General features: G+C 63.3%; 39 protein-coding genes (1 of these 39 running past the window's edge). 17 read left to right on the top strand and 22 right to left on the bottom strand.

Going from position 1 to position 57671, the window contains the following annotated elements:
• From ASE69_RS03790 to ASE69_RS03770, 5 genes are all read right to left on the bottom strand, one after another.
• A protein-coding gene (locus ASE69_RS03790; RefSeq protein WP_056483202.1) for a tryptophan halogenase family protein crosses the window boundary here: on the bottom strand, positions 1-867 show its 5' portion. It extends 633 nt beyond the left edge of the window; 867 of the gene's 1500 nt are visible here — the first part of the coding sequence; its start codon is at positions 865-867; the stop codon falls past the left edge of the window.
• Entirely contained in the window at positions 864-1898 is a 1035-nt protein-coding gene (locus ASE69_RS03785) for a cupin-like domain-containing protein (protein WP_056483199.1), read from the bottom strand. The genes ASE69_RS03790 and ASE69_RS03785 overlap by 4 nt, the downstream gene beginning before the upstream one ends.
• Positions 1891-2595, bottom strand: a complete 705-nt coding sequence (locus tag ASE69_RS03780) for a SapC family protein (protein ID WP_056483196.1) — start codon at positions 2593-2595, stop codon at positions 1891-1893. The genes ASE69_RS03785 and ASE69_RS03780 overlap by 8 nt, the downstream gene beginning before the upstream one ends.
• 55 nt (positions 2596-2650) lie before the next feature.
• Positions 2651-5923 (bottom strand): TonB-dependent receptor, encoded by a 3273-nt coding sequence (locus tag ASE69_RS03775; RefSeq protein WP_056483269.1) that lies wholly within the window; start codon positions 5921-5923, stop codon positions 2651-2653.
• 137 nt (positions 5924-6060) lie between these two features.
• Positions 6061-8382: a beta-glucosidase family protein gene (locus ASE69_RS03770; protein ID WP_082452832.1), complete on the bottom strand. Its 2322-nt coding sequence runs from the start codon at positions 8380-8382 to the stop codon at positions 6061-6063.
• Positions 8383-8516: 134 nt separating this feature from the next.
• Here ASE69_RS03770 and ASE69_RS03765 point away from each other — a divergent pair, with 134 nt between their 5' ends.
• From ASE69_RS03765 to ASE69_RS03715, 9 genes are all read left to right on the top strand, one after another.
• Positions 8517-9755 (top strand): MFS transporter, encoded by a 1239-nt coding sequence (locus ASE69_RS03765; RefSeq protein ID WP_235518055.1) that lies wholly within the window; start codon positions 8517-8519, stop codon positions 9753-9755.
• 10 nt (positions 9756-9765) lie between these two features.
• A complete protein-coding gene (locus tag ASE69_RS03760; RefSeq protein ID WP_056483260.1) occupies positions 9766-10782 on the top strand; it encodes a LacI family DNA-binding transcriptional regulator in 1017 nt (338 codons plus the stop codon).
• Positions 10783-11363: 581 nt separating this feature from the next.
• Positions 11364-13907, top strand: coding sequence for a TonB-dependent receptor (locus ASE69_RS03755; protein ID WP_056483194.1), 2544 nt, complete (start codon positions 11364-11366; stop codon positions 13905-13907).
• A gap of 14 nt (positions 13908-13921) precedes the next feature.
• On the top strand, positions 13922-15052 hold the full coding sequence (locus ASE69_RS03750) for a YdcF family protein (RefSeq protein WP_235518063.1): 1131 nt from the start codon (positions 13922-13924) through the stop codon (positions 15050-15052).
• Between the two features lie 176 nt (positions 15053-15228).
• Positions 15229-17226, top strand: coding sequence for a glycoside hydrolase domain-containing protein (locus ASE69_RS03745; protein WP_235518051.1), 1998 nt, complete (start codon positions 15229-15231; stop codon positions 17224-17226).
• A gap of 969 nt (positions 17227-18195) precedes the next feature.
• Complete coding sequence (locus tag ASE69_RS03730) at positions 18196-20460, top strand: WD40/YVTN/BNR-like repeat-containing protein (protein WP_235518048.1); 2265 nt, start codon at positions 18196-18198, stop codon at positions 20458-20460.
• Positions 20461-20701: 241 nt separating this feature from the next.
• Positions 20702-21301, top strand: a complete 600-nt coding sequence (locus tag ASE69_RS03725) for a DNA-3-methyladenine glycosylase I (RefSeq protein ID WP_235518046.1) — start codon at positions 20702-20704, stop codon at positions 21299-21301.
• Positions 21302-21393: 92 nt separating this feature from the next.
• Positions 21394-22716, top strand: coding sequence for an MFS transporter (locus tag ASE69_RS03720; RefSeq protein WP_082452826.1), 1323 nt, complete (start codon positions 21394-21396; stop codon positions 22714-22716).
• A gap of 246 nt (positions 22717-22962) precedes the next feature.
• On the top strand, positions 22963-23463 hold the full coding sequence (locus ASE69_RS03715) for a peptide-methionine (S)-S-oxide reductase (protein WP_056483183.1): 501 nt from the start codon (positions 22963-22965) through the stop codon (positions 23461-23463).
• 380 nt (positions 23464-23843) lie between these two features.
• Here the strand turns inward: ASE69_RS03715 and ASE69_RS03710 are convergent, their stop codons facing one another.
• From ASE69_RS03710 to ASE69_RS03685, 6 genes are all read right to left on the bottom strand, one after another.
• Entirely contained in the window at positions 23844-25130 is a 1287-nt protein-coding gene (locus tag ASE69_RS03710) for a glycoside hydrolase family 130 protein (protein WP_056483245.1), read from the bottom strand.
• 125 nt (positions 25131-25255) lie between these two features.
• Complete coding sequence (locus ASE69_RS03705; RefSeq protein WP_056483180.1) at positions 25256-27478, bottom strand: molybdopterin cofactor-binding domain-containing protein; 2223 nt, start codon at positions 27476-27478, stop codon at positions 25256-25258.
• A complete protein-coding gene (locus ASE69_RS03700) occupies positions 27475-27966 on the bottom strand; it encodes a (2Fe-2S)-binding protein (RefSeq protein ID WP_056483177.1) in 492 nt (163 codons plus the stop codon). Before ASE69_RS03700 ends, ASE69_RS03705 begins: the two co-directional genes overlap by 4 nt.
• The gene (locus ASE69_RS03695) at positions 27963-28613 is read right to left on the bottom strand and encodes a c-type cytochrome (RefSeq protein ID WP_056483174.1); all 651 of its coding nucleotides are present in this window, start codon (positions 28611-28613) and stop codon (positions 27963-27965) included. Before ASE69_RS03695 ends, ASE69_RS03700 begins: the two co-directional genes overlap by 4 nt.
• A complete protein-coding gene (locus ASE69_RS03690; protein WP_056483171.1) occupies positions 28570-29253 on the bottom strand; it encodes a c-type cytochrome in 684 nt (227 codons plus the stop codon). The genes ASE69_RS03695 and ASE69_RS03690 overlap by 44 nt, the downstream gene beginning before the upstream one ends.
• Before the next feature lie 19 nt (positions 29254-29272).
• Positions 29273-29581 (bottom strand): hypothetical protein, encoded by a 309-nt coding sequence (locus ASE69_RS03685; protein ID WP_156362121.1) that lies wholly within the window; start codon positions 29579-29581, stop codon positions 29273-29275.
• Between the two features lie 90 nt (positions 29582-29671).
• On the opposite strand from ASE69_RS03685, the gene ASE69_RS03680 reads away from it, so the two are divergent.
• Entirely contained in the window at positions 29672-30334 is a 663-nt protein-coding gene (locus tag ASE69_RS03680; RefSeq protein WP_056483164.1) for a Fe2+-dependent dioxygenase, read from the top strand.
• An 85-nt stretch (positions 30335-30419) separates the two neighbouring features.
• Here the strand turns inward: ASE69_RS03680 and ASE69_RS03675 are convergent, their stop codons facing one another.
• Positions 30420-31289 carry an SDR family NAD(P)-dependent oxidoreductase gene (locus tag ASE69_RS03675; RefSeq protein WP_056483161.1) on the bottom strand — a complete coding sequence of 290 codons (870 nt, stop codon included), beginning with the start codon at positions 31287-31289 and terminating at the stop codon, positions 30420-30422.
• 84 nt (positions 31290-31373) lie between these two features.
• Complete coding sequence (locus ASE69_RS03670) at positions 31374-32045, bottom strand: TetR/AcrR family transcriptional regulator (RefSeq protein ID WP_056483158.1); 672 nt, start codon at positions 32043-32045, stop codon at positions 31374-31376.
• Between the two features lie 144 nt (positions 32046-32189).
• On the opposite strand from ASE69_RS03670, the gene ASE69_RS22730 reads away from it, so the two are divergent.
• The 3 genes from ASE69_RS22730 to ASE69_RS03660 are packed head-to-tail and all read left to right on the top strand — an operon-like array spanning position 32190 to position 35142.
• On the top strand, positions 32190-32561 hold the full coding sequence (locus ASE69_RS22730) for an MFS transporter (RefSeq protein ID WP_235518045.1): 372 nt from the start codon (positions 32190-32192) through the stop codon (positions 32559-32561).
• Positions 32561-33514, top strand: coding sequence for an MFS transporter (locus ASE69_RS03665; RefSeq protein WP_235518042.1), 954 nt, complete (start codon positions 32561-32563; stop codon positions 33512-33514). Before ASE69_RS22730 ends, ASE69_RS03665 begins: the two co-directional genes overlap by 1 nt.
• A complete protein-coding gene (locus ASE69_RS03660) occupies positions 33511-35142 on the top strand; it encodes a carboxylesterase/lipase family protein (protein ID WP_056483155.1) in 1632 nt (543 codons plus the stop codon). The genes ASE69_RS03665 and ASE69_RS03660 overlap by 4 nt, the downstream gene beginning before the upstream one ends.
• A 10-nt stretch (positions 35143-35152) precedes the next feature.
• Here ASE69_RS03660 and ASE69_RS03655 read toward each other — a convergent pair whose 3' ends face one another.
• From ASE69_RS03655 to ASE69_RS03630, 6 genes are all read right to left on the bottom strand, one after another.
• Positions 35153-36733 (bottom strand): AMP-binding protein, encoded by a 1581-nt coding sequence (locus ASE69_RS03655; protein WP_056483152.1) that lies wholly within the window; start codon positions 36731-36733, stop codon positions 35153-35155.
• Between the two features lie 5 nt (positions 36734-36738).
• A complete protein-coding gene (locus tag ASE69_RS03650) occupies positions 36739-38970 on the bottom strand; it encodes a TonB-dependent receptor (protein ID WP_056483149.1) in 2232 nt (743 codons plus the stop codon).
• Between the two features lie 440 nt (positions 38971-39410).
• Positions 39411-40634 (bottom strand): alpha-galactosidase, encoded by a 1224-nt coding sequence (locus ASE69_RS03645; RefSeq protein WP_235518040.1) that lies wholly within the window; start codon positions 40632-40634, stop codon positions 39411-39413.
• A 44-nt stretch (positions 40635-40678) separates the two neighbouring features.
• Positions 40679-41929 (bottom strand): ROK family transcriptional regulator, encoded by a 1251-nt coding sequence (locus ASE69_RS03640; RefSeq protein ID WP_056483144.1) that lies wholly within the window; start codon positions 41927-41929, stop codon positions 40679-40681.
• Entirely contained in the window at positions 41922-43508 is a 1587-nt protein-coding gene (locus ASE69_RS03635; protein ID WP_056483141.1) for a tryptophan halogenase family protein, read from the bottom strand. Before ASE69_RS03635 ends, ASE69_RS03640 begins: the two co-directional genes overlap by 8 nt.
• 71 nt (positions 43509-43579) lie before the next feature.
• Entirely contained in the window at positions 43580-46759 is a 3180-nt protein-coding gene (locus ASE69_RS03630) for a TonB-dependent receptor (RefSeq protein WP_056483138.1), read from the bottom strand.
• 259 nt (positions 46760-47018) lie between these two features.
• Here ASE69_RS03630 and ASE69_RS03625 point away from each other — a divergent pair, with 259 nt between their 5' ends.
• Together ASE69_RS03625 and ASE69_RS03620 are read left to right on the top strand one after the other, a co-directional pair.
• Positions 47019-47969, top strand: coding sequence for an ROK family protein (locus ASE69_RS03625; protein ID WP_235518033.1), 951 nt, complete (start codon positions 47019-47021; stop codon positions 47967-47969).
• Between the two features lie 82 nt (positions 47970-48051).
• Entirely contained in the window at positions 48052-51537 is a 3486-nt protein-coding gene (locus tag ASE69_RS03620) for a glycosyl hydrolase 2 galactose-binding domain-containing protein (protein ID WP_082452825.1), read from the top strand.
• Positions 51538-51615: 78 nt separating this feature from the next.
• Here ASE69_RS03620 and ASE69_RS03615 read toward each other — a convergent pair whose 3' ends face one another.
• The gene (locus ASE69_RS03615) at positions 51616-52653 is read right to left on the bottom strand and encodes a cupin-like domain-containing protein (RefSeq protein ID WP_056483135.1); all 1038 of its coding nucleotides are present in this window, start codon (positions 52651-52653) and stop codon (positions 51616-51618) included.
• Positions 52654-52733: 80 nt separating this feature from the next.
• Here ASE69_RS03615 and ASE69_RS03610 point away from each other — a divergent pair, with 80 nt between their 5' ends.
• Positions 52734-54401, top strand: coding sequence for a sialate O-acetylesterase (locus ASE69_RS03610; RefSeq protein ID WP_235518032.1), 1668 nt, complete (start codon positions 52734-52736; stop codon positions 54399-54401).
• 465 nt (positions 54402-54866) lie between these two features.
• Here ASE69_RS03610 and ASE69_RS03605 read toward each other — a convergent pair whose 3' ends face one another.
• Entirely contained in the window at positions 54867-56327 is a 1461-nt protein-coding gene (locus ASE69_RS03605; RefSeq protein ID WP_056483233.1) for an MDR family MFS transporter, read from the bottom strand.
• A 275-nt stretch (positions 56328-56602) separates the two neighbouring features.
• Between ASE69_RS03605 and ASE69_RS03600 the strand changes: the two genes are divergently transcribed.
• A complete protein-coding gene (locus tag ASE69_RS03600) occupies positions 56603-56992 on the top strand; it encodes a DUF1622 domain-containing protein (protein ID WP_056483132.1) in 390 nt (129 codons plus the stop codon).
• 95 nt (positions 56993-57087) lie between these two features.
• On the opposite strand, the gene ASE69_RS21760 is transcribed toward ASE69_RS03600, so the two are convergent.
• A partial coding sequence (locus ASE69_RS21760; protein ID WP_235518029.1) for a hypothetical protein occupies positions 57088-57671 on the bottom strand: 584 nt, incomplete at its 5' end.

Raw genomic sequence — 57671 nt, 5'->3', positions numbered from 1 at the left:
GTCGGTCATGTGCGCGCTGGAATAGACAAGGCCGTTACCGGTCCGCGTCTGAAGCGGAATTTGCCAGCGCCAGCCAGCTCCATGCGCGATCGCACGCGTGTACGGCACGGGGGGTGCGACCGTCTCCGTCTGCACGGCAAGCGCCCGGTCGGTCGAAAGCCATTCCGACCAGTCCTCAAAGCCGGTCCCGAGCGCGCCTTCGGTCAGAAGCGCGCGGAAGCCGGTGCAATCTATGAACAGATCGCCCGCGATCCGCTCACCCGATGCCAGGACGAGCGCGGCGATATCGCCCCCCTCGCCGTCCCGTTCGACCCGCTCGATGCGTCCTTCGGCGCGCCGGACGCCCCAGGGTTCGGCCAGCGTGCGCAGGAACCGGGCATAGGCGGTCGCATCGAGGTGATAGGCGTAGGCCAGCGAATGCTGCTCGTCGTGACCGAAGAGGCCCGCGCCGGCAGCCTGCTGTTCGAGCGAATAGTCGCCGTACGGGCCACCGAACCCGCGTGCGCGTGCCTCCAGCCAGAAATGCTGGAAGTCGGCGATCGCCACCGACCTGCCGACGCTGCCGAACGGATGGAAATAACGGTCGCCGACCTGGCCCCAGTTCTCGAATGCGATGCCGAGCTTGAAGGTGGCTTGCGTGGCACGCATGAACGCCGCCTCGTCGATGCCGAGAAACGCGTGGAAACTGCGCGCGGTCGGTATGGTGGATTCGCCGACGCCGACGGTGCCGATCTCGTCTGATTCGATGAGCGTCACATCGACCAGGGGCCCGAGCTGGCGCACAATTGCCGCAGCCGCGATCCAGCCCGCTGTGCCACCACCCGCGACGACGACGCGGGTACGCTGTGCTTCGGAAAACTCGCTCATCGGTTCAGCCGGTGCAGCAGGTAGGCGCGCAACTGACGTGCGCCGGGCTCGTCGAGCGGTGCGAGCGGTCCGCGCGCAGGCGGTGGTAGATGCGCTGCAACCGCCTCCGCATCGCCGAACACGTAATGATCGAACATCGCGCGCCACGCGCGCTTCTCCTGCGGGGGCCGGTCGCGCAGGCTCAGCAGAGCGTGCAGCATCGTGTCCATCGGCGTATCCATGAAGGCGGGCGCCGCGTTCCACCAATAGTTCACGAGCACGTTGAAGTCGTCGAGCGCCTCGACATGGTGCCACCACAAAGCCGGGTAGACGAGGACGTCGCCTGCCTCCAGATCCGCCACTGATCCGGCGGCAATCGCGGCCGCGAAGCGTGGATAAGCCTCAAGATCGGGCGCGGCGAGATCCACCATGCTCACCACCTGCCCTCCAGGAGTCGGCGCGAGCGGGCCGGGATAGAGGTTGGCGACCTGGTCCGGTGGGAACAGCGTGAAGCGTCGTCGCCCGACTGCGCAGACCGCCGCGTTGTTCGACATGTCATGGTGCGCGGACGCGATCGTGCGGTTGCCGATCCAGATGCTAGCGAGCGGCGGGTGGCGATCGAACACGTTGCCGTGCGGTATCAGGTCGTTCTCAGCGCGGAACCCGAGGAGATAGGTGTCGAGATCGGTGGAGCCGATATAATAAGCGGGTGCCTCAGCGTCGCCGAGATGACCAAGCACGGAATCTAGGAAGACGCCAAGCGCGATCCGCTCGGCGGTGAAGTTCATCGCGGTCGCGGTCTCGTCATAATGGAAGCGCCCCCTGATCGCCGGATCGCCGACATAGCCAGTGACGGGGCGGCCTGCATCGAACCGGCGCAGATACGCGGCAGCCTCTTGCGGCGACTTGCGTCCGGCCTGGACCAGCGGCCAGTCGCCGGCGAGCCCGCGAAGGATCACCGGCTCGTCGGTCGCTATCAATGCCTCCAGATCGAGGACACCGGAGTGATCGATCTCGCGCACGCGTCGCGATACGTGCAATTTCTCAGCCATGGAGCTCTTTCCGCAGCTTCCGATCGATCAGGTGTCGAAGGTTGCCGAGCGAAGAGGCGATCCAAAAGGCCGGACGCAAGAAGTCGTCGCGGTGGAGCCGTGCCAGGGTATCGCCGTCGAGCGCTGCAAGCCGCCCCGCATTGATGGTGAACCGTTCAGGAATATCGTACCGCCGCCCATCGGTAAGATCGAGGTGCAGCGTTGCGGGTTCGAGCAGGCCGGCCACCTCAAACGCCTCGAACATCGCCTTTTCGGTCTCCAGGCCGACATAGATCCGCTGCAGCATCGCCGAGACGTGATCGAGCAACGGCGCGTTCCCGCCAAGGTCGCGGAACACCGGCTCGCCGTTGTCGACGATGCGCGGATGGTTCGGGTCGACGTGGATCATCGGCTCGCCATTGGCATCCACGCCGATCGAGAAGGGACCGCGCGCCCGTGCCGCCGGCACGTACCGCGCGTCCCACCGCTCGCCGTCGAGAAACAGGTTCTCGTCCGGATCGAGCCCTAAAAGAACAGTCGCGAAGAGGGCGCCGTGCTCGTCGCGCCGCAACAGGATCGCATAGTCGCGCTGCAGTTCCTCGAACTCGGCTGGGAAGACGCGCGTCTGGTTGATTGCATCGCCGTAGCGCGCGTGATGACCGACCGCGACACGCAGGTCGCGGTGGTCGATGTTGTTGAGAAGTATCGAGGACGCCATGAGATGATCCTAGACGAGGAAGGCCGCTGTCGTCAGCGGCCTTCTCGCCGTTTGGTCAGAAGCGGTATCGCGCTCCGACCAGATACCGGGCGGACCCTTCCGACAGGTACCAGATGTTGCTCTTGTCGCGGCCGTAGGAGCGCACGCCCTCCTCGGTGATGTTGATCGCTTCGAACCCGAGTGCAAAACGCGAGGTGAGGTCGAAGTTCACCGACAGGTCGAGCTGACCATAGGGCGCGGTGAACACCGGATTACGATCGCCGCCGCGGTTGATGCCGCTCAAGAACTTGTCGCGCCAGTTGTACGACATGCGCGCCGAGATACCGTTCTTGTCGTAGATCAGCGTGGCGTTGGCGGTATCAGACAGACCGACCAGTGCGAACGTGTTGACGCTCGGATCAGCCGCGATGTCGATGCCGATGTTCCCGCGTACGAGCGTGTAGCTGGCTGCCACGCCGAAGCCCGTATCCCCGAGGAAATACTGCCCGGCGAGTTCGACGCCGTAGATGTGCGCGTCCTGGTTGTTGATGGGCGTATTCACCGCGAAGTTGAACAGCGGATCCTGCCCATTGGCGGTGATATCGTACTGGCCGAGGATCTGATCGACGAACCCCTGGTTCAACGCGCGGCTCTGCGTGTTGTAGTTTGCCGCGAACTGGGCGTTCGTCGTCGCGACGTTGCCCGCATTCTGCTGCAGCAGCGCCGTGTAGGTGAACAGGTTCACGTCGGTGATGTCGGCGTTGAACGTACCGGCGAGCTGCTCCCGCGCGGTACCCGAACGCGTCCCGGCGGTGCCCGAGGTGGGATCGCGCAGACCGAACAGATTGCGGTTGACCACCGTCTGGCCGATGAAGTTGTGGACCTTCTTGTTGAAGAAGCCCGCCGACAGGAACACGTCCTTGCGCGGATACCATTCGAGCGAGACGTCGATGTTGTCCGACGACAGCGGATCGAGATCGGTGTTGTGCGCAGTGCCGGTGGCAATGCCACCGATCGCCGTCGGGCGGCCGGGACCGGCGACGTTGGTCGAGGCGAACAGGTCGCCATAGCCTGCACGCGAGATCGTCTTGCTGTACGAGGCGCGGGCGAAGAGGTTGTCGACGACCTCGAACTTGGCATCCACCGACGGCAGCCAGTTGCTGTAACCGCCACGCGACGACAACGTCTGCCGATCGGCGGTGTTCAAGACGAAGAAGTCGTTGTCGGCAGTCCACACGACCGCGGTCGGCACCGGCTGGAGCGAAACCGCTCGCACCTTGGTGTTCTCGTACCGAACGCCGGCAACCAGCTGCGCATTGTGATCGAACAGCTTGCCGTTCCAGGATCCCTGGACATAGCCCGACCAGATGTTCTCGCGGACGCGGTTGTCGTCGTTCGCGTCGATGTTGTCGGCGTGGTTCACACCGTCGTTCGTCACGCCGAGATAATAGTCGTGCAGCGTGTTGTAGAGCTTCGTCGCGTCCTGCGTGCGGAATGCCACCAGGGTGTTGGCGTCCGGATTCCCATCGTTGTGCTCGAACTTGCACACGTTGCAGAACTGGAAGACCTGACCGGGCGCGAGACGCGCGATGTCGGGCGGCAGCGAATTGCCCCAGTCACCCAGGACCTGGCGCGTGTTATACTGCGTCTGACGCGTATTCGTGGTGCGGTAGTCAGCACCAGCGTCGAGGCGGAGCTGATCGTTCAGTGCCCATCCCGCGTCCGCGCGAAGTTCCTTGACCCGCTGCGTCTGGTTGGATGCGAACTGACGCTGCACAGCGCTCGACAGGTCGCCGAGATCGATCACGCCGTTGCCGTTGCCCTTGATGAAGGACTGGCCGGTTGGCGTCGTGCTGGCCGAACCGTCATTGATCGCGATCGTCTGCTGCGGGAAGCCATTCTTGCCGAGTGTAAGCGAATGTGCGGCGACGACCGGCGCGTTGAAGGCGACTGTGGTCGACGTTTGACCATTGGGATTGTCAGGCGAGCTGTCCGCGCGACCGATGTGGCCGTCGATAGCGAGCGAGAAGCGGTCGGTCGGCTTCCATTCGATGTTGCCGCCAAAGTCGTACAGCTTGTTCTTCTGCGCACGATACGCCTGCTCGAACGCCTCGTCCTTCACGCCGTTGATCGTTTCGGACAGGAAGCTCGTCGTCGCGATGCCGTTGCTGGCGTCGTCGAACGTGACCACGCCGAACGGGCGGTTGAACCAGTTGGACTGGGTCGAGCGACGTTCCGACTGGCGCAACTGCGCATAGAGGCCATCTGCAGTGAAGGTCAGCGTGTCAGTCGGACGGAATTGGATGACGCCCGACCCGTTGATGCGCTCGCGGCTCGCCTCGGAGAAGTGATAGCGCGAGTCGTTCGGCACGGAGACCAGCACGTTGCCGTTGGTCGGACGGTTATTGATCACCGTCTGACCGTTGACGAAGCCGTTGCCGGGATTGAGGAAGTCGGTCAGCGACCGGATGTTCCAGTTGTCCGGCGCGACGCTGGAGAAGCTGAAGTTGCGCTTCTGGTAGCTGCCGAACAGCGACACGCCGAAGCGCTGGTTGGGATCGCTCCAGCTGGCGGTACCCGAGACTTCGGGCGTCACGCGCGCGCCGCAGTCGAAACAGTCTGATGAGCTGTTGTCGTAGCTGCCCTTGACGCCGAGCGAGCCCAGCAGACCCGTGTCCTTGGAATCAAGCGGACGACGGCTGACGACGTTCACGGCCGCGCCGATGCCACCAGAGGGTATAGCAGCACGGCCGGTCTTGTAGACCTCCAGCGTCTTTACGCCTTCGGAAGCGAGGTTGGAGAAGTCGAACGAACGACCGAAGCCGCCCGCGCCGTCGCCGCCCTGATCACCGCCCACCGCGACGATGTTCGATGTCGCGAGCTGACGGCCGTTGAGCGTGACGAGATTGTACTGCGCGCCGAAGCCGCGAACCGTGACGGTCGAGCCTTCACCATTACGGCGATCGATCGACACGCCGGTAATGCGCTGCAGCGATTCCGCGAGATTGGTGTTGGCGAACTTGCCGATGTCTTCGGCGCTGATCGCATCGACGACGCCGAACGAGTCGCGCTTGATCGCGATCGACCGCTCGAGCGAGGCGCGAACGCCGGTCACGACGATCTCGTCGCCTGGGGCCTGGTCGGGCATCGCGTTGGTCGCGGTCGCACCGGTCTCAACCTGCGGAACGCCTGGCGACGTATCGGCTTGTGGCGTGCCCTGTTGAGCCTGAACGGACGGCGTCTGATCTGGAGCGGCCTGCGCATTCGCCAAGCCGGGCATCGTTAGCCCCGCCACCAGCGCGAACACCGACGTCGAACGCGCGAACGCCGACGGAATAGATCCCCTCATACTCATCCTCCCTGACCGGCATGTCCCTACCGGTATATGATTCTGGCGGTGTAACCCCGCGTCACTCAACCGTGCTGCCGTCCGACATCGATGTCAATCAGAGCGTGACATCGACGTCCAGCAGGCGCGGATTTGTTTCAAGGTGTGTCAAAAGCAGCACGGGCCGACGCTAGGCGCCGGTCAGTCAGGATGACCGTCCCTGCGCCGATCGTCGTCTGAGCGTCCGTTGCGAGTTTGAGCGCATACGCGCCGCCCTTTAAGCGCCAGCCGGAGGTCTCCCACCGTGCCAACGCGCGTGGATCGGCTGTGATCGTCACGTTCCTGGTCTCGCCGGCCGCCAGCGTTTGACGTGACCAGCCGACCAACCGAGGCGCGCCACCGTCCGGCGACGTCGCGTAGAGTTGAGGTACGGCGGTGCCGGTACGTGCGGTCTGATTGGTGACAGCGAACGTTACGCTGGCATTGGTCCCGCCCGAAAACCGTGGGTTGCTGATCTTCGTGTTGGCGTAGCTCAGCCCGAAGCCGAAGGGGAACAGCGGTGTGTCCTTGCGTGAGGCATACCAACGATACCCGACGTTCGCCCCCTCCTGATAGGTGACGGGATAGGCCGGAAGCAGGCTGGCATCTCCGGCACCGGCATTGGCAGAGGCGTCGTTGCTGGTCGCGCCGGTCGGCGAAGTCACGGGCCGAGGGCGAGGGAGTTGCTCGATGTTCCGCGGGAAGCTGATCGGCAGCCGGCCCGACGCATCGACCTCGCCGAACAACACGCGCGCGATCGCCTCACCGCCACGCTGGCCCGGATACCAGGCTTCGACGATCGCCGGCACCCGCGTAGCCCATGGCATGAGTACAGGTCCACCGGTCTCCAGCACAACGATGGTACGTCGATTGGCGGCGGCGACTGCGTCGATCACCGCATCCTGATTATCGGGGAGCGACAAGGAGGGCGCATCCTGTGCTTCGGTCTGCCAATGCGTTGCAAACACGATCGCGAGGTCGGCGGCTCGGGCCGCCTTGGCAGCGGCGACCGGGTCGGTGCCGTCGACGAACGTCACCTGCGCGTTCGGCGCCAGAGCCCTGATGGCCCGCAGCGGCGATGACGAGTGATAGGTTATCCGGGCGAACGAGGCTGCCGCGCCACTTTTGAGCGGGATCTCGATCGGCACGCCGCCGACGGAGCGAACCTGGGACGAGCCGCCGCCGGACAGCACGCCGACGTCAGCATGACCGCCGATGACCACGATCGATCGTACCGTCTTGGCAAGCGGCAAAAGACCCTTCTCATTCTTGAGCAAAACGATACCTGCCTCGGCAGTGCGCTGTGCGATCTCGGCGTTGGCGGCATAGTCGATCGGCTGTGCGGATGTGGGCGTGGGATTGTCGTAGAGACCGCTGGCGATGACCCCGGTCAGGATGTGGCGCACCATGTCGTCGAGCCGCGCCGTCGAGACCCGCCCGGCAGCGACAGCGTTCGCAAGCGGTGTGCCGAAATAGACCTTGGCATCCAGTTCCTGGCCTGACTCCTGATCGAGCCCTGCGTTGGCCGCCTTCTCCGTGGAATGTACGGCACCCCAGTCGGACATGACGAACCCGGGATATCTCCATTCCCTGCGCACGACGTCGGTCAACAGGAACTTGTTCTCGCAAGCATAGTCGCCGTCGATGCGATTGTACGCGCACATCACCGAGCCCGGCTTTCCATCCGCAATCGCGATCTCGAACGCCAGCAGGTCGCTTTCCCGTAGTGCCGTCGGATCGATCCGCGCGTCGAGAACGGCTCGCCCGGTCTCTTGGCTGTTCAGGACGAAATGCTTGATCGTCGAGACGATATGGTTCGACTGGACGCCCCGGATCGACGCCGCGCCCATGACGCCTGTCAGCAGCGGATCTTCGCCGAGATACTCGAAGTTCCGCCCGTTCCAGGCATCACGCGTCAGGTTCACGCCGCCCGCAAGCAACACGTTGAAGGTCTTCGCCCGCGCTTCGCTGCCAATCATCGCGCCACCGGCATAGGCGATGGCGGGATCGAAACTCGCGGCAGTGGCAAGGCTTGCGGGAAGCGCAGTGGCCACATCGCCCTTGCGCTGCTCGACCTGATTGGCAACGCCCAGCGACGCATCGCTCTCACGCAACGTCGGTATACCCAGACGGGGGACTCCGGGCACGTAACCGGCGGACGGAATCATGTCGGATGTCATCGGCTTCGCCATCGGCGGAAATATGCCGTGCACGTACAGCAGCTTTTCGGCCCTGGTCATCGCCTTTACCAGAGCGTCAGCCCGGTCCGCCGCGGTTCTCGTCGTGTCACGCCAGATTTCCGACGTCCTTGCGCCCGTTCCGCCAGCCACCTTGGGAGCTGAAGCTTTTGCAGACCCCACCCCTGGCAGAGCCTGCGCCGAAAGTGCCATTGGCGCGACGCTCAGCAGCGCGCAGGCGATGCGCGGAAATCCCGTGCTCATCGTAGATATCCTCCCATGCCGCATTTTCCCGAGCGGCTTGGCAGCGTGATCGCCAACTCCGACATCGATGTCAATGCGAAGCACGATGCCGTCGTCATACATTGCGCAGCAGCCCCGCCTTGCTAGGATGAGGCGTGAACACCAGCAGCATGCCCCTTGCGCCCGCTACCGGCGAACAGCGCGCGACACTGCTGTTCCAGCTTTGTATCGGCGTCTATTTTCTCGGCGGATTCCTCAACTCGCTTGTCGGATTGCTGGTGCCCCGGTTGCGGATGATCGAAGGCCTGAACCACACGCGCTCGCTGCTGGTGCAGTTCGCGTTCCATTCAAGCTATCTCCTCTTCGCAGTGCCGATCACCGTGCTGGTGGTGAAGTTCGGCTACATGCGAAGCATCGCGGCGGGGCTGGTCGTCATCGCGCTGGGTTGCGGCCTGCTGGCTGCCTCGCTTGGGTCGCTTGGGTACATGACCGTTCTACTCGCGCTCCTCGCGATTGCCGCCGGCGTCACCTTCCTGCAGATCGCCGCCAACATAGTCGTCCCGGTTGTCGAACCGGCGCGCAGCGCCGTCTCGCGACTGACCTTGCTGCAAGGCTTCAACTCGCTTGGTACCGTACTGGCGTCCCTGGCAGGATCCGCGCTGCTGCTCGGGACGGGTCGGCAACGATTTGGTGAACTGGCAGACCACATACGGGTCGTTCTGCCGTTCCTTGCGGTCGCGCTGGTAGCACTTGTGCTTGCCTCAGCCTTCATCTGCCAACGCGATCTGCTGCGCGCGTCCTCAGCGCCGCGTCGCGTCCCGCTTTCGGGCATCGTCGGCGTGTTGTCGAACCGGCGCTTGCTGGCAGGTGGCGGCGCGATGTTCGCCTATGTCGGCGCCGAGGTTACGATCGGCACGCTACTCGTAGAGTATCTGGCGATGCCCGACATTCTGAACGTCTCGCCGGTCGCGGCGGGGCAACTTGTAGGTCTGTACTGGACCGGTGCGCTGGTCGGCCGACTGGTAGGCGCCCGCTACCTCACCCGCTATGGTGCGCCGACGATGCTGCTCGGCTGCGCGATCGCCGCCGTCGCGCTCGTGGCGGCGGCGATCGGCCTGCACGGGCCCGTGGCTGCCACGGCGCTGCTTGCAGTCGGGCTGTGCAACGCGATCATGTATCCGACGATCTTCGCGCTTTCGCTGCCCGACGATCATTCCACCGCGACCTATGCCTCGATGCTGTTGTGCATGGTAGTCGTCGGGGGCGCCGTCATCCCGTTGCTGACCGGCGTTGTCGCGGACGCGGTCGGCTTGAGGATGTCATTCATGCTCCCTGGCATCTGCTACACGTTCATCGCGGCGTTCGCGTGGTGGCGGCATCGCACATGGGATTGATAACACGATGATGCCGCCGGTAACCATCAAGGATGTTGCGCGCGCTGCAGGCGTGTCGCCCAAGACCGTTTCGCGGGTGATGAATGCGGAGGCACATGTTCGGCCAGCGGTACGAGACCATGTGCTGAGTGTCGTCGAGGAACTGGGTTATCGCCCGAACGCCTACGCCCGCAGCCTGTCGAGTTCGCGGTCCTACCTCATCGGATTGTTCTTCGACGATCCGGCATCGGGGTACGCTGCAGAGGTCCAACTGGGCGCAATGGCCCGCTGCCGCCATCACGGCTATCATCTCGTCGTCGAAAGGATCGACCGCGACGGGCCCGAGACGCTCGACGAGGTATCAAGAACGTTGCAGGCCTTGCAGCTCGCCGGGGTCATTCTAACCCCGCCGATCTGCGACTGGTCCGATCTCACCGACCTGCTCGATTCCCGCGGCATCCCGGTCGTGAAACTGAATTCATCACGAACCGGCTCATCGGCCGCGGTGATTCACATCGACGACTACCAGGCCGCGCGCGATATGACCGATCACCTTATCACGCTGGGGCATCGCGACATTGCGTTCGTTCAGGGGATCGTATCGCACGATGCGGCTGGCAAACGACTGGCGGGCTTTTGCGACGCGATGCGTTGCGCTGGAATCGGCGTTAGAGATGCCTGGATCCAAGCCGGCGACTTCAGTTTCAGGTCGGGCATGGCGGCCGGCGACGCGATCCTCTCGACCAACGACCATCCCAGCGCCGTGTTCGCCGCCAACGACGAGATGGCTCTGGGTGTTTTGGTCAGCGCCGCGCACAGGAACATTGCCGTACCAAAGGCCCTCTCCGTCGTCGGCTTCGATGACGCGCCTATTTCCCGCATGGCGTGGCCTCAGCTGACCACCATTCGTCAGCCCAATGCCGTTCTTGCAAGCGTGGCCATCGATATCCTGGCCGATCCCTCGTACCAACAGGCAGGCGACCGGCCCGCGCGATCGGTTCAGGTACCATATACGTTTATCGGGCGTTCGAGTTCGGGTCCGGCTTAATGTACGGAAACAGGCTAACCGAAAGCAGCTCCAATATTTAGGTGTTTGTTACCGTCGACCAACCTTATGGTTACAGTGGTCCACTTATGAGCCGCGATCTGAAGCAAGACCCAATTGCAGACGTTCAGATCGCCCTACGCGCTTCCAAACATCAGCCGTTCATTCACCCGGAGTTGGCAGAATGCACGAGGATACGCCGCAGTCGAATTTCGCCCGGCTTTCCAAATTGAGGCGGCGCGCTTTCACTTTCAATCAAGGTAGATACGACTGCCTGAACAGCCGTAAAACACGACGAGATGAGGTTAAATCTGTAGCTACGCTGCTTCTTGCATTTGCTCCAGCAACGGCGCGAGCTCGGCGGTTGCACAGCTTAAGGCAATCTCCGATGCTGAATGAGGATGGCGACATAAGAAGCTTGCGCGGCAAGTCCGATGATAATTCCGCCGCTGCCGTCCCCGCTGGCAGTACCAGTGCTACGTTACCTTTTGGTCAAGTACTTCATCGAGTTATTCCGCACCGTTAATAAAACTGTCACATTGAGCGTCCAACGGCCTTTATTGAACAGGGGTGGGGACGAATAGATGACCAAATTTGGCTTGCGCACGGGTTGCGCCATTCTCGCGTTGAGCATCGCCACGCAGTCGCCGGCCTGGGCTCAAACCGCGCCCGTTACTCCTACGACCGCCACGCCCCCGGCCGATGCTGTTCCAGAAACTGCCGTACCAGACGCCGCGGCGCCTGACGCCGGCGGCGGCGACATTATCGTGACCGGGTCTGCCCGCCAGCAGCGCCGCTTCGACGTCTCCTACGCGGTCAACTCGCTCAGCAACGCCGACATCCAGAAGCTCGCGCCGATCAACTTTGCCGACCTGCTCGGCAAATTGCCCGGCTTCGCGGTCGAGAACACCGGTGGCGAGGTCCAGAACATCATCCGCCTGCGCGGCCTGCCAAGCGACGGCGGCCTCGTCACCTTCCAGCAGGACGGACTGCCGCTGTTCCACGAGAATGACGGCAACTTCTTCCGCGGCGATAGCATCAACCGGTTCGACCTGATGACGCAGCGCGTCGAGGTCGTACGCGGCGGCCCTGCCCCGGTCTATGCGAGCTACGCCGCGGCGATCGTCAACAACATCACCGTATCGGGGACCGACACGACGCGCGGCAAGGCGCAGGTGACGCTCGGCGACACCGGGCTCTACCGGCTCGACGGGTACCAAGCGGGCCCGATCGACGACTCGACCTATTACGCGATCGGCGGGTTCCTCCGCCGCCACGACGGCTACCGCGATAACGGCTTCCCGAACGATCGCGGTGGCCAGGTCCGCGCCAACATCAAGCACGACTTTAGCAACGGATCGCTGCGCGTGTCGGGCAATTACCTGAACGACCACAACGTGTTCTATTTGCCGATCCCGACCGCCGACCCGCGCGATCCGAGCAAGTCGCTCAACCAGTATATCGACTTCTTCAGCGGCACGATGAACTCGCCCGCGCTGCGCAATGCGAACATCCGCTTCCGCGAGGCCAACGGCACGACGCGCAACGTTGACGCCGATCTCGGCAACGGGCGTCACACGCAGTTCGGCAATGTCGGCGTGCAGTACGACGCCGATTACGACGGTTGGAAGGTCGCGGCGAAGGGCGGCGTCAGCGTCGGCAAACTCCATTTCAACGCGCTGTACTCGACCAGCAACCCGTCGGATGCCAATGCCTATGCCGCCAGCAACCTCGGCGCGGCACGGACCGCGTTCGGCGCGGGCGTGACCCGGCTCGGCTATGCGATCGCCGGCACCAATGGCGCCGAGGTCTATGACCCGAACACCGCGTCGGGCCTGGTTGTCCCTGCGCAGTTCCGCGACGTCGTCTCAAAATACTATTCGACACAAGGCGACCTGAGCGTCACGCGGTCGATTGCGACCGGGTTCGGCACCCATGACCTGCGCGTCGGCGTGTATGGCAGCCTGTACGGCGAGACCAACGAGGTCGCGTACCAGGACTATCTGCTTGAGGTGAAGGGCAAGCCGCGCACGCTCGATCTGATCGCGTACAACGCCGCGGGCCAGGCGGTCGGCTCGGTCACCGACAACGGCGTGCTGCGCTATACGACCACGCTCAACCGCGGCAACACTGACGCCTCGATGTACGCGCTCTATGCCAACGACACGTGGGAACTGGTCAAGGGCCTGACCCTCGACGGCGGCATCCGCCACGAGCGCTACAGCTTCGAGGGCTATGCCTTCGCGACCACCTCTGCCAACCTCGGCGATCCGAACACGCTCGCCGACAACGCGGTCCGCGCGTTCACCGGCCAGATCATCAACTCGAAGCTCAGCCCCAGCATTACCAACTGGACGGGGGGCATCAACTACGACGTCACCAAGCACTTCGGTGCCTATGCGCGCGCCTCGCACCTCGAAACGCCGCCATCTACGCAGGTGACGTATCAGATCAACCCGACGATCATCACGTCGAAGGCGAACCAGTATGAGGTCGGACTGAAGGCCGCATTCGGCCGGTCGTATCTGTACCTGATCGGCTTCTACACGCGCTACAATCCGCTCAACGCGTCGTTCGTCGCGCTCGACCCGGTCACCGGTCGCAACGACCAGTCGGTGCCGTTCGTCGGCAAGGCGGAGATCAAGGGCATCGAGATCGACGGCAACCTCGCGCTCCCGCACGGTTTCGCGGTCACCGGCGCGCTGACGATCAGTGATCCGCAGTATAAGAGCCTCGTCAACGCCAACGGCGCGAGCGCGGGCGACGTCGAGGGCAACCAGATCGTCCGCGAGCCGAAGGTTTATGGCAACATCCGTCCCTCGGTCGACTTCGACGTCGCGGGCAATTCCGTGCAGCTGTACGGCCGCTACGAATATACCGGCAAACGCTACGTCGACTTCTTCAACAACACTGCCCTGCCTTCGTATCAGACGGTCGGCGCTGGGCTCACGCTGACGCACGACACGTGGCAGATGCAGGTCGTCGGCGACAATCTGTTCAACGCGAAGGGCCTTACCGAAGGCAATACGCGCACCGATCAGTTGAGCGGCCAGGGTACCGCGGACGCGATCTACGGCCGGCCAATCTTCGGTCGCAACGTCCGCCTCGTGGTCAGCAAGTCCTGGTGACGGGCTTGCGTTTGATGGTCGCGGCGCTGGCGATGACGGCGGCTGCACCGGTGTGGGCGGAGACGCCTGCACCGGTGGCCGTCAGCGACACGGTGGTCGACACGCTGTCTGAGCGACTGTTCCCGATGCTCGGCGCGCTGGGCCGGCTGCCGACCGTGACGTTCGATACGCGAGCGCGACGGATTGCCGCGTGCAGTGACGTACCCGCCTGCGTGATCGAGGCGACGATCTGGACCGATCAGGACCGGGCGATGGTCGTCCCCAGTCTGTCCAAGAAAGGCACGCAGCCGAAGTCGAATGCCGACCTTTCTGTAGCGGCCGGCATCAACCAGGAACTCGATGCACTGAACGTCGTGCTCCGGGTCTACGGCCTCGGCTTGCCGGGCCGCTATCCCAAAATCGACGGCCCGATCTTCGCCACCGACACGCCCTTCTTTACCGATAGCGTGAAGGTCGCGATCGATACCGCTCGCGCCGCGTCCGATGCGCCGCCGGCGACGATCGCAGCGAGCGTGCGGTTGGCGGTGGCGTTGCTCGACGCCAACGATGCGACGGCCGCGACGCGGTTCGAACCACTCGACCAGCGTGAGAATGCCGGTGCGCGCGCACTCGCGCCGCGGACCGACTGGAAGGCGTTCCGCTATGCGCTGCTGATCGTCCCCGGCGTCGGCCCCGAGGACGTCGGCACCACGCTCAGCCCACGTAGCAAGCTCCACGCGCTGCTCGCGGCGCAACGCTATCGCCAAGGTCTCGCACCGTTCATCCTCGTCTCGGGCAGCGCGGTGCATCCGCGCGGCACCCGGTTCGTCGAAGCGGTTGAGATCCGTCGCGCACTGGTCGAGCGCTATGGCATCCCGTCTGACTGCGTCATTCTCGAGCCGTATGCGCGGCATACGACAACCAACCTGCGCAACGCGACGCGGCGGATGGTGGCGCTTGGCATCCCACTCGACCTACCGACGCTGATCGTGACCGACGCCGAGCAGAGCAAATACATCGAAAGCCGGACCTTCACCGACCGCAACCGCACGGAGCTCGGGTATCTGCCGGGCACGGTCGGGCGGCGGCTGTCGGCGTACGACCTCGAATTTGAACCGTCGCGGCTATCCCTACGCCAAGATCCGCGCGATCCTCTCGACCCATGAGCGATTATTTCAGGCACGCATTCTCTAGCACGACAAACACCTTCTCTAGTTCCACCCCGGCGAAGGCCGGGGCCCAATTAGGGGACGGCGGTAACTTGGGATCGCGCTCCATTACGACCGCGTTTCCAATTGGGGCCCGGCCTTCGCCGTCGTGGTTGAAATATCCGCTGCTCCTCGTGCTCCTTCTGGCCCCCGCTGCGGCCAACGCTCAGGACACCCCCGCCGACCTAGTCGACCCGTTCGTGGGCACGCTCGCCGACTTCGGCCAACTCTCCCCCGCCGCCGTCGCACCGTTCGGCATGATGCAGCTCGGCCCCGACACCAGCCCGGCCAACCATGCCGGCTACGATCACGCCGCGACCACATTGCTCGGCTTCTCGCACACCCGCGGCGTCGGTGTCGGCTGCGGCGGCGCAGGCGGCGACCTGATGATCTCGCTGCGCTATGCTGGCCAGACCGGCCCGGCGCTAATCGACAAACCCAGCGAAACCGCGCGCGCCGGCACCTACCGCGTCCGCTACGACCGCGGCATCCAAGCCGAGATGACAGCGACGCGGGGTGCCGGCGTGCTGCGCTTCACCCTCCCCCGAGCTGGCACCGTCGACCTGCGGATCGACCCGCGACACAGCTATTCAAAACCTCTCGCGGCTAGCTGGGACAGCCTCGCCAGCGACGACCTCCGCGCCGACCTTGTTGCGGGGACGGTCTGTGACCAAGGTGCCTATCATCTCCACACCGCCAGCCGGATCCTCGTCAACGGACGGCCGATCCACCAGACGCTGACCGCTGGTACAAACGATCTGGCAACGCTCCACATCACCGGCAAAGCGGGCGACGCAATCGAAATCCGTACCGGCCTGTCGACCGTCGACGGACGCGGTGCAGCATCGGTTCGCGACACGGAAGTCGATAGCAAGTCCCTTGCCGCCGTCGCGGGCGAAACACGCGCCGCCTGGAACCGCATCCTAGGCCGCGTCACGTTAAGCGGCTCGCGAGACCAGCGCGCGCTGTTCTACACGTCGCTCTACCGCGTCATGGAAACCCCGGTCGCGATCGACGATCCCGACGGCCGCCACCGCGACAATAAGGGCGCGGTACAGACTTCGCTTAAAGGTCGGACGCGCTACGCCAACTGGTCGCTATGGGACAATTACCGTACCCAGATGCCGTTGCTCGCATTGCTCCAGCCCGAGCGCAGCGCCGATATCGCTCAATCGCTGGTCGCACTCTACGCGGGCGGCAAAGCGCAATGGTCGACCCCGCACGAGCCGTTCCTGACGGTCCGCACCGAGCACGCCGGGATCGCGCTGCTCGACATGCACCGCAAGGGCATCGCGATCGACGTGGACGCCGCGCTGGCGGGAATGGCGGCGGACAGCGACACGCTCAAGCGCGGCACGCCGGACGAGCAGATCGAGGCGGCGTATGACGATTGGGCGACCGCCGAACTCGCACGCGATCTCAGCCGCACCGATCTCGCGCGGACCTTCACCGCCAAGGCGCAGAGCTATCGCCCGATGTGGCGATCGGTGTTCCAGACGCCGGGCGCGGACGGCGACGTGGTCAAGGCGCGCGGGCTGTATCAGGGCACCTTGTGGCAATATCGCTGGGCGCCGATCTTCGACCTGCCGTGGATGACCGCGACGGTCGGCCGCGAACGGATGCTCGGCGAACTGGACCATTTCTTCGATGCCGGCCTGTTCAACATGACCAACGAGCCCGACATCCAGGTCCCCTGGATGTTCGCCGCGCTAGGCCAGCCGCAAGCCACCGCCGACCTGATCCACACGATCCTGACCAAGCCGATCGCGCATCCCTATACCAACAGCGGCAAGCTGCCGATGCCGTTCGTCGGCCGCAGCTTCGCGCTGTCGCCGCAGGGCTTTGCCGACGGAATGGACGACGATGCCGGCGGGATGACAGCGTGGTACGTGTTCGCGACGCTCGGCCTGTACCCGCTTGTGCCGGGCGAACCGTGGTATATCGTGACGACACCCGTGTTCGCTCGAAGCTCGATCGAACTTGGCAATGGGCACACGCTGACAATCCAGCGCTCCGGGCCCGAGAACGGCCGGATCGCGCGCGCGCGCTTGAACGGACGGCCCCTTACAAACTTCCGCCTCCAGCACGCGGATCTGCTCATAGGGGGGACATTAGAAGTCACGACTCGATGACATATCCTGCGAACCCAAACGTCGACGCTTTGACCCGGATGATCTACTTTCACCGTTACTGTCGTTGGCGGCGCGGGCAAAGATTATGGGTGATCGGCCATGCGACGAATAATTGGGGGTAAAACCCAATTACGGCCGTTCACCGCCTCTCAACCGCCCTCCGGTTTCGGCCGATCGTTCATGTGGTTGCCCGATCGTCTCTCTACCTTTGAGGATGATGTCTGAAGGCGGATCGGCTGCGGAGGCGGACCGTCAGCCACCGCCAGCGACACCTTTCGCGCAACCTCCTCGAGCGTCGCTAACAGTCTGTTAATCTGCGAGGCAGTGGAGAGGCAATCAGGCCCGTATCTGGCGACAAGATACTCGCGGTCCCGCGCCATCGCGCTGATGTAAGCGGCAGTTCGTTGGCGGAGCACCAACCCCTTGCCTTCCGCGCATTCGAGACGCGCCGCTAGATCGTGGCCCATCTTGCGATCGCGGCCCAAGTGACGCCGTGGAGCAGGAGATACGCCGAGAGGTTGAGCTCGATCGAATGTATTGCCAGTAGACACATCGGTCCCGCGCTGAGCGGATCACCGATCTGGATTGAACCCGAGGACCTATGAGCAGCGTCGCGGTAAAAGTCGGCTAGCCGGTTCATATCATATGGCGATGCACCGTCGCCTGGATAGTAGTTCGCTCTCATGCAGCCGGTCTACTCCCCACATAGTAAACCCTCGACAAAGATTGGGACCACGTCGCCGAAGGCGCGCTGACCCACATACGGCCGTTCGCGATTGACCGTACCGCGCCGAAAGCGGACGGACGTTAATCCGACGATACGAACCAGTTCACAGTTGTTTTTGAACCACGAATCAGCACCTGAACCGAGTGTAGCGTTTCTGGCAAGGGCTAGGCCGATATGTGACGTCTCGACTATCCGTCCCGATCCTGCTTCGCTAACTTGGGAAAATCGGAGAGGGTGACCGCGTGAAACTCGTTATCTCGCTTCTCGGACTAGCGGCAGCTTCGCTCGCTGCCGCTCCCACTTTGCCTGTTCCCTCCCAACTGCCGTACCATTGGAACAATGTCGTAATTGGTGGCGGCGGGTTCTCGCCCGCCATCGTGTTCAGCGTCGCCGAAAGGAACCTTGCATATTTGCGCACCGATGTGGGTGGCGCCTATCGCTGGGATGCCCTTACGCAGCGCTGGATTGCGCTTCAGGACGGCCAAGCGCAGAACAGCTACATGGGCGTCGAAAGCATCGCGCCGGACCCGGTAGACCCAGACATCATTTACCTCGCCGTGGGCATGTACTCCGGCCAGCCTGCGGCGATCATGCGGAGCGCCGATCGCGGCGCTTCCTGGCAAATAACGCCGGTTCCCTTCAGCATGGGCGGCAACGAGGATGGTCGCGGGCTGGGCGAGCGCCTCGCGATCGATCCGGATCGGCGGACGCACCTGTTCTTCGGATCGCGGCACGACGGTCTTTGGGACAGTGAGGACAGCGGCCGGACGTGGCACAAGGTCGAGAGCTTCCCGTGGAAGGGGCTTGGCCGTCCCGCCGCGAACCACACCCATGGCGGCGTCTCCTTCGTCGTCTTCGGCCCGCCGGGCGAAACTGCCCTTGGCCGGTCGCGCGCCATGTATGCCGGCGTCGCAGACGCAACGGTGCAACATCTGTACCGCTCGACCGACGTCGGTCGAAGCTGGAGCGCCATCACCGGAGGTCCGGCCTCGACCATGCTGCCCGTCAAGGCGGCCGTAGACCAACAGGGCTTGCTCTACATCGATTACTGCTCCGACATCGGTCCGAACGGGATCGCACTAGGTGAGGTTTGGAAGCTCGACCCGAGGTCGGGCGGATGGACGAACATCACGCCTGCGCGCGGTGACGAGGCCGAGGGCGGCTACATGGGGCTCAGCCTCGATCGGCTCCATCCCGGCCGGCTGGCGGTGTCGACGGTCGATCGCTGGAACCATCGCGATACCGTCTGGCTGTCGTCCGACAGCGGCGCGCACTGGTCGAGCCTGCGGGAGCGGAGTTTGCGCGATCTCTCGCCGGCGCCCTGGCTCCGGCTCGACAAGGGCGGGTTTGGCGGCTGGATCGCGGGTCTGGCGTTCGATCCGTTCGACGGTGCCACGCTTGCCTATGCCACGGGGCTGACGGTGTTCCGGACCAAGCAAGCGGACAAGGCCGACATGGTTTGGCGACCCTGGGTCGCCGGGATCGAAGAGGCGGTGCCGCTCAGCCTCGTCAGTCCGCCCGAGGGGCCCCACTTGATCTCCGGCATCGGCGACACGCACGGCTTCGTCCACGATCGGCTCGACCGCGCGCCGGAGCGGGCCTTTGCCGATCCCGACCTGCCGCAGACCAACAATGTCGATTATGCCGGCGTGGCGCCCAAGATCATCGTTCGGAGCGCATCAGGCTATTCCCCCGATCCTGAGGGGGCGTCGCTCGGCTGGTCGGAGGATGGAGGCCGCAGCTGGCATAAGATGCTGGCGTCGCCAATCGCGATCGGGTCCGCCGCGCCACGGCGGATAGACGCCGATGGCCAGGCACCAATCACTGTTTCGGCGGATGGAAGCACCTTCCTGGTGTCTGGGTTAGTGACGCTCGCCACGGCCGATAGGGGGCGGATCTGGTGGCGACCCAAGGGTTTACCGGAACGCACCTATGCGGTCGCCGACAAGGTCGACCCCCTTGCCTGGTACGCGATCGACTATGCTCGCGCGCGTATCTTCGTCAGTCGTGACGGGGCGAAGACGTTCACGCAGGCACCCGCGCAGGGACTCCCGGCCGGCATTGCCAGCTCGCGCCCGGCGGCACGGGAGTTTCAACCAATGGCAACGGCAACGCCGGGGACGGCCGGCGAGCTCTGGCTGATCCTAGGCGGCCGCTTCTTCCACACCAGCGACAGTGCCCGAACGTTCGTGGCGTCCACGCCAGTCGATCCGGTGTTGCGTGACATGTATTTCGTGAGCTTCGGTCTCGGCAAGGCGGCGCCCGGCGGGCACGTGCCGACTCTCTACGCCTTCGGGGTCACGAAGACGTTCGGCGGGCTGTGGCGCTCGACCGACGCGGGCGCGCGCTGGTTCCGGATTAACGACGACGCGCACCAATGGGGTCTTAGATACCGAGTCATCACGGGCGATCCTCGCCTCTTCGGCCGCGTCTACTTGGCGACCGATGGCCGAGGCATCTTCTACGGAGATCCTTTGCCGCAGCCCGTGGGTGCCGGTGCGCATTGACCCACAAGCGGACATTCCGACGCCCTTCCCCGCATCCCAACTTCATCCATTCGTTCATCTGGCTGGGCGGCAACGCTCGGCGGCCGATCAGCGGCCTAGAGGGCCTGAAAGCGAGGATTGCGATCAGTCCGGTTCGACCAGATCAACGCCGAACTGCTTAACGCCATCAAGACCTGATCCGCGCTGGCGATGGCAAACGGCATCGACACACCGGCACCGAGCGAGCATCGTCCCGGCCAGTATGCAAATCAACAGCAACGACCCGGCAATGCCCGGCATGACCCGCGCCGAGCTATCTCGTTGCCGATGGGCGCAAGGCGACCCTTTGCTTGCGGCGTATCACGACGACGAATGGGGCGTGCCCGAACGTGACCCGCGCGCGCTGTGGGAAAAGCTGATGCTCGACGGATTCCAGGCCGGGCTGGCCTGGATCACGATCCTGCGCAAACGCGACGCATTCCGAGCCGCTTTCGCGGGCTTCGATCCGGACACCGTCGCGCGGTTCGGCGAGCCGGACATCGCGGCGATGCTCAGCAACGCCGGTATCGTCCGCTCCCGCGCCAAGATCGCAGCGACGATCGGCAATGCCCGCGCCTATCTCGCAATGCGCGACGCCGGCGAAGATTTCAGCGGCTTCGTCTGGAGTTTCGTCGATGGTGCGCCGGTGATCGGCGACGGTGCCAAGGCGCTGACCCGCTCGCCTGCCTCCGAAGCGCTATCCGCGGCGCTTAAGCAGCGCGGGTTCAAGTTCGTCGGTCCCGTCATCGTCTACGCCTGGATGCAAGCCTGCGGTCTCGTGAACGACCACGAGACATGCTGTTTCCGTCAAACCGAACCATGAATGCGCCACCGCCGGGGTCTGGCGACCCCCCTTCTGCAGGGACAGCACGGACCACGGCTGTTCGCTATCCCGGCTGGACGATCGCCGCGACGATGCTGGCCTCAAGCCTCGCCTTTATCGACGGCTCGGTGACCAACGTCGCGCTTCCCGCAATCGGCAAGGATCTTGGCGGCGGCGCGTCAGACCTTCCCTGGATCATCAACGCGTATCTGCTGCCGCTCTCGGCGCTGCTTCTGCTGGGTGGCGCAGCGGGCGATCATTACGGGCGCCGGCGGATGCTGGTGCTCGGCACAGTCCTGTTCGCGCTTGCGTCGATTGGCTGCGCACTGGCGCCGACGCTTTCGATCCTGCTGGTAACGCGCGGAATGCAGGGCATTGGCGCCGCGATCCTGATGCCTAACAGCCTGGGGATCCTCGGCAGTTCGTTCGAAGGCGAAGCAAGGGGGCGAGCGGTCGGGACATGGGCCGCAGCCGGCGCGATAGCCAGCGCCGTCGGTCCACCGCTTGGGGGCTGGCTGGTCGATACGCTGGGCTGGCGGACGATCTTCTACCTTAATCTGCCTGTCGCGGCGGCAGCGATCGTGGTTGCCCTACGCTATGTCGAGGAGAGCAATCCCGGCGAGCAACCACTCGATTGGCTCGGCGCGATCTTGGTAACCGCCGCGCTCGGTATCCTGACATGGGCGCTGACCCTGTGGTCGAGCGGTCATGTCCTGTCGCCGAAAATCGGTGCGGGCCTGGGCATCGGCATCGTTCTGCTGGTCGCGTTCGTCGGCCAGGAGCACCGTTTAGGCGACCGCGCGATGATGCCGCTGACGCTGTTCGCATCACGCCCATTCGTCGGGCTGACCTTGCTGACTCTGCTGCTGTACGGTGCGCTGGGCGGATTGCTGGTGTTGCTGCCGTATCTGTTGATCGTCGGCGGCGGGTACACGCCGACCCAGGCGGGCTTCGCGTTGCTCCCCTTTTCGATCATGATTGGCACCGCATCGCGCTTTGCCGGACGATTGAGCGAGCGGATCGGACCGCGCTGGCCGCTGACGATCGGTCCGATCGTTACCGGTGTCGGTTTCGCGCTGATGGCGACCGTCGACCCGGGGGCCGGCTATTGGAGTAACGTGCTGCCCGGTCTGGTGGTGATCGCGCTCGGGATGGCCGGCGCGGTCGCTCCGCTTACGACCGCAGTTCTGTCGTCCGTAGACGATCACCACACCGGCACCGCATCGGGGTTCAACAGCGCGATCGCGCGAACCGGCGGCTTGATCGCAACGGCGCTGGCCGGTGCCGTTGTGGCCGCATCGGTCGTACAGTTGACCGAGGCGTTCCATACCGCAGCCCTGCTCGCAGCATTTTCAGCTTTGACGGCAGGCGTCATTGCATTTCTGACACTCGCTCAAGAGCGTGGCAGACGCTAGCCTTATATCTGGGCCCACAAGTGGACGTTCAGCGTGACGTGAGCGTATCTCGAAACCAGCCGTTCGTTCAGATGTTGTCTAGCGGTTATAATCGGGCCGGTATCGGTCAGCGCCGTCGGCGGACAAGCCCGGTCGGGAAGACGGCCCGGCCGATGCCAGGCCACTATCCGACCAGCGCTACACGTTACCGCAATTGAACGCAGAAAGCGGAAGGGCATCTCGCCGGACCGGATGGAGAATGTGAGCATGGAGACGGCGGGCTTCGGCGGCGGGTGTCATTGGTGCACCGAAGGCGTGTTTCAAATCCTGCGCGGCGTCTCCCAGGTCAATCAAGGCTTTCTGCAATCGACCGCACCCGACGATGCCTGGGCCGAAGGAGTGATGGTCCGATTCGATCCCGGGGTAATTTCGCTCGACATTCTGATTGAGGTCCATCTGCGCACCCATTCGGCGAACAGCGGCTATTCGCCGAATGGGCGTTACCGCAGCGCTGTCTATTTTGGAGATGTTGACCAGTGGCATCTGGCGGATACGGTGATTACCCGGCTCAGGCACGAAGTTGACAGCGCTGTGCGGACGAAGGTGCTGCCGCTCGTCGGGTTCCGGTCATCGGAAGAGCGCTACCGCAACTATTACCGTACCGATCCGACCCGACCGTTCTGCCAACGCTATATCGACCCCAAGCTGGTTGGGATCCGGCGAGACTTCGCCCGGCATGTTCTATCCGAGGGTAACGGGGTGCGATAGCGACTCCGACGGCTGTCATGCCAAGACGCGGCGGCGAAAGATGCTATTCCTCTGCCCCGCCCGTTTCATGGCGATCTACGTCGAGACCGCCTGCTCACGGGCCAGCAGGATTTATCAGATCGGTTTCAGCGGTTTTGCCAGCAATGCGAAGGTCACTCGGCCGGATGGCTCCTTTCCTTCTCGCGTTCCTGTCTACCGCGCATGCTGCCGTTGCACGCCAAGGACGGGCAGAATCCATACTCGGCTATCAAACCGGCTGTCAGGGAGACGAAACCGGAATGGCCGCTTACCAACTTCCAAACGCGATATCTGTCGCTCAATCGTAGCTGGTGAAATTGCCAGGTTCCACTGCTCAAAACGCCAGCCTGCGCCACGCCGGATCAATTGTCGATCATGACCGAAAGCAGGTCATCCACGTCTCCCACGGCAAACGCCGAATACTCGTCGCCGATCGCGTAGGGCAGCAAGATGCGGCGATCTCTGATCAGCGCACCGCAGCTATAGGTCACGTTCGGTACATAGCCCCCGCGTTGTTCCGCGCTGGGAAACAGCAACGGCGATGCCGTGCGGGCGAGCACCTTCGACGGATCTTCCTTGTCGAGCAGGCAGGCACCGATGCAATATCCCCGGACCATGCCGACGCCGTGCGTGAACACCAGCCAGCCCTCGTCGATCTCGATCGGCGATCCGCAATTGCCCAGCTGCACGAACTCCCAGGGGTATTTCGGCGCCATGATCGGCGTTCCGGTTTCCCACGTGTAGAGGTCGTTCGATCGCAGCAGCCAGATATTCTCGCTGTCCTGGCGGCCCAGCATCACGAACTGGTTGTCGATCCGTCGCGGGAACAGCGCCATTCCCTTGTAGCCGGTCATGGCGCCGGCGAGCGCTCTCATCTCGACCCGGCGCAGGTCGACCCCGCGCAGGATTTCCTGGCGCGCGTCCTTGCCGTCGAACGCGGTGTACGTGCCGATGATGCTGCGGACCCCGTCGTGATCGGTGAAGTTGACCAGTCGCAGATCCTCTATGCCCTGTCGCTGGCTCGGCAAGACCGGGAAGATGACGGTTTCGGACGCATCCCGGCTGTCTTCGCAGAGCAGGCGGACCCACCCGTCATCCTGCCGCTCGATGCGCGGCGGGACGCCGTGCGCGCTGGCCGGATCGATCACCAGCCGATCGCCCGGTCCCCACTCGCCGGTACGGAACGTGATCGACGATATATGACCTTCGCCGATGCCGCGCAGCGACATGACGAAGCGGACCGCGCCCGGCACGGACGGTTCTTCATCCGTCAGTGAAACGATGCTGGGGTTGAAGAGCGCGGCGGACTCGAACGCGTATTCCTGGCTGAAATAGGCGCCGATGATCAGCCGTTCGTCCTTGTTGAAGTCGCCGTCCCCTATGTCCTGCCGTACCTCATCGAAACGACGCAGCAGGACCTGCTCGGCGTTGCGGTGGCGCTCGCGCATGGGGGTCAGCAGCAGGTCGCGCATCCTTTGGCGCATCGTATCGTCCAGCGCCCGGACGCGGTCCACGACGACCTGGCTGCGGGGCGGGCGGTCCGCCTCGAACGCTTGCGGATAGCCGAAGCTGAATGGCCGGATAACGGTGCGCGACGGATCGGGCTTCAACTCGACGTCCAGCGTCGTGAAGACTTCGGCAGCGTTCATCGGCATCGGCCTTTCAGCTATTCTCGCGAGGGAACGCTCGCGACACGCTGAGGTAACGATGTCGAGCGGCACCCGATCCCAAGTCGGTAGGTATGAAGTCTTGGCTGAAGTGCAGGGTCTAACGGTTACGTCTGCGGCAACGACCGGCCGATCAAAGGCATACTTCGCAGCCGCCCCCCCGTCGCTGAAGCCAGAGCATTCGCCAGCGCAGCCGCGGTCGGTCCCTGGGCACATTCACCGGTCCCGAGGAAAGGCGTGCCCGGCCGATCGATGACCTCTACGGTTACGCTGCGTGGCGCATCGGCAAACCGGAGTATCGGATAGGTGCTCCAGTCGTAATCGGTCCGGCGCGCCCCGTCGCGCCCGGCCGCTTCAAAGGCGGTCCAGCTCAGCGACTGGACGATCCCGCCCTCCACCTTGTTGCGGATGCCATCCGGGTTGACGGCCTCGCCGCTGTCCACGGCAGCGACTGCGCGGTGGACGATCAGCCGGCCCTCGTCGGGGATATGCTCTACGTCGAGCGCGATGGCGCAATAGGCCCCGTGGGTCTTGTAGCGGGCAAAGGCGAAGCCCCGCCCGCGATTGGGGGCGGATCGGTATCGCGCCCAGCCAAACCGCGCTGCGGCCTGCCGGATCACAGCAGCCGCGCGTGGATCGTCCAAGTGCGCCAGCCGGAACGCGACCGGATCCTTTCCCGCCGCCGCCGCCAGCTCGTCCATGAAGCTTTCGAGCGCGAAGATGTTCAGGTGCGCGCCCAGGCCCCGCAGCGCCGAGACGCGGACCGGCATGTCGGGCAGGAAATGGCTGACGATGGTCTGGTTGGGGAAGCGGTACAGCGGGATTGCGTTGCGGTCGCCGCCGCCATTGGGCTGCGGGATCGGTTTCGGCGGGGTCGGCTTGAACGACGGTACGACTTCGGCACCGGCGAGAAGATCGCCCGCCGCGACCGGTCGCGTGCTGTGCGTATTGCTCCACACCTGATGCCGCCAGTCGACGATCCGTCCCGATGCATCGAGCGTCGCGTCAACCTGCGCGACCATCGCCGGGCCGAGCGGTTCCCAGCCATGTTCCTGCTCGCGGCTCCATTGCAGCCGCACGGGGACGCCGGGCATCGCGCGGGCGATTAGCGCAGCGTCCCCGGCCACATCGTCCGCACCGTTATGCCCGTAGCACCCTGCCCCCTCGCGGTGGACGCACCGGACGCGGTCGGCGGGTATCGCGAGCAGTTCGGCGATCGCCTGACGAAGCGGCTCGACGCCTTGACTATGCGTCCACACCGTCAGCTGGTCCTTGGCAAACAGTGCCACCGCACAGGACGGCCCGATCGCGCCGTGCATCAGATAGGGCCTGTCATAGCGCGCAGACAGCCGCTGGACGCCGCGCGCTCCGGGGTTATCGCGGCGGTTGTCGATCACCTGGCTTTCCCGCCGCATGTCCAGCAGCCCGGCCGGCATCGGGAACAACGCCGGCACCGACGGATCGCGCACCCAGCGGCCGCGATTGGCCACGCGAAGCGCCTGCTCGAGCGGCCATTCGCGCGGCCCGACGATTGCGGCGAAACGGCCGACCTGCACGACCCTGGCGACACCCGGTTGCCGGCGCAGCGCAGAAAGATCGGGCGTCAGCTGCGTGCCGGATGACGGTCCGCGCAGGACCCGGGCGTGCACCATGCCGGGCAGCCGCATGTCATGCACATAGCTTGGCAAACCGGTCAGCTTGGCTGACAGGTCGACGCGCGGTACCGGCCGCCCGATCAGCCGCCGAGCCTCCCGACGCTTGCGTGGTACGTCCGCCCTTGCGCGCACTGCGAGCGAGATGGATGCGGCCAACTCCGCATAGGTCGCGCGCTTTCCCTGCCCGTTGAGCACCGAACCGTCGCGCGTGAACAGCGTGGTCGCCATCACGCCCCACCGCGTCGCGGCTGCCTCGGCTAACAACAGACGGACATTGGCGGCGGCATTGGCGATCGCGGCGCCGCTCTGTTCGAGCGTCTGGCTCCCCGCGGTCACGCCCTCGTTCGGTGTCAGGCCCGTGTCCGCGGTGATGAGGTCGATCCGGTCGATCGCGACGTCGAGTTCGTCGGCGGCAAGCTGCGCCATCGCGGTCTTCACACCGGTGCCGAGTTCGACCTTGCCCGTGAACACGGTTACGCGACCGTCCGGTGCGATCCGGATCCAGGCGTCGAGATCGGGGAACTTGGCCAGTGTCCCCGGTAGGTCAGGCGCGATTGTCGGCGGTCCGCCACTACCCTCGCCGCCACCGGTCTGCGCCAACGCGGTGGACGGCGCGAGCGAGAATGCGACGAGCAAGCCGCACAGCACGTCGCGGCGTGACGCCTCGCCGCTCACGTCACGGGTTCCGCGGCATCGACCACGCCGCCGCCGCGCATCACCGCTGCCCTCCGCACCGCGCGCAAAATCCGCATGTGTGTCCCACACCGACAGAGCGAGGGTGCCATTGCCGTCCGCAGTTCGTCCTCGGTCGGCGTCACAGTCTTGCGCAGCAGTCCTTCCGCACGCGCCATCATGCCGGGGATGCAATAGCCGCACTGAGCCACCTGTTCGTGGAGAAAGGCGCGCTGGACGTCACTCGGTTTGGCGGCCGTGCCCAGTCCCTCGACCGTCGTGACTTTTCGCGTGCCGATCGCGCCGATGGGGAGGACGCAGGAGAACACCGGCTGGTCGTCGACGAGCACGGTGCACGCGCCGCACTGGCCCAACCCGCACCCGAACTTCGCAGCATGGAGCCCCAGATCGTCGCGCAGCACGTAGAGCAGCGGTGTCGCGGGATCGATATCCACGAGCTCCGTCACGCCATTGACGGTCAGGTCGATCATTCGCCCTCCTTGCGTGCCTTGGCGACGTCTTTCTCGAGGTTCTCCCACGCCGGTCCGGTACCGTGGCGCATTTGGAGATACGCGACGATTTCCGCCACCTGCCGGTCGTCGAGAGCATCGGCGAACGCCGGCATATAGGGCCCACGCGGGGAGACGGGCGGATGGAGACCCTTCAGGACAATCTGGATCGTATCACGCGGGTTGTCCTCGTGCAGCGGCGTACCGAGCGGCAAGGCTGGACGTCCCGCAACCATCATCGCCGCGCCCGGCTCGTGGCATACTACGCAGGCCCCCTCGTAGAGCCGCGCGCCGTCCGGGTGACCCTGCGACGCCAAGGATTGGCGATCGGGCAGCGGCGGCTCTAACCGTGCAGCAGGCGCGTCGCGCATCTGCCACGCATAATAGATCGCGAGCGCACGAACGTCGGTCGGCGCTGCACGGGCCAAGTTATGGGTTACCGACCCCATCGGGCCGGCTGCGGCGGCGTGCACGGTGCTCAGCCCGGTGCGAAAATAGGCATCGAGCCGCTCTACCGTCCAGGCCTGTACCGCAGGCGAATGCGCATTGATCGGGGGCGCATACCAACCACCCGACCAACCGCCGTCATAAGCCTGCGCGCCGCGCTTCTCCTGCTGAAAAAAGCCCACGCGGACTGTGACAGGCGGTGCAGTGCGCCAGCGTCTCGCCGATGTAGCGTCCCCGGTTCCAGACGGCAGACTGGCTGGCGTCGGGCGTGATCGGCTGCGGTCGGAAGAACAGCAGCTTCCAACCGGCAAGAACGGGACGAAACCCAAGCGGCGGGATCATCGTGTTGGCCGGCGGCACCGAACGCACGGCCGGTCGGGTCATCAGGAACGCGTAGAGCGCCCCCAAATCGCTCTCCGTCACGTTCGCATAATGGGTGTATGGGAAGGCGGGATATAGATGGCTGCCGTCACGCCCGACGCCCTCATGCATCGCGCGTCGAAACGCGGCCGGAGACCACGCACCGATTCCCGTCGCCGGGTCGGGCGTAATGTTACTGCCGTAGATCGTTCCGAACGGCGTCTTGACCGGATACCCGCCTGCATACGGACGCCCACCTGCAGACTGGTGGCAACTGACGCAATTTCCCAGCCGGGCCAGATTAGCGCCGCTCGCAACGAGCGCCGGATCGAACAGACGAGGATCGGGGCGCGTCACGGCTGCGATTGCCGGTCGGTATGCGAAGATCGCGAAGATCAGGACGCAGACGCACAACGCTGCCGCCGCCCATATGAGCTTGCGCGTGATGCCGGACCGGCTCATCCTCGCTTATGTCCGGCGATCAGCGTTCGCCCTCGCCTTCGCCGCTCTCGTTTTCACCGCCCTCATATTCGCCTTCGCCGCGCTGACCGGCATGCTGTTGCGCGGCACGCGCGCGACGGGGATTGCGGACGACCTGGCGCGACTTGGTCGAGCGCACGACGTGGCGCCCCTCGCTTTCGCCTTCACCCTCGCCGCGCTCGTTTTCGCCGCCTTCGCCGACCTGGTCGACCGACGGCGCCAGTGGTTTGGCTGCCGCCTGTGTCAGGATCGCCTGGCCGGATTGCGCGACCACGAAGGCACCGACGCCCATCCACAATTTCGTACGCATACTAATTCCTTACTCGCCAACGCGTTGGCCGCATTGGTTGGGACTGGTAGGGCGCCGGTCCGACATCCTGTCGATGCTGCGAGAACCCTGATGTTGATCATGATTGCCAACGTTCTGGACGCCGACAATCTCCAGTCGCTACGAGATAATCTTGGCAAGACCCGCTATGTCGACGGGCGCCGGACGGCCGGTCGCGAGGCCCGCCCGGTCAAGCGCAACGAACAGGTCGACCGTGCCGACCCGTTGCTGGCGAACATGCAGGACCTCGTGATCGATCGACTGCTGGCGAATCCACTGTTCCGGATGGCGACCCGGCCGCACGTGGTTCGCCCGCCGCTGTTCAGCCGCTACGAACCGGGCATGGCCTATGGCAGCCATGTCGACGACGCGATCATGGGCGGCATGCGCACCGACGTTTCGGTCACGATCTTCCTGTCGGAACCCGACACGTACGAAGGCGGCGAACTGGTGATCGAGTCCGCGGCGGGCGAACAGGACGTAAAACTCGCGGCGGGCGATGCCGTGGTCTATCCGACGACGGCGCTGCACCGAGTCGCGCCCGTCGTCTCCGGCGAGCGTCTAGCCGCCGTAACCTGGGTGCGCAGCCTGATCCGCGATGCCGATGCCCGCGAACTCTTGTTCGATCTCGAAACGGCACGGCACGCCCTGTTCGACCGCCTTGGCAAGACGTCCGAACTGGACTTGCTGGCAAAGACGCAGTCCAACCTGCTCAGGCGCTGGGCCGAAGATTAAGAATAATTTCGGCTCGTTAGGTGACGCTAGACCCAGTTCCGGACGTTCGAGAGGCATTATCAGCTCCTCAATATCGGACGTTTGTTCATCCGACCCGTTTCGCCGCTTCAACCTCGCGTTCTGCCTGTACAAACCCGTAAGCGGGGACGGCCTCGTCAGTCCGATCGGCTATCTCGTTCCATCGTTCGATGACCTGTTCGCCAGCGTCATCCGCGGCACCTACGTAGGTTCCGTGAGTAAGCGTGATATTCGCGACCGCAAAATGGCCTGCACCTGCACACAGGATCGCGCGCGTGGGTGCGTCATCGCCTAACAAGGACAACAATGCCGGGGAGACGCGCTCCGGTGCGAGCATCTTCAGGCTTTCCGAGTCCAGCACCCCCTCGGTCATGCCCGTCGCAGCGGTTGGCGCCAGACAGTTGACGCGGATACCGTACTTCTCGCCTTCGATCGCCAGGGTCTGCATCAGGCCGACCAGCGCCATCTTCGCCGCACCATAATTCGCCTGTCCGAAATTTCCGTACAGCCCGGATGAGGAGGTAGTCATGACGATCCGGCCGAAACCACGCTGGCGCATCGGCTCCCAGACGGCTTTGCTGCAGATCGCCGCGCCCATCAGGTGGACGTCGACCACGGTGCGAAAGTCGGCGATCGTCATCTTGGCAAAGCTCTTGTCGCGCAGGATGCCGGCGTTGTTGACGAGGATGTCGATATGCCCCCACGCGTCGAGCACCGTGCTGACCATCGTCTCGCTCGCCGCCTCGTCGGTGACGGATGCCGCGTATGCCAGCGCCGTCCCGCCGCTATCCCGCAATTCTTGCGCGACGCGTTCGGCGGCGACCGCGGTTACGTCGTTCACCAGTATCTTCGCGCCCTTGCTGGCGAGGTAGAGTGCATGGGCTCGACCCAAACCGCCGCCCGCGCCCGTGACTATCGCGGTTTTTCCATCAAGCATCGCCAATCCTCTCACGCCTCTTATTCGCTCACGTGATAGCGAATAAGAGGCGTGATGCAATTGTGTGCTTTGCGTCGGCGGTCACTAGCTGCAGATAGAGCGGAAGCCGGCAGCCATAAAATTAGCCATGACCTCCTTCACCGCGGGGAAGTCGTCCGAATGGCAAAGGCCACCAGACAGCTTGTCGATCCGGCCGGTGCGCGCGAGCGTGAGCATCAGCGCGCCGGTGACGAAGTGATAGCCCCAGAAGATGCGGTCCTCGGGGCAATTGGGCAGCGCGCGCTTGAGCAGTTCGATGAGGCGCAAGACGACCGGATCGAAATGCTGGTCCATCAGGTCCGCGCCCCATTCGGGCGTGTTCGCGACCTGCGCACCGAGTTTGGCATAGTTCTTCCAGCCCTCCCCGCCCTCGATATAGGTGTCGAGATCGGTGTCGAGGAACGCATGGAGCGCGCCTTCGACGGTCGGCGCGTCGCCTGCCGCGCGCTCATAGTCGTCCAGCGCCTTCATCCGGCGTTCGCTGGTTACAGCGGCGCGCCGCGAAAATACCGCGTCGAACAGCGCCTTCTTGTCGCTGAAATAATAGTTCAACAGCGTATGGTGAACACCGACCTGCTTGGCGACATCCTTCAGCGTGACGCCGTGCAAGCCGTGCTTCGAGAATAGTTCCTCTGCCGCGTCGAAGATCTGTTCCATGGTCTCGGCACGCTGATCGGCCTTGCGCGAGCGGCGGGCGGGTTTTTCGGTTTGCGTCACGTCCCGATCACTCCCGCCTAATGCCGCATGCGTCAAGCTCTGCTCGCTCGCATCCGGGTGTTCACACGCGAGAGAGTGTCCATTGACAGCCTCGAAAAGGTCCATCATTCTCGCCGCATAATCCACGCCAAGTGGGAGAGGTTGATGGCGATCCTGAGCAGCGTTGCGACGTCGGAGTCGCAGCCGATGATACCTTTGGCGCAATGCCCGGCTACCAAGCGTGCCCGACGCCCTGGCATCGTGCTGGCGATGCTGACGTTCGTCTACGTGCTGAACTTCCTCGACCGACAGCTGCTGGGTATCCTCGCCAAGCCGATCCAAGATTCGCTGCATATCACCGATGGCCAACTCGGGTCGATCGGTGGACTGTATTTCGCAATGTTCTATTGCTTCATCGCGATCCCGGTCAGCTGGCTGGCGGACCGTACGAGCAAGGTCGGCATCCTGACGCTCGCCTGCGCGATCTGGAGCGCGGCGACGATCGCGTGCGGCATGGCGCGTACGATCCGCAACTGATGGCCGGCCGGATGCTGGTCGGGTTCGGCGAAGCGGGCGGCGTCCCGCCCTCCTATGCGCTGATTACGGATACCTTCGCACCGGGCAAGCGCGGCGTGGCGTTCGGCATCTACAATCTGGGCCCACCGATCGGTGCGGCGCTCGGGATCGCACTCGGCGCGTCGATCGCGGCGGCCTATGACTGGCGCGACGCGTTCATCACGATCGGCATCGTCGGCATCGTCGCCGCCATCGCCCTGCCGTTCATAATCCGCGAGCCGGCGCGGGACGGTGCGACCGACGGCGATGCAGTCACGCGCGACCGTGCGCCGTTCTGGGGCACGGTAAAGGCGTTCTTCGCAAACCCGGTGATGACGCTGGCCGCGTTCGGCAGCGGCGCAACGCAGTTCGTCACCTATGGCCTCGGCAATTTCGCGGTACTGTTCCTGATCCGGGAGAAGGGCATGACGCTGCCCGAGATCGCGATCTGGTACGCCGTCGCGATCGTGGTCGGAATGGGCGGCGGGATGATCGCGTCGGGGCGGATCATCGACCGCTTCACCCGCGGATCGCGCCGCGTCTTCGCGATCGCGCCGGCAGCGTCCCTGGCGGTGTCGATGCCGTTCTACCTGGCGTTCGTCTGGGCACCGACCTGGCCGCTGGCCCTTGTCCTGCTGACGATCGTGATGTTCTTCAACTATTTCTACCTCTCCTGCTCGGTGACGCTGGTGCAGGAGGAAGCGGCGCCCAACCAGCGCGTGCTGGCGGGTGCGTTGCTGCTGCTGGTGATGAACTTCATCGGCCTCGGCCTGGGGCCGACCTGGGTCGGTGCCGCCAGCGACTGGTTCGCCGCACGCGGCGCGACCAATCCGCTGCAGCTGTCGCTCTACACGCTCACCCCATTCTACGCAGTCGCGATCGGCCTGTTCCTCTGGCTCGCGCGCACGCTGTCCCGTCAGGAGTCCCGCATATGAAGGCGTATCACGGTCTGGTTTCGCTCCTGCTCGCGAGCGCTACGCCCGTCTTTGCAGCAGATAGAGCGCCCGTCGTCGATGCGCCTGCAGGCCGCGTGTTGGGCACGGCCGCAGGCGACGTCCGCGTCTTCAAAGGCATTCCCTATGCAGCCGCGCCGATCGGCAAACTGCGCTGGCGTGCGCCTGTCGCGCTGCCGCGCTGGTCGGGCGAGCGTCCGGCGATCGATTTCGGGCCGGCATGCGTGCAGCCCCAGGGCGGCACCACGACGATCTATTCGGGTCCGCCGATGCCCGTCAGTGAAGACTGCCTGTCGCTCAACGTCTGGACGCCCGCCAACGCGAAGAATGCGCCGGTAATGGTGTGGATTCACGGCGGTGCACTCGTCACCGGATCTAGCCGCGAGCCGACCTATGACGGCCGGAAGTTCGCCGAGCGCGGGGTGATCGTCGTTTCGATCAACTACCGGCTGGGAGTGCTCGGCTGGCTTGCACATCCGTGGCTGAGCCGTGAGTCGTCGCAGCGCGTATCGGGCAATTACGGCCTGCTCGACCAGATCGCCGCGCTAAAATGGGTGCGCGACAACATCGGATCGTTCGGCGGCGATGCGCGCAACGTGACGATCGCGGGCGAGTCCGCCGGCGGTCTGAGCGCGCTGTACCTGATGACGTCGCCCGCGGCGCACGGTCTGTTCGCCAAGGCGATCGCGGAGAGTTCATACATGATCTCGATGCCTGAATTGCGCAAAAGCGTGTTCGGTGCGCCGTCAGGCGAAGGCGGCGGACAATTGCTGTCCGGTGCGTTGCAGATGCCGGACGTCGAGAGCCTCCGCGCAATGGACGCGCAAGCGCTTACGGATACCTCCGCCAAGCTCGGCTTCGCGCCGTTCGGCGTGGTCGATGGCGCGGTGCTGCCGCAGCAGATGGTGGACGCGTTCGACCAGGGCAAGCAGGCGGCCGTGCCCGTGCTCGCCGGCTTCAACCAGGGGGAGATCCGCTCGCTGAAGATGCTCGCGCCCAAGCCGCCGCAGACCGCGGAGGCGTATGAGCGCACGATCCGCGACCGCTACGGTGACCTGTCCGATGCGTTCCTGCGGCTTTATCCCGCCAGCAGCTATCCAGAGAGCATTCTCGCAACGACACGCGACGCGCTATATGGCTGGACTGCGGAGCGGCTGGTGCGGAAGCAGGCGGCGCTGGGCGTCCCGGCGTATCTTTATCTTTTTGATCACGGCTATCCCGCTGCTGACCAAGCCGGTCTTCATGCCTTTCATGCGAGCGAACTGCCGTTCGTGTTCGGCAATTTCGACGGCACGCCGCCGCGCTGGCCGAAGGTGCCGGATACCGAGGGCGAACGGGCATTGTCGGATGCGATGATCGATTACTGGGCGAGCTTCGTTCGCGACGGCAAGCCTGTCGCGCGCAACGCCGCGCGGTGGCCCGCCTATGACGCGAACCAGAGCTATATGCATTTCGGCGCAACACCGGTGGTGCAGCAGACTCTGATGCCGGGGATGTTTGCGCTGAACGAGAGCGTGATGTGCCGGCGTCGCGCGACCGGCAAGATCGGGTGGAACTGGAACGTCGGGTTGGCCGCGCCGAACCTGCCGCCGGTCGCGACTTGCGACTAGCGGCACGCCGTCACACCTGCTCGGCGACGATCAGCCCCTGCTCATAGTCGGTGCGGAGCCGGGTCTTGTCGATCTTGCCGGTCGACGCGAGCGGCATCATGCTGACCATTGCGACGCGGTCGGGGATCCACCAGTCGGCGACTTTCCCGCGTAGCAGGTCCAGCAACATGCGGGCGTCGTTGCTCGGTTCACCCTCCACAACCAGTAACGGACGCTCACCCCAGCGCGGATCGGGTCGCCCGATCACAGCGACGTGCCGTACGGAGGCATGCGCGCCGATGATCGCCTCGATCTCGGCAGGATTGATCCACTCGCCGCCCGACTTGATCAGGTCCTTCGCACGGCCGCAGATGGTGAGGTTGCCGGCCGAGTCGATGGTCGCGAGATCGCCCGTGTCGAAATAGCCCTCGTCGTCGAGCGCCACCGTATCGGCGTCGAAATATCGATCCAGGACGCTCGCCCCCCTCACCTTCAGATGCCCCTGCATGCCGCGCTGTTCGGGAAGGCCAACGCCGTCTACATCGGTCAGCTTGAGGTCCAGCCCGAGTGGCGGCGGGCCTGCGGACCCAGACGATCCCGGCGCGGCGGTGGCCGGTGATATCGTCCCGATCGGCGAAAGCTCCGTCATGCCCCAGCTCGTCTGCACCCGCGCGCCGAGCCGCGTCTGGAGACGATCGAGTAATGCATCGGGACAGTTCGACCCGCCGATGATCACGCGTTCCAGCGATGGTAGGTCCTCGCCCGTGCGATCGAGATGATCGACCAACCCGAGCCATACGGTCTGCACGCCGACCGCCACCGTCACTGCCTCGTCGCGCATGATCTGCGCTAGGCTGGCGCCGTCAAGATGCCGACCGGGCAGGACCAGCTTTGTGCCCGCCGCGGGCGCCGCGAACGGCAGTCCCCAGCCATTGGCATGGAACATCGGGACCGCGAGCAGCAGCACGTCGCGTGCCGTCAGTCCCACGACATCAGCTTGCAGAGCCCGAAGCGTGTGCAGATAGTTGGATCGGTGCGTGTAGAGAACGCCCTTCGGCCGCCCCGTGGTGCCCGACGTGTAGCAGAGCCCCGCAGGCGCGTTCTCGTCGAACGCGCCCCAGTTTACGGGCGTGCCATGCGCCGCGACCAAGGCTTGTTTTGACCAGGTCGTGCCGTTCGTTGGCTCTGCCTCGTCATCGTCCAGTTCGATGACGTGCCGGACACCGGGACAGTGCGGGAGAATCTGGGCGATCAGCGGCATCATGTCGGTCGCGACCGCCAGGATACGGTCGTCCGCCTCGTTGATCATCGCCGCCAACTGCGCCGGAGTCAGTCGCGGGTTGAGCGTGTGGCAGACGCAGCCAATTCCCATCACTCCGTAATAGACTTCGAGATGATCCCGCGTGTTCCAGGCCAGCGTGCCGATCCGGTCGCCCGGCTGAACGCCGAGCGCGACCAGCGCGCCCGACAATCGGTTGGCCCGCTCGCGCAGGTCCGCATAGCCGAAGCGTGCGACCGGAACGCCCTTCTCCGCCCAGACCACTTCGTGATCGCCGAACCATTTGCCGGCGTGGTCGAGGAACTTGTCTACCGTCAGTCCGAAGCTCTGCATGGTCGTCAGAACGCCTTCAGGAGCTTCAGGCCATATTGCCGCGGCGATCCCGCGAAATAGAGCCCGCTGTTGAGCGCAGCAGGATAATGCTGATCGGTGAGGTTCGTCCCGTAAGCGGTCAGCGTGACCGTGCCGCGATTATAGGCGAGCTGTGCGTTGACGATATTGCGCGCGTCCAGTCGATCGCCGAGCGCGCGGTTCTGGAACAAGGTCGCCCATTGCGGCGCGATGTGCCCATAATTCGCGCGCGGCGTCAGCGTCGAGCCGCCGCCCAGCGCGATCTCGTAACTGGCGCCGACGTTGAACGTGAAGTTCGGCGCATAGCTCTGGTCGACACCCTTCAGGTTACGACACGATACGCTGGCGGGCCCGGTGTTCACGTTGCAGGCAGCAACTGCCAGGATGCGCGGATCGGTCGCGAAGAACTGACCGAGTTCGCTGCGCAACACGTTCATGCCGACGTCGAACGTCAGATTGCCGAACTTCACGTCGGCTTCGGCCTCGATCCCGTAGATCTTGGTCTTACCGGGAACGTTCACCTGAAGCCCGAACACCGGGATGGTCGGGTTGCCGATCGTAACCTGGAAAGCCTCATAGTCGTTGTAGAAGGCGCTGATGCTGGTCCGGATACGACGGTCGAGGAAGTTCGCCTTCCAGCCGGCTTCGTAGGATGTGACCTGCTCGGCACCGAACGGCGCAGGGTTGCCCAAGCCAACAGGTACGTTGAGCCCGCCCGGCTTGAACCCGGTCGCGACGAAACCGTAGAGATAATGGTCGCGGCTGACCTCCCAGCCGAGCGAGGCCTTGTACGAGAAATCATTCGAGCTGGTCTTCTGCTCTGCGACGATAGGCGTGCCGTACTGCAGAACATCGATATCGTTGCGGCTGCGGCTGGTCGTGTAGCGGCCCCCGACCTCGACCTTTAGCTTGGGCGTGATCGCAAAGCCAAGTTGCCCGAAGGCGGCCAGCGAACGGTTCGGGTTGATACCTTGCAACCGGTATTCGGTCAGCGGATTCCCGAGCGGAGCACCGATCACGAACTGGTAGGGTGATTTGAAGTCGTATTTGTTCCAGACACCAAACGCACCGACAAGGTACGAGACGCGCGACGTATCAGGCGAGATCAGCGTCAATTCCTGAGAATATTGGCGCTCGTCAACGCTGTCGAAGAACGTCCGGTTCGCTGTCGCGGTGCCGTCCAGGTCGGAGCGATATTTGGTGTTGCCGCTCGCATAAGCACTGACCGATCGCAGCTGGATTCCGTTGTCGAACTCGTAGTTCACGCGCAGAATCGAACGGTAAAACTTGTCACGCGCCTCCTGCGGGGAGTTCGCGGTGATGTCGAACAAGTCGCGGTAATTGGGGTTCGGCGTCGTGCTGCCAACCGGCAGGTACCGGAACTGATTGGTGAACGGGCTGGCGGGATAGGCCCCCATGTCGAGATAGTCGACGTCGGTCTTGGACAGGATCGACAGCCGCGACGTCGGCTTCCACAACAGGCTGAAGCGGCCGGCGATCTGGCGCACGTCGCCGTTGTTGTCGGTATATTTCGATCCACCCGGCCCGGTGATATCGTAGAAGCCGTCGCGTCGCTGTCCATAGACCGCGAACCGCGCGGCCAGCGTGTCGCTCACCGGGATGTTCACCGCGCCCTGTACGCCAACGTCCGAATAATTGCCTACATTCGCGTTGATATAGCCACGATAGCCGCCACCGATGATCGGGTCGTTGCTGTTGACGAACACTGCGCCGCCGGTAGCGTTCTGGCCGACGATCGTGCCTTGCGGACCGCGTAGCACCTGGATGTTCGCGACGTCGTAATAGGGTTCCTGCGCGAAATAGCCCGGGAACGTCGGTGCGCCGTCACGGTAGGTGATGACTCCGGTCGCGGTTTGCGTGTTGTGCTCGCCCTTGCCGATGCCGCGGACGTTAAAGTCGATGCCCTGACCGAAATTGTTCACCACCACGCTTGGTGTAGCGAACTGGAGCGCGTCGACGCTCGACACGCCCTTGTTCGCCAGATCGGTGCCTGACAGGACAGAGCCGGACAACGGCGTAGTCTGGAGGTTCTCGTTGCGGCGGCGCGCGGTGACGATGATGTCGCCCTGCTGCGGCGCGGGGCTTTCCGTCTGTTCGGTCGAAGCGCCGGGATCGGCTGGAACTGACTGAGCGACGGCCTGACCCGTCGAGAGCAGAGCGAGCACGGACACACCGAGCCAGCACGAACGAAGCCGCATAATCCTCTCCTATGGCAATGGCACTCTTTGGTGCCGATGCCTAATCGATGCCCTAAACGAAAATACGATGCAAGTTTAATTCTCTACAGAGTGAATGTCAGCTGACGGGTTCGCAAGCTGTTACAGTAGGTTCAAATCGGACGTTCGCGAGCGACCGATTTTTGAGCATCTTGACCGTCGAAATACGTGGGTCACCAAGTTTCACATGACGAGCCAGACAAATGCCTCGGAATCGACCCACAAGCGGGCGCTCGGCGTCCTTCTTGTGCGTCCCAAGTTCGGAAATTCGTTCATGGTTCGCAACTGCCCAGCAACGCTAAATGGTCAAACTGACGGCTTTGCTGCTGGGCTTAACGCAACCTCTCGAACGGCAGGTTCGTCGCAAACTAGCATCCGGTGTTCGTCTGGCCGACGACGCATATTAGAACCTCGTGGCGCGATCAGGGGGTTACCTTAACCATGATCACGCCATGCGCTGGCACCAGTGCGGCGTAGCGGTCGGCAACCTTGCCTATCGACCGATGGCTCCACACGTCGCGTACGTCTGCACGTACCGAGCGGGTCAGACCTATTTCTGGCCAATTAACTTCGATCTTGGCAGGACTTTCGGAGCGGTTGAATAGTATCACGGCGCGGCTTCCATCGCTCAACGGCTTTGACCAGACCTCCAGATCGCCATCATCGCGTATACGGCGACCCTGCTGACCTAGGGGGTCCTGGTTGACCGTGATTACCTCCTTGTTCAACAAAATGTCGCGCGTTGCTGCACTCATGTTGGTGATATCGTTACCGGCAATCAGCGGTGAGGTCATCATGGCCCACAAACTGAAATGGGAGCGGTACTCAGTATCGGACATTCCGCCGTTGCCGACCTCGAGCATGTCGGCGTCGTTCCAGTGCCCAGGCCCTGCATACGGATAGAGCGGCTCGTTCGCGTCGACAATGTCGACCATGCCGATCGACCATTTGTCTCGCCCCTTCCAGGCGTCGCGAATATCGCTGGTGGTGCGCCACGAGTTGCCGATCTTATTGCCCCATTCCCAAGGACGATTGTTGCCCCATTCGCACATCGCCAGAAGCACTGGCCGCCCCGTGGCTTTGAGGGCATCAGACATGAGCGCGTAAGCGCTCTCGGCGTTCAACGTGCCAGTCGAGCACCAGTCATACTTCAGGTAGTCTACGCCCCACCGGGCGTATGTAAGTGCGTCCTGATATTCATGTCCAAGGCTGCCGGGCTTGCCGCCACACGTCTTGGCGCCGGCATCGGAGTATATCCCGAACTTGAGGCCGCGAGCGTGGACGTAATCGGCCAGTGCCTTCATACCCGATGGAAACTTCTCTCGACTTTCCGTGATGAAGCCTTTGGCATCGCGCTCACCGTGCCAGCAGTCGTCGATAACGACATACTCGTACCCCACATCGCGCATGCCATTCGTCGCCATGGTGTCGGCGATGCGACGCACCGTCTTCTCATCGATGTTGCAGCCGAACTTGTTCCAGCTGTTCCATCCCATCTGCGGCGTTCGTGCCAACCCATTGGCCTTGCGGTTCGGGTCCAACGAAGGACGCAGCGTGTTTGGATCGACAAACTGATCCTGCGCGCGCGCCACGCCGACCGCAAACGGCAGAAAGGCAAGTACAACTAGATGCGCCAGCTTTTTCAAAAAGTACTTCCTCATTAAAGCAATACGTCTGGTCATTCGTTTGGCTAAGCCGATTGCGTCTTGATGAGTATCCCGTCCGACGGCAGGATGCGGTCGAGAAAAGGCAGGATCGCGGCGCCTATTGCCGGACTATCTCGCGACAGACTCGCCCGAGCGATCGGCGCAATTATAGGGATATTGGGTGCTGCCGTTCGCAGTTTTCGGTAGGTATCCGTAGCGAGTTGATCGAGGATATCGTCCGGCAGCCGCCCTCCAACGAGAACAATCGCCGGATTGACTAGGCAGTTCACGGCCATCAGCGCTGGTACGAGCGCGTCCGATGCGTCCTCGAGCCACGCGGCGACGTGCGGCTTGCACGCTGCGGGAAACGGTTGCGTCGGATCCATGCCCGCCGGGTCCAGTCCTGCAGTCTCCAGATAGCTCGACAATGCCGACAGGGAGACGACGTCCTGCAGCACCTTGGTCGGATCAGTGGCGAGCGGCAGAAAGCCGATTTCCCCGCCGCGGGCGTTTGCGCCGCGGTAATAAGCGCCGTCGATCACGACCCCGCCGCCTAGCCCCGCGCTGACGAGAATGTAGAAGAAGTTCGCATGATGCCCGTCGCCGAACTGCGCCTCGCCGATAGCCGCTGCAGCGGCATCGTTGTCGATGTGGATCGACCAGGGAACGATGGGTGCGAGCATCGCCTGGATATCGACATCGCTCCACTGCTCGTACCCGGGCGGGCGATGCGGCAGGTCGACACGGCCGAGATCGTCGGGAAGTGCCACACCCATCCCAAGCACCCGGTCAAAACGGACCGCATCGGTACGAACGATTGTCGCGATTCCTTTTTCGACGACCCGTACGACGTCTTCAGGCGATGCGAATGCGATCTGTCGGGTAAACCGAGATCGCACCGTGCCCGCCAAATCGAGTGATACTAGAGTAACATGATCGCGATCGATGTTGAGGCCGATGGCATAGCCTCCTTCCGGATTGATCCGAAGGCGCGTCGCCGGCTGGCCTCGACCGCCCAAGCGTCGACCGGCATCGATCACCAGTTCGTTCTCGAATAATCGCCCTACGATGTTGGCGATCGTCGGCGTAGTCAAATTGGTCATCACCGCGATTTCGTTTCGCGTGATGTCAGGATTGCGTCGAATGATCTGCGTTACGACGCGCTGATTATAGTCACCTGCACGTTCCAGGTTCGTGCCTGACAGACTCGGCCCAAGCCTGACCGACCGGTCGTCTGCAGTAACGCTGGCGCTGGTCGCTTTTCCGGAAACGTTGAAATTGGAGGGCCTATCCATTCGCGGCAAAGTTCATTGACCGGGATGCGGGAGGAGTCGACGCAGGGGCAAAGGACTTGAGAAACGTCTCGTGCGGTTCGGCAAGCGCAACGGCGTCACGTATCGAACCCTTCATCCGTTCGAACGCTGCCTCGAGATCTGACAGGGAGAAATGATCCGCCAGCGGGTCGTGCGCCGCGGCATCGATGCCAAATCCAGCATACATGGAAAGCCAACTTGGGTCCTGAAACGATTCCCATTCGTAGCGCACGAGGTGCCCGCGAGCCTTGAACAATGTCAGCTTGCGTGCCAGCTGCTCGGGTAGCGCGGTGCCTCGGCAGCGATCCCACATCGGCTGACCTTGCCGGCCATTCGCAAAATAATGCAGCACCAGGAAGTCGCGGATACGCGCATATTCGAGGCCCGTGGTCCGGTTATACTCATCCGCCAACGCCGGATCAAAACTCCTATCAGGCAGCAAGGCGAGCAACTTCTCCAAGCCGGTCTGGATGAGCGTGATGCTCGTCGATTCCAGCGGTTCCATAAATCCCGCGGCGAGTCCGATTGCGACACAGTTTCCTTGCCAGAATGCGGTCCGACGACCGGTACGGAAGCGGATCATGTTTGGCTCGGCCAGCGCTTCGCCTTCGAGCCGACCTTTCAACGTCGCAACGGCCTCGTCATCCGAAATATGGCGGCTCGCATAGACATAGCCGTTACCGACCCGGTGCTGCAGCGGAATCCGCCATTGCCATCCGGCAGTCAGTGCCGTGCTGCGCGTATATGGGGTAAGCGGTCCTGCTCGTTCGCACGGCATCGCGACCGCGCGATCGCATGGAAGCAGATTCGTCCAATCCTCGTACGGTACGCCCAGCGCGTCGCCGAGCAATAGCGACCGAAAGCCCGAGCAATCGATGAAGAGGTCGCCCGCGATCGTCTTGCCACACTGGGTGTCGACGCTGGAGATAAAACCTGTGACCTGATCGACGAGAACATCGGTGATCTTGGCGTCGACATGTTTCACGCCCCATTCGCCGGCCTTTTTTGCCAGGAACTTGGCAAACAGGCCTGCGTCGAAATGGACTGCCCAATCGAAGAATAGCAGATCATGCACCGGACTGTCGGTTGGTCGCATGAAGAGGTTACGTTCGGCAAGCGCGGTTGCAAGACAAAAGTCGGACAGCGGCGTAGGTTGCCCAGCTGCATTCAGCTTGCGCCAGTAATGGTGGAACGCCACCCCCCGCGATCGCATCCCGTACAAGCCGAAGGGGTGGAAGAATCGCTCGCCTTCGCGCTTCCAGTCGACGAACTCGATGCCGAGCTTCACCGTGCCTTGCGCAGCCGCCATGACCTCCTGCTCGGTGACGCCGATCTCTCGAAAGAAATCGCGGATACCGGGAACGGTCGCCTCGCCCACCCCCACCGTGCGGATATCGCTGGATTCGACGACCGTGATGGTCACGGACTGACGATCGAGCCTGCGCGCGAGGAGCGTCGCCGCCATCCACCCCGCAGTGCCGCCGCCGACGATCACGATCGAGCGCAGCGGTCCTGAGTGATGCGTTGTTCCTGCTCCATCTGTCACGCTCAATCCCCCCATCCTGCGCGTTGCCACGCAAACGCCCGCCACCCACTAACAGGATGGCAGGCGCTTACAGTCTCACCCGCAGATCAGAACTTGAAACGCGCGCCCGCCATGAACCGGCGTTCATAGATGTTGTTGTACGCTTTCTCATCCGGGAAGGTCAGATAGTATTTTTCATACTCGCCGGTCAGGTTCGACCCTTGTGCGTACAGCGTCAGATTTGGCGTGAAGTCGTAGCTGATCGAGGCATCGATGTAGTTCGTCGGCTGCTGATACAGTTCGAGGCCTTGGATGCCGCCGAAGTCCTGCTGGACGGCGCGCTTCGAACGGTAGTTCCAGGCGACGCGAGCCTGGAAGTGATTGTCCTGGTAGAAGCCGGCAAGGTTGGTCTGGATCTTCGAATTGTCCTGGAACGGGATCGAGTCTCCCTTGAGATCGACCGCGCCCGAATCGGACGGCGAATAGGTGATGTTCGCATCGATGCCGAAGTTGGAGAGCACCGTCGGAATGAAGCCGAAGTCGTTGAACGACAGCTTGGCACCCGCTTCGACACCTTTGAGCGTACCACCGTCGCCTTGAACCGGGGTGCTGATCGACACGGTCCGGTTGCGGACCACGCCGTCATTGTCCGGCAGATCGGTTCGCACGATGTTACCAGACTGGATGAAGCTGGCGACGTCGATGTAGAAGGCGCCGACACTCAACAAGCTGCTGCGGCCGATATAGTATTCCAGCGAGCCTTCGACGTTCGTGGCGCGCCAGGGATCGAGTTGCGGATTGCCGTTCGAACTGCCTCCGGTGACGCGGAAGACGGGCGATCCTGGGTTGCTCGTATCGATCGCGTAGTTCGGATTGAGTCCACCACCCCATTGGTTGAGATCCAGCAGCGTCATCGTCTTGGAGTAGGCGAGGCGCAGCTTCAGGTTGTCGGCAAAGCTGAACGCCAGGTTGAATGCCGGCAGGAAATCCGTGAAGCTCCGCTTGGTCTCGACCGTCCCGTTGACCGTGTTTGCGACGCCGTAGGGCCGCGGCGAACCGGTCACGAACTGGGTGATGTCGAGTTTGGTGTTGATGACCTTGAGGCCGGCGTTGCCGGATACGGGAATGCCGAACACGTCACCCTTGACGTTGAGCTGCGCATAGCCCGAAATCTGCTTCACGCCGACGTTGAACGACGCACCCGGGTTCTGAATCTCGACGTTGCCGGGGTAGAAGCTGTTCTGGAACGCCAGCGCGTTATCCATGACCTTTGGATCAAGCACGTAGATCGGCGGCAGCCCGGCCCCCGGCAGGTTGAACTGCTTGACCTGGCCGTTAAAAATCGGATCGCTGGCCTTGCGGACCACGCCCGACGTGTAGGGCCTGAAGCCTGGGGTATCGAACGTGCCCGAACCGGCATGGCAGGACGGATCGTTAAGTGGGACGTCGAACGCCTTCCACTTGACCAGGCAGCCGCCCGGCTGCGACGCTTGCCCTGCATACAGCGGTGCCGCCCGATCGAACTCGAAGTCGTCGACCGTGCGCTCGCTGTACCGGCCGCCGGCGCTCAGGCTGACATTGTCGTTGGCCTCGTACGAAACGTCGCCGCGGATGATCTTCAGGTCGCCCTTGCGGCGATAGTTACCCTCCGAAGACGTGGTCTTCATCGCGTAGTTGTCGATGTTGCCAAGCGCTGTCGTCAGCTGCGACGGCAAGGTGAAGACGGGCTGGTTACCGGTGAAATCGACCGTCGCTGGCAACGATGCCGTACCCGCAATGGTGTTGACCGCATAACCACCCGGATTGAACGCGACGTCGCCGGTCGGATAATGACCGATCCCGCCCGGCTGCCACTGCGCGCCATTCGATGGGCTGAACTGCAGATAGCTCTGGTCGTAGTTCGAATAGGCCTTGCCGTAGACGCCGCGCAGGCTCGCTTTGAAACGGCCACCATTATCGTACTTCAGCTCGGCATTGTAGTTCTGCGACTGAGACTTGAACTTGTCATTCTGCGCATATGAGTCGAAATTTCCGAGGTCGTAATTATAGATCTGGGTCGTATTCAGATCATAATCGCGCGTCACGCCGCCATTGCTAAGCGACACGGTCGATCCGGTGTTGCGCGACTGGCCCGGCACGAATTCCCCGGCCTGCCAGTTGACGTTCTGCATCTGGATGCCGGCGGTGCGATCATTCTCGTTCTGGCGGGTGAAGAACGCATCGGCGTTCAGCGTCAGGGCGTCGCTGATCTCCCACTGCGCCGAGGCGTTGATGCCGATCCGCTCACGCTGGTTGACCTTGTCCCAGGCGGTGAAGCCCTGAGGAACGATGAAAGCATCGTTCGCGTCGCCGTCGCCGTTCACGTCGCGGCCGGTGCCGACAATCGTACCCTTTGGTCGGTTGGCCGGTGAGAAGCCGTTGCTGAGGTTGACGTCGCCAGTAGGGTTGGCCGCAGTATTGAACTGCTCGTTGTGCAGCGCGGCCCCGTAGCCTTCCTGGATCCCGTTGTGGGAGTTCGAAAGATGCAGGTTCGAATACGCGCCCGACACCAGGAACCCGAACTTCTCGCCTCGGAAGCCGAATAGCCCATTCAGGTTCGGATCGAACTCCTTGGTCTTGTCGCCATAAGCGCCCTCGGCAGCGGCAGCGACGGTAAAGCCCTTCTTGAGATCGAACGGGCGGCGTGTGCGCAGGTTTACCGTGCCGGTGATGCCCGCGTTGAGCAGATCGGCCGTGCTCGACTTAATGACGTCCGCGCCCGCGAACAGCTGCGACGGGATATCGTTGAAGTTCGGCTGGATCGTCGTGATCGACTGAGCGCCGAGATAGGCCTCGCCGTTGAGCAACGTCGTAACCTGCGGCAGGCCACGAATATTGATCGCCGCGCCCTCACCGGCATCACGGCGGATCTGCACGCCAGGGATACGCTGGAGCGAGTCCGAGATCGTCACATCGGGCAGCTTGCCGATGTCTTCGGCCGAGATGGAGTCGGTGACCGACGCGGCATCGCGCTTGAGGTTGACCGCACGCTGCTGCGATCCACGAATGCCGGTGACGACGATGTCCTGCGTTTCAGCAGCCGCGTCGCTAGCGGGCGTGGTTGGGGACTGCGCTTCGCTTGTCTGATCGGCAGCAGCCGCTGACGGCGATGCGGCTTGATCGGTAGGCGCGTTCTGCAGCACCCCCTGCGTCGTGGACGTTTGCTGGGCGAGTGCGGTGCCACTGCTCACCAGCGCCGTCACGGAGGCCGCGACCATCAACATATTCTTGGAACGTGCACGCAACATTTCGACCGTCTCCCTCAGCACCCGAAATCGCCAGGAACTGGCGAACGTTTTAGCATGCTAAGATCGAGCCGATCGGCGACTCATCGCCCCACCCTCTCCTGCCTGCCAGTCGCAACTTCCCGTTGTCTCGACATCGCGTGTTTAAACATCCGGTAGATCCGGTCAATAACAAAATCAATTTGCGTTTATAACGATCGCTGGCATGCTTGGTTGACGATGGCCGGGCAGCGGTCACGCGACTAAAGAGAGGAAGATTGCCTTGCAAAACAGTATCGCTGCTCGGGCGATCGAGCCGCAGCCAGCATCTGTACCGGCTTTAGGTATCGACTTTGGTGGCACCAAGATCGAAGCCGTGTTGCTAGGCGCAGACGGTGAGACGCTGTGGCAGCAGCGAGTTCCCAATCCCGGCACGTATGATACCGCGGTAGCCGCTATCGCCGAGTTCGTCGTGGCTGCCGACATCGCGGGGGGCACGGCATGTACCGTCGGCATCGGCGCTCCCGGATCGCCGTCGCCACGTACCGGCGTGATGCGCAACAGCAACTCTCTTTACTTGAACGGTCGATCGTTCTCCGAAGACCTCACCTCTGTTCTCGGCCGACCGGTGCGGCTGGTAAACGACGCGAACTGCCTCGCGCTGTCCGAGGCCACCGATGGCGCAGCGACCGGTGCGCGCAGCGTGTTCGCGCTGGTGATCGGTACGGGCGTCGGTGGCGGCATCGTACTCTCGGGTGCGTGTCTCGACGGCGCCCACGGCATTGCCGGCGAGATTGGGCACTTACCTCTACCCTGGCCGCGCAGCGACGAACTGTCTCCGCCGCCATGCTGGTGCGGCCTGACGGGATGTATCGAAAGCTGGGTTTCCGGCACGGGTTTCGCGCGTGCCGCCAGGACAGAACATGGTCTTTCGCTCAGCGCGCCGGAGATCGTTGCAACCGCCCGCGCCGGGAATCCCGCCGCCCGAGCTGCATTGAATGCGTATGTCGACCGGCTGGGACGCGTACTGGCCATGGTTGCCAACCTGCTGGACCCCGAGGTCGTCGTATTGGGCGGAGGCATGTCGAACGTCGCCGAAATCTATGAAGAACTTCCCTCCATCGTCCGCCGCTATGCCTTCTCGGACCTATGGGAGGGTCGTATCGTGCCTGCGCGCTGGGGCGACGCGTCAGGCGTGCGCGGCGCTGCACGACTGTGGACTGGGGACGCCTGACCGACCCAAGGTCTGGCACGACGAACATAAGAATCAACCGGCCGGTAGAATATCGAGCCGGGAACTCAGGAGAGATCTATCCATGCGATCGTTGCCACTAACAGCCGCGCTTCTGCTCGGTGCCGCATTATCCTCTTCGCTGGCCGCTCAAGCCATGATGCCGACCATGGGGCCGACGATCGCGAATGCCGGCCCCTACAATGTTGCCATCCTAGAAGGCGGGACCGGGGTGGAGCGTGATCTGTCGGGCGCCGACGCAGCTGTCCAAGCCAATGCCCCCTGGACGCTGTCCACTTGGGTTCGCCCAAGCGAAGCCGGCGCGGACGGTTTGCTGCTGGCCGTCGGTAATCCGCTGGAGGCCTGTCGCTGCCTCGACCTTACCAATGGGCGCGCGACTGCCGTGGACGGAGCGACACGGGTAACCGGCGGACCGGCGTTGGCTGCCGGCAAGTGGACGCATGTCGCCGCTGTGGCGAATGGACGGACACTGACCCTCTATGTCGATGGCCGCGTCGTCGCGTCCGTCGCGAACCACCCGAGCAAAGTCGTCGCCCGCCTCGCCGTTGCACCGGTGACGAACGGTGCTCAAGCGCCTCGCCATTTTGGCGGATCGCTGGTTACGGCGCAGTTCAACGGCGTGGCCCTGAGCGCCAGCGAGATCACGGCCGCCATCCGAGCGCGGCCGGATTTCGACCTCGTGCAATTCTGGCAGGTCGGCGTCGGCTGGCCGTTCCAGAAGCAGGCCAATATCGGCCTCACTCAGCAGCAAGATGCCTGGACCTTGCCGAAGGCCCGCGTGAGCGCGACTACGGCCCCGATCGTGCACTTGCCTCTGCCCCCGACAGGACTGGCGCGCGAAAACGACGGCCGCTGGCTGGTCAACGGCTGGCAGCTTGCTGCAGCCCCCGAGGTCCGTGAGGATGCCGCCACCCTGTCGCGTCCGGGCCCTGCCACTGGCACGTGGCGTGCGGCGACCGTGCCGGGCACCGTCTTGACGACGCTGGTCGACCGCGGCGTCTATCCCGATCCATATTACGGGCTCAACAACCTCAAGATTCCCGAGAGCCTGGCACGTCAGGACTATTGGTACCGCACCAGCTTTACGGTGCCGGCAGCCGCCGCGGGCAAACGCCTGACGTTGGTCTTCGGTGGCATCAACTACGCCGCTGACGTCTGGGCGAACGGCCGCAAGCTCGGCGACACCCACGGCGCCTTCATCCGCGGCCAGTTCGACCTCGTGCCGGTCGCCGGCGAGAATGTCGTCGCGGTCCGCGTCTCGCCGCCACCGCATCCCGGCATTCCGCACGAGCAGTCGATCAGCGGCGGCGTCGGCGAGAACGGGGGCCAGCTTGCCATCGATGGCCCAACCTTCGTCGCAACCGAAGGCTGGGACTGGATACCGGGTATTCGGGACCGTAACACGGGGCTGTGGCGACCCGTGGAGCTGCTCGCGCATGGGACCGTCCGGCTGCTCGATCCCAAGATCGTCACTGATCTGCCTCTGCCCCGTACTGACAGCGCTGACGTCTATATCACCGTACCGGTCCAGAACGCTGGTGCGACAGCCGCAAGCGTCACCGTGCGTGCAACGTTTGGGGGCGTCCGAGTGGAGAAGACGGTCATCGCGCCGCCCGGTGAGACGAAGGTCGTCTTCAACCCTAAGGAGTTCGCGCAGCTTCACGTCGCCAATCCAAAACTTTGGTGGCCGAACGGCTATGGCGAGCAGGCTCTTTACCAACTGTCGCTGGAAGCGCTGGCCGACGGCCAGCTCTCGGATACGCGCACCGACAAGTTCGGTATTCGCGAAGTCAGCTACGACCTGTCGCTGTTCGATGCGGCTGGTGCGCTGCGCCGGGTCAACCTCCAGTTCACGGATGGCAGCCTGCGCGGCGAGCGCCTGATCGATGTTCGCCATCAGGCCATCAAGCAATCCCCCAACGGCTGGGCAGAATCGCTGACGCCGCAGGGCGAGCGTTCCCCGGCGGTAACACCGGTCGAGGCGACGATGCCCGAACCGCATCTGACGATCCGCGTGAACGGCGTGCAGATCGCCGCGCGCGGCGGCAATTGGGGCATGGACGATGCGATGAAGCGCATCGGACGCGCACGCCTCGCCCCCTATTTCCGTCTCCAGAAGGAGGCGCACATGAACGTCATCCGCAACTGGATGGGCAACAATACCGAAGAGGAGTTTTACGACCTGGCCGATGAGAACGGCATGATGATCCTCAACGATTTCTGGCAATCGACCCAGAATTTCCAGGTCGAGCCGGAAGATCCGGCACTGTTCCTGAAGAACGCCGACGACGTGGTTCGCCGCTACCGCAACCACCCGTCGATCATCCTATGGTTCGGTCGCAACGAGGGGGTGCCCTACCCGGCCCTGAACGAAGGCCTCGACGACCTCATCGCGCGCGAGGATGGCACACGTTGGTTCACGGGCAGCTCCAACGTCGTCAACCTGCAGGGGTCGGGACCGTACAACTATCGTCCACCGGTCGGCTATTTCACCGGCCTCGCCACCGGTTTCTCGGTGGAGACGGGTACGCCGTCGCTCTCCACGCTGGAATCTGTACGCGCCAACATGCCCGACAGCGAAACCTGGCCACTCAGCGACACGCTGGCCTATCATGATTGGCATTTTGCGGGGAACGGCGACACCAAGACGTTCATGTCCACGCTCGACACCATGTTCGGGCCCGGTACCAGCTTCGCCGATTTCGAGCGCAAGTCGCAGATGATGAACCTCGAGACGCACAAGGCGATGTACGAAGGGTTTCTCGGTCATTTGTGGACCAAGAACTCTGGTCGACTGCTGTGGATGACGCATCCGGCATGGCCGTCGAATACGTGGCAGATCTACAGCTGGGACTACGACACCCAAGCCTCCTATTACGGTGCGAAGAAGGCTGCGGAACCGCTTCACGTTCAGCTCAACCTGCCGGGCAACGAACTGGTCGTGCTCAATACGACTCGCGAGGCGCAACCTGGACTAAAAGTCCGCACGCGTGTCGTCGGGCTCGACAACGCCGAACTCTTCACGCGTGAGGATCGCGTCGATGCGGGTGCCAACATGGCGACGCCGCTCGCAGCGGTGCCGCTCGATCGCTTGTTCGCGTCGAACCCGATGCTCCTGGTCAAGCTCGAATTGATCGATCGGGCGGGCAAGACGGTTGCCGACAATTTCTACTGGCGCGGGAAAGACGAAGCCGCCTACCGGATGCTGAACACGCTGCAGAGCGTCGCGCTGACCGGCTCCGTCGTAGCGCAGGCGATCGACGGCGCGGACAACGTCGTGACGGTGACGCTGGCCAATCGAACCGCGGTTCCGGCGCTGAACGCCAAGCTGACGCTGGTCGATGCGCAGGGCAAACGTGTCCTGCCGGCGTTCTACAGCGACAATTACGTTGCGCTCCTGCCCGGCGAGGAAAAGCGCATTGTCATCCGCTACCCCAAAGCCACGGGCCAAGCGGCGGCCGCGCTGACGCTACGCGGATGGAACGTCGCGCAGTCGGATCGCTTCATCACGTTCGCACCCAAAACCGCCAGCAGTGGAGAGGCGCAATAGCAACCTATCGGCGCAACCTCGGTTGCGCCGATCTCGCGGGACGGGGCATTCCTTCGGAACCCTCCTTGGCAGAGCACTTCAGCTGGATTTGCGCGCAGCGGGAATTGGTGGCGGACTTAGGGCGTCGGCGATCTGCGCCGTAAACCGGGCATTGCGCATTTCGGATGGCGGCGCGAGCACGCCCAGAGCATGCGCCGGCAGATGATTGCCGGCATCCGGCGCCGCGTCGTCGAACACATAATGGTCGAACCAGTGCCGCCATGCCAAGCGCTGGGCCGGGTCGAGATCGCGGATCGCGAGGACGGCATGGCTCAGCGCACCCATCGGCGAGAGCGCATGCGGCTCGGCCCACCAATAGTTCACCATCACGTTGAACGCGGCAGTCGCCTTGACGCTGTGCCACCAGATAGGCGGGATGAAGAGCGCATCGCCGGGATCGAGATCGGCCACGAGCCCGTGGCCTAAGGCGTCCGCGAATCTAGGATAGCGATCGAGATCCGGCTTCTCGAGATCCACCATGCTGACCGGGGGCCCCGCTATCGTGAAGTGGAACGGGCCGACATAGAGGTTGCCGACCTGTTCGGGCGGGAACAGCGTGAAACGCCGCCGACCCGCCACGACTACCGCAACGTTGCTCGCCTCGTCGAAATGCGTCGCGACATGCGTGCGATTGCCGACCCAGATCCGCGGCTTGGCACCCGGTAATTCGAACAACAGGGGATTGTCTGCAATCCACGCGGACAGGTGATCGTCCGCCGCGGCAGCGCCGGCATAGAGCGCGACCGGCTCCGCCTCCCGGCGAAGCGACAGCAGCTTGTCGAGCAGCCCGCTGAGCGAGCCGAACCGCTTCTGGAAATTGCAGGCCTGCATCGACGCATCGTAGAAGAACCGACCATCGATCTCCGGCGGACCGATCAGCACTTCGGCCGGCCGTCCGCGGTCCATCGCCTTCATGTAATCGACCAATGCCTCGTCGGAGCGGAGCCCTGCCGCAACGGCAGGCCACCGTTTCGCCTGACCGCGCAATACGATAGGCCGGTCGCGCGTCGCGATCTCATCGGCGAACCGCGCCGCATCGACCGGGCCGGTTTCATCGACCTTGGCGTAAATCGTCATAACCGGCTCTCCTCGCCGCCTTCTAGCGTCGGTTCCCTCTAAGCTGAAGACCGTTCGCTGCGCCAATACGCATGTCACGGTTGCCGCAGCGCCGCGCCGTTGCCACCGCATCACGGCAGGTGCGACTGCTAGCTGCATGCCAACTGGTCATGCGCTTCTTTGATGATAGTCTGTGGCTAAGACGTCGCGACAGTCAGCGCCGCACGTCAGGGATAATGCCGATCATGAAGCTTCTGCTCTACACCGCCCTCCTCGCTGCCACGGCAACGTCACCTGCGGCCGCACAGCTGAAGCTGCCGCGTCTGTTCAGCGACCACAGCGTGTTGCAGCGTGATAGGCCGCTGCACGTCTGGGGCTGGGCGCGTGCGGACGCGAACGTTGCCGTGTCGTTGCATAACCAACGCGTAATGACAGTCGCCGACCGCCTCGGCCGATGGGATGCGTGGTTGAAGCCCGAAGCTGCTGGCGGACCCTATGTCCTTGTCGTCGATGGAGGCACAGCGGAGGGTAAGGTCCAGGTACAAGATGTGATGCTTGGCGACGTTTGGTTCGCCTCGGGCCAGTCGAACATGGAGTTCCCGCTAAAGGGCTTCGACGGCGCGCCGCTAAAGAATGCCGCCGCGGAGATCGCGGCAGCGACCGACCCGCACGTTCGGCTCCTCCGTATCGAACACAAGAGCAGTTCCATCCCGCTACGCGACATCGATGCAACCTGGACGACTACTACGCCCGCGACCGCCACCGACTTCTCGGCCGTCGGCTATTTCTTTGCCCGCGAAATCGCAGCTCGCGAGCACGTGACGGTAGGTGTAATCGACTCGACCTGGGGCGGCACCCCTGCTGACAGTTGGGTGTCGACCGAGGCGTTCGCGACCGACGCAACGCTGGCCCCCGCCATCGACGCACGTGCTCGATTCCAGCAGGACCAGGCCGACGCGGACCTAGCCACCGTCGCTGAGGCTCGCGAGGATGCTGCCATCCTTGCGTCGGGCGGTAAGCCTCCCACGCGCCCATGGCACCCCCCTGAGGATGCGTACCGGCCGTCATCACTGTACAACGCAATGGTTGCACCCTTCACGGGCTACGGCATCAAGGGCGTTATCTGGTACCAGGGCGAGACGAACAGCAACGTCGCGCGCGCGCCATATTACGCCGACCTCTTCCGGGGACTGATCACCGACTGGCGTCACAATTTCGCGCAGGGGGCTTTCCCATTCCTTTTTGCGCAGATCTCTTCATTCAACTCACCCGACGAAAAGTGGGGTTTGGTACGCGATGCGCAGCGTCGTGCGCTTGCCCTGACCAACACCGCCATGGCGGTGACGACCGACGTCGGCGACCCGGGCAATGTGCATCCGGGCGACAAGCAAACCGTTGCCGCGCGACTTGCGCTCGCGGCACGCAGCATCGCGTATGGCGAGCGCGTCGCATATCAGAGCCCGCTCTTCCGCGAGACGAGCGGCGAACCGGGCGGGAAGCGGGTTTGGTTCGATCATGCAGAAGGCCTGACTAGCCGAGGTGCACGAGTTACGGGTTTTGAGATCGCCGGCCCTGATCGCAAATTCGCCTCTGCCACGGCGCGTATCGATGGCGAGAGCGTGGTCGTAACCGGGGCAATATCGAACCCCCGCTACGTTCGCTACAACTGGAGCGGCGTCGTGCCCGGTAACCTCTTCAATGCCGCAGGCTTGCCCATGTCGACGTTCACCTCTGAGGAACGCATCCAAGGGCATCTTACCTATCCTTGATAAGAGCTGTGCGCCTTCACGGCCAGCCAGGGCGCCCGAGAGACGACGATCAATTTTCAGATGAAAGTTATTGGCGTGAGATACATTGACATCCGTCTGCGCTCGACAAGGGGTCGATCGGCTCATTGGCAAGGGCCGATGTCTTCCCCGGCCAGCGCTTTCGAAAATGCCGGCAGCTTCTCACCGGCGTCCGGTAGTCCGCTCCGCATTCTCGTTACTGCCCTGATGCTGGCGAATGACTCGTGCACTCATCATCAACCCGGTAGCTGACGGAAACATACTTTCCTAACGCGACGCTATAGTTGTACCCGCATTTCTTCACTTTTTCCGGTGTGCCGTGCGTTAAGTTATACGAGTTCTGCAGTGAAGAATTCCAACATGCGGACTGACCCACGGGTGTACATTCCACAGTCCTCTTGAGCTTTCCAACTTCAGACGCTCGTTCAGGTGCAGTTAGAATGCCAACTACTTCGGCGGTCGGGTCCCGAATGTCACGCGGGGAACGAAAACTGAAAGTAACACAGCAAGCAGCGCTATGATCAACACGCCCCAGAAGGTCAGGTGAAGCCCATGAGCTAGGCTGGCGCGGCTTGCCGCTGCACCGACGATGGCCCCTTGGCCGTGCAGCAGCTCCTGTACCTGTTGCAACGACCCCGAATGGTCTCGTGCGAGGCTGGCGTTAAGCACCGTGCCCAGCACTGCGGCTCCAAGAGTGCTGCCGAGATTACGAGCGAAGAGGTTTGATGCTGTAGCAGCGCCACGTTCCGTCCACCCGACACTGTCCTGGATGAGTACGATTGCCGCAGTGCTCAGGAAGCCCATACCGAAACCCATGATCAGCGAACCGAGACCTGCCACCAGAGGCGAAGTGCTGGGTGACAGCAATACGAACGGTACAGCGCCTACTGGCAGTAGCGCGGCACCGAAAACCAGGATTCGTCGTAGGCCAAACCGGCCAAAGTTACGGGCACCAAGCGTCGCTGTAATCGGCCAGCCCAGTACCATCGCTGTCAACATGAACCCTGCTTCGAGCGGCGAGCGGCCCATGACGGCCTGAACGTACATCGGCAAAAAGGTAGTCAGCCCTATCACCGCCATGCCGCTGAACAGCGTTGCAGCATTGGTGGTGGCGATCGCGCGACGCGTCCACAACGCGAAAGCAACCATCGGATCGCGAGCACGCCGTTCCTGGACTACGAACAACGCGGCCGCGACAAGGCAGACTGCCGCAGCTAGCACCGCGAAGCGCCCGTCCGAAGCCCCGGCCTCTGTCAGCGCGACCATCAGCGACGCGATCGCGACCGTGAACAGGCCCGCCCCTACTACGTCGACGCTACGCTCGTGCGTCGTGACCGTCTCGCGCAGAAACAGGAAGAAGCCGGCGGCTGCGGCCAATCCGATCGGCACATTGATCCAGAAGATCCACGCCCAACTGACATGCTGGATGATCAACCCGCCCGCAAGCGGACCGATCACTGATGACACGCCCCAGACGCTTGCCAGCCAGCCTTGCACCTTGCCACGTTCGTGCGCCGCATAAAGATCACCGATGACAGTGATGGAGACAGGCTGGATAGCACCAGCACCCAGCCCCTGGATTAAACGGAACGCGATGAGTGCCGGCATCGACCAGGCGAACCCACACAAAATTGATCCAAGGAGGAAAATGCCGATGCCAACCAGCAGCACCGACCGCCGCCCATATAGATCCGCTAGCTTGCCGAACACCACCGTAGTAGCGGTCTGCGCGAGCAGGAATGAAGAGAAGACCCAGGCATAGTATTGAAGCTGACCAAGCTGACCTGCGATCTGGGGCATTGCCGTCGATACAATCGTTGCCTCGATCGCGATCATGAACGAAGCAAGCATTACCGCCGCTAGAATGAGCGGACGGCGCACTGCCGGTGGTGCTAACGATGCGTTCATGACCAAGCTCCGCGACCAACGAGGCTGTCAGGATTTTGCGAACCTCGAGTAACGGCACGCCTAGCTTCGGACCGACGTGGCCCGCTTGCTGGGCAGGTGATGTTGGCAGCAGGCATATCACGGTGTCCAAATTGTGCGGCGCAGCAACGCGTGGATAGGCCCGATCTATCCACGCCGTATTCGTTAAAGCAGGCGCGACGCTTCCAACCGGTCCGACTGGCCAACCTGCCCCTCTGGTAGTTTGTGCCTTTGCAGCCGCTCAGGCATGAAGCATCATGATCAGGAACGAAGCCCAGTGGATCCATTTAGCAACGAGCGCCGTCGAGATCGTCGGTACCGCCATTATCGTTGTAGGGGCATTCGGAACGCTGGCCGCCTTCTTGCTCGGTCTGGCCCGGGGCAAAACCAGCCGAGCAATGCTAGTCGCCGACTTTCGGTCGGGTCTTGGCCGATCAATCCTTCTTGGCCTCGAGTTCCTGGTCGCGGCCGACATCATCAACACGGTAGCGGTCGAGCCGACAATCGAAAGTCTGCTCGTTCTTGCTGGCATTGTTCTTATCAGGACGTTCCTGAGCTTCTCGCTCGAGGTCGAGATTGACGGGCGCTGGCCGTGGCAGAAAGAACAATCCAACGAAAGGGTTCAACGAGGGACGGATCAGCAATAGTAACGCGGACCGCCGCCCCTCAGTCAGGATAACCTAGTTCGCGACGTTCAAGCCGCACCACCCCGCGTTCCCTTTCCTGACGCTTGTTCATCGGGCTAGGCAGGATCGTTATCGAGCGTAGCGACTCCCATCATCGGATGCATTACGAAGGTCCAGCCGTCGCCGCCGACAATCATTAGGCGTAACGATTGGCGATCTGCGGTGCCAAGCAGTGACGCCGCTCCTGACGAAGCAGGCAATGTGACTGTCCTGCCATCCTGAAGAATGCCGGTTGCCCAGCCGCGCCGTCCGCTGCGGATCTCGCTGGCCAAGCGTTCCAACGCCGTCTCGAGTGCAGTGCGCGCACGTTTTCCTGTAACCCATGCATAACCGCCCGCCCCTACTTCTGGCATAGTTACTAACGGTTGGCTCGAAACTGGAGATGGCTGTTTGACGACCCGTCGGGATGTTTCCTTTGGGGTATCAAGAGGACGCACACCCTCCATACTCATCATGCGCGCAAACTCATCCATCGCTGTTTCCTTAGTGGTGCCGCTCGGAGCGCATGGGCTTAGCCACTGGTTCCTGCCAGTTGAGGGGATTGAGCTGCTGCCGGTTTCGTGGACACCGAGATAAGGTGTTTTCGGAACCGGAGGGTGTAAATGCAACGACGGAAGTTCAGCCGAGAGTTCAAACTCGA

Source organism: Sphingomonas sp. Leaf208 (assembly GCF_001421415.1).
Classification (GTDB): domain Bacteria; phylum Pseudomonadota; class Alphaproteobacteria; order Sphingomonadales; family Sphingomonadaceae; genus Sphingomonas.
Note: the sequence above shows the minus strand (reverse complement) of the source record. Positions and strands in the feature narration are given on the sequence as shown.

Excerpts from the sequence above, each read along its gene's own strand:
- ASE69_RS03680 (WP_056483164.1), top strand. The coding sequence starts at position 29,672 with ATGTTGATCATGATTGCCAACGTTCTGGACGCCGACAATCTCCAGTCG.
- ASE69_RS03725 (WP_235518046.1), top strand. The coding sequence starts at position 20,702 with ATGCAAATCAACAGCAACGACCCGGCAATGCCCGGCATGACCCGCGCC.
- ASE69_RS03710 (WP_056483245.1), bottom strand. The coding sequence starts at position 25,130 with ATGAACGCTGCCGAAGTCTTCACGACGCTGGACGTCGAGTTGAAGCCC.
- ASE69_RS03665 (WP_235518042.1), top strand. The coding sequence starts at position 32,561 with ATGGCCGGCCGGATGCTGGTCGGGTTCGGCGAAGCGGGCGGCGTCCCG.
- ASE69_RS03615 (WP_056483135.1), bottom strand. The coding sequence starts at position 52,653 with ATGACGATTTACGCCAAGGTCGATGAAACCGGCCCGGTCGATGCGGCG.
- ASE69_RS03780 (WP_056483196.1), bottom strand. The coding sequence starts at position 2,595 with ATGGCGTCCTCGATACTTCTCAACAACATCGACCACCGCGACCTGCGT.
- ASE69_RS03675 (WP_056483161.1), bottom strand. The coding sequence starts at position 31,289 with ATGCTTGATGGAAAAACCGCGATAGTCACGGGCGCGGGCGGCGGTTTG.
- ASE69_RS03775 (WP_056483269.1), bottom strand. The coding sequence starts at position 5,923 with ATGAGGGGATCTATTCCGTCGGCGTTCGCGCGTTCGACGTCGGTGTTC.
- ASE69_RS03785 (WP_056483199.1), bottom strand. The coding sequence starts at position 1,898 with ATGGCTGAGAAATTGCACGTATCGCGACGCGTGCGCGAGATCGATCAC.
- ASE69_RS03620 (WP_082452825.1), top strand. The coding sequence starts at position 48,052 with ATGCGATCGTTGCCACTAACAGCCGCGCTTCTGCTCGGTGCCGCATTA.
- ASE69_RS03770 (WP_082452832.1), bottom strand. The coding sequence starts at position 8,382 with ATGAGCACGGGATTTCCGCGCATCGCCTGCGCGCTGCTGAGCGTCGCG.
- ASE69_RS03630 (WP_056483138.1), bottom strand. The coding sequence starts at position 46,759 with ATGTTGCGTGCACGTTCCAAGAATATGTTGATGGTCGCGGCCTCCGTG.
- ASE69_RS03755 (WP_056483194.1), top strand. The coding sequence starts at position 11,364 with ATGACCAAATTTGGCTTGCGCACGGGTTGCGCCATTCTCGCGTTGAGC.
- ASE69_RS03720 (WP_082452826.1), top strand. The coding sequence starts at position 21,394 with ATGCTGGCCTCAAGCCTCGCCTTTATCGACGGCTCGGTGACCAACGTC.
- ASE69_RS22730 (WP_235518045.1), top strand. The coding sequence starts at position 32,190 with ATGGCGATCCTGAGCAGCGTTGCGACGTCGGAGTCGCAGCCGATGATA.
- ASE69_RS03700 (WP_056483177.1), bottom strand. The coding sequence starts at position 27,966 with ATGATCGACCTGACCGTCAATGGCGTGACGGAGCTCGTGGATATCGAT.
- ASE69_RS03650 (WP_056483149.1), bottom strand. The coding sequence starts at position 38,970 with ATGCGGCTTCGTTCGTGCTGGCTCGGTGTGTCCGTGCTCGCTCTGCTC.
- ASE69_RS03605 (WP_056483233.1), bottom strand. The coding sequence starts at position 56,327 with ATGAACGCATCGTTAGCACCACCGGCAGTGCGCCGTCCGCTCATTCTA.
- ASE69_RS03655 (WP_056483152.1), bottom strand. The coding sequence starts at position 36,733 with ATGCAGAGCTTCGGACTGACGGTAGACAAGTTCCTCGACCACGCCGGC.
- ASE69_RS03685 (WP_156362121.1), bottom strand. The coding sequence starts at position 29,581 with ATGCGTACGAAATTGTGGATGGGCGTCGGTGCCTTCGTGGTCGCGCAA.
- ASE69_RS03760 (WP_056483260.1), top strand. The coding sequence starts at position 9,766 with ATGCCGCCGGTAACCATCAAGGATGTTGCGCGCGCTGCAGGCGTGTCG.
- ASE69_RS03640 (WP_056483144.1), bottom strand. The coding sequence starts at position 41,929 with ATGGATAGGCCCTCCAATTTCAACGTTTCCGGAAAAGCGACCAGCGCC.
- ASE69_RS03690 (WP_056483171.1), bottom strand. The coding sequence starts at position 29,253 with ATGAGCCGGTCCGGCATCACGCGCAAGCTCATATGGGCGGCGGCAGCG.
- ASE69_RS03660 (WP_056483155.1), top strand. The coding sequence starts at position 33,511 with ATGAAGGCGTATCACGGTCTGGTTTCGCTCCTGCTCGCGAGCGCTACG.
- ASE69_RS03600 (WP_056483132.1), top strand. The coding sequence starts at position 56,603 with ATGATCAGGAACGAAGCCCAGTGGATCCATTTAGCAACGAGCGCCGTC.
- ASE69_RS03750 (WP_235518063.1), top strand. The coding sequence starts at position 13,922 with ATGGTCGCGGCGCTGGCGATGACGGCGGCTGCACCGGTGTGGGCGGAG.
- ASE69_RS03715 (WP_056483183.1), top strand. The coding sequence starts at position 22,963 with ATGGAGACGGCGGGCTTCGGCGGCGGGTGTCATTGGTGCACCGAAGGC.
- ASE69_RS03635 (WP_056483141.1), bottom strand. The coding sequence starts at position 43,508 with ATGGGGGGATTGAGCGTGACAGATGGAGCAGGAACAACGCATCACTCA.